Below are 55,430 nucleotides of genomic sequence, written 5' to 3'. Positions count from 1 at the left end.
ATATCAGGTTTAGAACCAGTACCTGCAGCATCGCTCCTGCGGCTCTGACAATTCCATTCAACACGAAATTAATCCCGATAAAAGGATAGAAAAACGCGATCCACCGCAAATATTGTTCCCCAAACGCGACCGCATCAGGCTCGCTGATAAATAACCTCACGAGATATTTACTACATGCCCAAATGATCACTGCAATTACAAGCATGCAAGAAATAACAGCCATCACACCTAGACGTGCAATCGTGCCCACTCGTTTATAGTTTCCAATTCCGATATTTTGCCCTGCCATACTGTTGACCGCCGTACCTGCAGCCATCGCGGGAAGCGTAATGATGCTATCGAGCCTTTGTACCGCACCGAAACCTGACACCACGTGCTCCCCGTATGAGTTGACAACACTCATAATCGCCATCATGCCGCCTGTAATCACCATCATCTGCAGACCGGCTGGAATACCGAGTTTCAAAATCAGCGCGGATTCTTCCCATTTGGGCACTCGCGGAATAGAGAACGGCACAAGCTTGTGTTTGATGACATAAAACAACCCATACAGAAACGCAATGCCCTGTGACAAAATCGTCGAATAAGCTGCTCCTGCTATTCCCATGCGGAACACAGAAATAAAGAGCGGAGCCAAAGCTGTATTCAGCACAACGGCAAATGCAATAAACCGGAGAGGTGTCTTGCTGTCACCTAGCGCCCGAAGGACAGTACTGATAAAGTTATAACCAAACAAAAATAAAATGCCGATAAATTGAATCTGCAAATAAGTCTCAGCAAGCGGTATCATCGACTCCGGCGTTTTGAGAAGACGAAGCAAAAGCTCTGATAGAAAAAAACCGGCCGCGCCGAAGCCGATGCTTAGGCCTGTTAATAACACAACAAAAGCATTAATATATGACGACATTCCTTTTTCATCATCTTTTCCCTTTTGCTGTGACAAAATCGTTAATGTCGCATTGTTAAGGCCCAAAATAAAAGACAGCACAGTTAAAACAATCGTGCTTGATACTGCAGCTGCACCAAGGGCCTTTGCCCCCAGTAAATTGCCGATCCACAAACTGTCTATAAGTTGAAAGGAAACCTGCAACGCGTTTCCGAGCATAATCGGAGTTGAAAACAGCAGAAGCTGTTTCAGCACGTTCCCCTGTGTAAAATCGTATGCTTTCATTTTTTCTCCTTGTACTCTCAAATTTTTTTACAACCGCACGAAAAAAGAGACCTTGTTTCATGTCTCTTTTTTCATGATTTATCGGTTTTTTTCCGGTCTCTCATACCGAACGTAAACACCATCACACTTAGGAACAAGGCACAATAGGAAACATTCAAATACATTTGATCCATATCTTCAGCAGCAAGATGATGATAAGCAAGCCAGCCGAAATACAGGGAAAATGTAAAGGATAATAAACTGAAATACTGGTAAATCCGTTTCATTTTCAGTCACCTCTATTGTTTAGGATGGTAATAGGAAAATTCAATTTCATCTTTTTCTAAATTTATTTTGTCCGCTTTGACATACATTCCATTCGTTAAAGGCATTTCTGACAGACGCACTTCAATGCTTTTATCGCCGGGATGAACGTGGACAAATGATGGCAATTCGTAAAAGCTGTCCATATAATTTAACACAAAGCTAATTGGTATACTCAATTTCCCTAACGAAAATTTCGTGACATTCAGCTCCACATCGCCATTTTTTTTCACAGTCGGTTCAAAAGCGATAAACGCGTCAATGGACGTGGAAAAAGCTTTGATTTCCCCTGCGACATGAACATCATCATCAATCTCTACTTTATAATCAAGCTGGTTTGATGCTTTGTCGTTTAAATATGAGTTGACAAACGCAGCCAATGATTCTTTTGTGCTTGTCACTTGAAATCCATACTCGCTCTCAGCTGGATCCTTCACCTGAGCTTGTTCTCCCGGCAGCATAATAAGTGTCACAAACCCAGCGGCGAGGACAAGATTAATTGCAAGCAATATAAAAAACAGTCGTTTCCACTTGTTCATGATGTCACCCTACTCTTTCGGTAATCCTTCTTTTTTTATGGCTTGATAGACGCGCTTGGCAATAAGAGAATAACCCGTACCGTTGGGATGAAAATCATCTTCCTCAGAAATTCGGCTGCTGTCACTTTTTTGATTGAACAAGTCTGCTATGTGAATGATTTTTGCATGTTTATCTTTTTTCAGCTCTTTTTCAGCAATATGGTTCCAATCAGTGACGACTCCGTTTATTTCATTTAATTCAGATAACGTAAATGTAAACGGATTATACATGCTGACATAAATCAGCTCAGCGTGATCATTCAGCTCCCGGATTTCCGAAATGATTTTTTCAAAACGCTCTTCGTACGGCTTTTCCGCTTCCTGAAACGGTTCAACGGTTAATTGCAGAAAGTTTTGGCGAAGGATTTTCATCAAATCATTACCGCCAATTGTAAAAAAGACATAATCTGCGTCCTTTATGCCTTTTTGAACCTTTTTATCTTTTAGTTTCTTTAATAAATCATCCGAACGGTTTCCTTTTACGGCATAGTTTTTTACGTCTACCGTTTTCACTTGTTTGTCTGACCGGATAGAATCCGCCACCTTGCCGACGTATCCCTTTCCGTCAGGATCTCCGACACCTTCTGTCAGCGAATCTCCGACAGCCGCAATGACAATGTGCTCTTTCGTTTTCGGTTCATGGGCTTTTTGTTTTCCCTCAGATGCTGTACGAATATTGGTACAAGCAGTAAGAAGCAAAATCAAACTGGCCATGAGTGAAAAAATGCGCAGCTTCAATCTTGTTGCTCCTTCCCATTCTACTAGTGGAAAGTGTATCATGTTTTAGAAGATTTGCAAATGCCTAGTCTCCGAGCTTACTTGAGTGTCCTGGCTGCCTTTACATCGGCGATGATATCCTCGTACGGTGTATTTTCCACTCCATTGTAATCTTTCAGCACCTTGCCGTCAGGGCCTACCAAATAAAAAGAAGATTGATGAATAACTTGGTCCTCTCCCTCCGGTTTCTTCACAATGGCTTTGAAGCTCTTAACCGCGAACTCCTCAATGTCACTCTGGCTGTATCCCGTGAGGAAATCCCAGTTGTCAAAAGATAATGGATAATTTGCGGCGAATTTTTTCAGCTGTTTTGGCTTATCGTTTTCCGGGTCAACACTAAAGGATATGATGCGGACATCTATATTTTCGGCTTTCAGTTTTTTTTGCAGTTCCGTCATATGAGCGGTCATTGGAGGACATATGGTTTCACAATTGGTAAAAATAAAATCCGCCAGCCAGACTTCTCCTTTTAAACTCTCTAAAGAAACATTCTTGCCGTCTTGGTTTTGAAATGTAAAAGGCTCCACTTCGTAATTGAGCGGATCTTTAATCTGTTGTCCTCCGCAGGCACACAAAAGCAGAAGAAACAGCCCTGCCGTTAACCCCTTGATACCCTTCATGACATCCACCCTTTCCAGCGAGCATACAAACGTTGTCTAACCCATTCTTACCTGATGCGTCCATGCTTGTATTCGATACCTGGCAAAAAAAATCCTGCATGCCTCCCAATCCTACAAATACAAAGGGAGGACACACAGGTATTAACGGCCAATCACGCGTTGTGCTTTAACACCTCTTGATGAAAAACAGCCTGGTAATCTGCCCATTTCATCCGGCGCTTCATATAATGTCGGAAAGAATACACTTTTGCCCTGCTGTTTGATGAAAACACTTCTTTTAAGTAGAACTGCAAATGGTGATGTAACATAAAGAAATAGTGTTCATCTTCCTTTAAAACAGGTATTTCTGTCACTTTCACCTGAATCCCGTCACTGCGTTTGAACTCTAGGCTTTTGAGTAACAAGCTATCAATCCTCTTTTTTTGTTTTTCTTCTATTATATACAATGCCAGCAAGGCTGTCTGTCATTTTGCGCGATTGTGTGAAAAAATTAGATCAGTAAATGGAACAAGTCCTCATCCTTATTCACTTCTACATAATGAAACGCTTTTTTGTTCATCCGTTCGATCAGCGGCCCATAGTCAGCCTTGTTCTGCAGCTCGATGCCCACAAGAGCAGGCCCGTTGCTTTTATTATTTTTCTTCGTGTATTCAAACCTTGTAATATCATCAGTAGGTCCGAGGACTTCGTCAAGAAATTCGCGGAGCGCCCCAGCTCTTTGGGGAAAATTGACGATAAAATAATGCTGAAGTCCCTCAAAAATCATGGACCGCTCCTTCATTTCCTGCATTCTTCCAATATCGTTATTTCCCCCGCTGACCACACACACTACGTTTTTGCCTTTAATTTCATCCTTGTACAAATCGAGCGCCGCGACAGATAGAGCACCAGCTGGTTCAGCAACAATCGCACATTGGTTATATAATTCAAGAATGGATGTACATACTTTCCCTTCAGGCACTAGAAGAATGTCATCCACGACCGCTTCCAGCGTCTGGAATGTTTCTTCCCCGATTTTTTTAACAGCTGCTCCGTCAACAAATTTATCAATTTTATCAAGTGTGACGACATGCCCGGCTTTGTTTGATTCAAAATAGGATGCCGCACCAGCCGGCTCAACAGCAATTACCTTTGTATCAGGAGACACATTTTTCATATATGTCCCTACCCCTGAGAGAAGCCCTCCGCCTCCGACACTTGCAAAAAGAAAATGCGGCTCTGTATCAATATCGTTTAAAATCTCGACTGCCAGCGTTCCCTGTCCGGCCATCACATCCGAATCATCAAACGGATGGATAAACGTCCGGGATTCTGCCTCACAGCATTCAACTGCGCTATTATACGCATCATCAAACGTATCACCTGTCAAAATAATATCAATAAATCCTTTTCCGAACAGTTCAACTTGAGACACTTTTTGTCTCGGTGTTGTAGACGGCATAAAAATTTTTCCGTGAATGCCAAGATGTTTACACGAGAACGCTACACCCTGAGCATGGTTTCCGGCACTTGCACATACAACTCCATTCTCAGTCTGCTCGCCGGAAAGCTGTTTCATTTTATGATAAGCCCCTCTGAGCTTAAAAGATCTGACAACTTGCAAGTCTTCACGTTTCAAATAAATATTGCATTCATATCTCTCAGAAAGTCTGTCATTTCTTTGCAAAGGTGTGTGAATCACAACATCCTTCACGTTTTGATGAGCCTTCAAAATGTCTTTCACTTGGATGAGAGAGTTTTCTTTAAGCAACGGTTTCATGTACAGATTCCTTTCTTGTTTTAAATCCCTATTTAATATGCCATTATAACACGAATATTCAAAAAATAAGACAATTATTTTTATTTAATAATTAAAAAAATACAGACTATGTCCATCACTTCTTGTGGTAACTTCTGTTCAACCATTATCCTGCAGCACCAAGAAAAAAGATGATCATAAAATAAAGGGTGTTTTCAACCAAAAGGCATGCTATAATGAAACCAATTAGAACCAAAAGGAGCCAATTGATGAATAGAGCACCAAAACTCAATACATTTCAACAACTAATCGGAGAACATCAAACTTTCCTGGAAGCGAAGCGAATCGCCAAGCAGTTCTCGTTATCGGAGCTCCCTGTCTTAATAACAGGAAAAATCGGAACAGGCAAAAATCACTTCGCACATGCCATACACTTGGAATCTTCGAGAAGCAATGAACCGTTTATAAGCGTCAATTGCAGCACCCATTCGGAAGAAACCCTTAATCATGAGCTTTTTGGCCCTAACGGAGACACAGGTGTTTTTCAAAAAGCGGTACGAGGAACCCTTTTTCTTGATGATGTATGGCGCATGCCTTCTTCTGTACAAGCTCAGCTGTTAAAAGCGCTTGATTCAGACACGGAGAAGCCGCGAATGATCTGTGCTTCTGCAGACGGGTGTGCGGAACATACATTCAGGCAAGACTTATATTACAGACTGAACATTTTAACGCTCACCCTTCCCGAATTATCGGAACGAAAAAGCGATATACCGCTTTTGACACAGCATTTTCTCTCACATTCCGGCCGGCTATTGTTAATCGATCCCTCCGTTTTTCCGGTGCTTGAGAAGCATACATTTGCAGGCAATGTCAGGGAATTAAAAAATGCTACAGATTATATGGCGGCAGTAACAAGCGGAGGAACGATTTATCCATATGACCTACCGCCGTATATTAGGGGCGCGATAGACGGAAAAGCGTCGAAGAAAAAAGCGAAGCTGCTGACTTTAATGGAAAAAGCCGAGTTTTTGTTTATTTTGGAAACCATAAAAGTGTTAAACGAAAAAGGAGAACCAGCCAGCAGACGGATCATTTCTGAACACAGCAAAAATACCCAAACCTCCTTGACTCCGCAGCAGGTCAGAAGCCGTCTCGATTATTTGGAGAAAAAAGATTATGTCACAAAAAGCCGAGGACGCGCCGGCACTAAAATTACGTTAGAGGGCTTGAGCTTTTTAGATACGCTGAAAAATCAAATGATCTAGCGATCGAAAGGAGAATGCACTTGTTTACTATCAAAGAAGAGATCGCCAATGCAATTACACATGGCATTGGTGTGCTCTTATCTATACCTGCACTAGTGTTTCTGATCATATTTGCGGCTCATTACGGCTCCGCATGGGATATTGTCAGTTTTACGATATTCGGTGTCTCTATGCTGCTGCTTTATCTAAGCTCTACACTGCTCCACAGCATCACACATAAAAAGACGAAGGATATTTTAGAGATTATTGATCATAGCGCCATTTACGTTCTGATCGCCGGAACCTATACGCCTTTTTTGCTTGGGCCGCTGAAAGGCACACTCGGCTTTACCCTGCTGGTTATCGTATGGTCTCTTGCCCTGGGGGGAATCGTATTTAAGATTTTCTTCGTGAAACGCTTTATCCTTTTGTCAACTTTCGTGTATTTGATCATGGGGTGGCTGATGATTATCGCCGTTAAACCTTTATATGCTTCGCTGAGCGGAGCAGGATTCAGTCTTCTTTTTCTCGGCGGCATTTTATACTCTGTCGGAACCATTTTTTATATTTGGAAAAAGATCCCCTTCCATCACGCCATTTGGCACAGTTTTGTATTAGGCGGAAGCGCTGCGATGTTCTTCTGTGTGTTGTTTTATTGTGTGAATGTGCCGTTCATTTCGTAACAGAAAAGCGCAGTCTAAAAGACTGCGCTTTTTTATGCACGTAATTGTTTTTCATTTGCAGGTATATAGGCTTTTGAAAATGACAATTCAATATCTGCCGGTTTTAAACGTTTAATTAACGATCCCTTTTGCAGATCATCCGTTCCTTTCGTTTCCACCATCACCAACGGAAGATGATAACGGGCCGCAAGTTCTGCAGGATCTATAGAACCATCTAATGACAGAATCAGGCTTTGCCCTTTTTCCAGCTGTTTTGTCGCTTCTTCATATACCTTCTCTGAACTGCCGTCTGCAATTATATCCATCCGACTTAGCCATTGCCCGATCAAAGGCAAGCGAAATACTTTAGGATTTGCGATAAAGCCCGCCGGTTCCTCAATATATCCAGCAATTAAAGCCAATTCAGGTAAGCGCAAATGAGGATGCACATATAAAACGGGACCGCTCGGAATGGGCTCAGGCTGATGGATCATCACAACTGAACCGGTGATGCCGATACAGCCCTCAAAAAACGCCTTTGGCTGCTCGTAGACAAGAGTCATCTGCTTTTTGTATGAAAGACGAGGATCAAGCATCGTATGATTAAATAATTGTTTTATATTTTTTAACAGCATATACACAATATAAATCACTAACCAGCTGTAGCGAATCAATTAAAATCCTCCCGCTTCAGAAGAATTCTTTTTTTCATATATTAAAAATTCGTAATCGTACGGGTTTTTCTCGTCCTTTACCCCCTGCTCAGAAGAAACCAGTTTCCAATTGCTTTCATCAAATTCGGGGAAGTGACGGTCACCCTCAAACTTGTGATGAATTTTCGTCATATACAATCTGTCTGCATAAGGGAACAGCGCTGTATAAAGCTGAGCCCCTCCGATGACAAAGCACTCCTCAGAGCCTGAACAAATGTCCAGCACATCCTTTAACGAACTGACAACCGTACATCCCGGAAATTCTGAAGCCGGCGCTGATGTGACGACAATATTTTTCCGGTTTGGAAGCGGACGTCCGATCGATTCATATGTTTTCCGGCCCATTATAATTGAATGGCCTGATGTTACTTTTTTAAAGTATGCAAGATCATTGGGCAAATGCCACGGCAAATCATTGTCTTTGCCGATAAGCCTGTTGGCATCCATTGCAAAAATGAACGAAATCATACGCTGACAGCCCCTTTAATATGAGGATGCGGATCATAATCCTCAATGATAAAGTCCTCAAATGTAAAGTTAAAAATAGAATCAACCTCTCTGGCGAAACGAAGCTTCGGAAGCGGGCGAACGTCCCTTGCCAGCTGCAAATTGACCTGTTCAATATGATTTTGATAAATATGTACATCACCAAATGTATGAATAAATTCGCCCGGTTCAAGTCCAGCCACATGTGCAATCATCATGGTTAGCAGGGCATAAGAAGCAATGTTAAACGGCACACCAAGGAAAACATCGGCAGAGCGCTGATACAGCTGACAGGACAGCTTGCCGTCAGATATGTAGAATTGGAACAGGCAATGACACGGCGGCAATGCCATTTTATCAATTTCAGCAACATTCCAGGCGCTGACGATTAAGCGTCGGGAGTTCGGATTTGTCTTAATATCTTCAATAAGACGGGAAATTTGATCAACGGTTTCCCCATCGGCTCCCCGCCAAGAACGCCATTGCGAGCCATATACAGGTCCAAGTTCACCGTTTTCATCAGCCCACTCATTCCAAATCCGCACTCCGTTTTCCTGCAGATAGCGTACATTGGTGTCCCCTTTTAAGAACCACAGCAGTTCATGCGCAATTGATTTAAAGTGGAGTTTTTTAGTGGTGAGCATCGGAAAGCCTTCCTGTAAATCAAATCTCATTTGATACCCGAAAGTGCTGATTGTTCCGGTCCCTGTCCGGTCTCCCTTTTTCTCACCATGCTCTAAAACATGTCTGCATAAATCCTTATACTGTTTCATTTTTTTCATCCTTTAAAAGTAGTCTTCTAGTAGTGTAACACAATAAAAAATCATTTCTGAACCCAGAAATGATTTTTTTTAGTTAGCTGATGACAGGCTTTTCAACCTGTTCCTTTTCTTCATCCTGCAGATCCTGATGCGTATGCGCAATTCTGCTCGCAGCTGCTGCCGCTAGTGCTGCCACAATATCATCCAAAAAGGTATGGATACCGTCTGCACTTTCATCAAGCTCCTTAATAATTCCAATCTTCTCTTTATCAAGATAACCGAAGTTGGTCAAGCCGATCGACCCGTACACATTAACGATTGAAAGAGGGATAATTTCATCTATGCCATAAAGCGGTTCATCTGTTTCAACAAGGTGCTGCAGCGGTTCAGGAAGCAGTTTCTGCTCAGCAAGCTGATCAAGTGCAAGGCCTGTTAGGACAGCATGAATAATTTCACGTTTGTTCAGCACTTTTTCTACATTTTCCATACAAACACTGAGCGGCAGATTTGGGTTGTATTTTTCCTGAAGTTTTTGAACAATCCGCGCAATATCTTCTATCATAACGCCCCGTTTGTTCAGCATATCTTTTGTTATATCAACCATTTCATTCATTGTGTACTTTTTCATGTCTAGTGGCATCTCCTTTACGCACTCATCCAGTTGGGAGGCGTGTTGCGGTCCCAGTAAATGCTCCCAAGCTCATGATGTGATTGAAATCCATCTTCTGCTGTATGATAGTGAAAATTAAACCAGTAGCCGTCATGAGGCGGGTGGTCTCTTCGTACGTGGAATCTGAGTAGATCCTCTCCAGTCGTCCGATTGTAAACGTTGAAAATTTTTTCCGTTTTGCCAGCTGAAGGCTTGCTTGAGATCACCACGTCTTGATATGCCTCATCATCTTGCAATGCAGCTAAATAATCACTAATCACATTTTCGATTTTCGGCAGGATCTCTTTCCGATAGTCATCCTCAATGACAGGAGCGATTTTGCTGCCGAATTTTAAAAAGGACTGATCCTCAGCGCTGTCAAGCAGCTGTTCCTTGTACGATTGAAAAAGCAGTTCAGGGTCTCGCCTGTCTTCCGACTCAAAATCATCGTACAGGTCATGCTCATCATAAAAAGCGGTGTAATCATTCTGCTCTAGACTGCTCGGCTGTCCGGAGGGCTTGTCCGCCATCAGAGCAGCCGGAGGAGATACGAGCCCGAACGTTACAATGGTAAATAAAACCACAAGGGTCTTTCTCATCCACAATTTCATGACTGCTTATTCCTCTCTATTTTATTGTCAAGTTTCTTTTATTTTAACACACCCGAAACATGCAAGTCATGTACAATACGAAACTGATTTGCAAATTAGGAGATTCGTTGCTTTGCTGATTGTGTAAAAACGCTTACAATATTCTGTGAAAGGAGGCTTTCTGCATGATTGACGCTCTGTTTGCCACAGTTTCACTTTTAACATTGCTATACTTTGTCGTCATGGAAGTCACCGATTAACACAAAGCCCGTGATTCATCTCACGGGCTGGATTTATTTAAAGCTGAATGACGCCATAGTGAAACAGCGCTGTTTTTCTTTTTATAACATTAAATCCAAGCTGTTCAAATCGCGGGCTTTTCCAATGATCTTTTAGCACAACACTTTTTCTGGCTGCGCGCACTGCTTCTTTGATACACACTTCATGCAAAACTGAATCCTCTGCCAAATCCCGTAAAGGCGCGATGCCGTCAGACGTCTCTACAGGCTCATGAAACATTGGATCGAAATAAATCACATCAACAGAGTTGTCAGGAAGCTGCTTCATATATTCAAGGCTATCCCCATTCTTCACTTGGATTCTTCTCATTGCGGCTTGAAGCTCTTCTATGCCTGTTTCCCATGAATGCAGTCCCGCCCTCACCAAAACGGACACAAGGAGGTTTTTTTCAATCCCAATCACAGAACCCGTTTTACCTACTGCCATACTTGCAATAATGGCATCCGAACCCAGCCCGAGTGTGCAATCTAAAAACGTATCCCCTTCCGATAAACCAGCTGCCCGAAGCATCGGCTCTTGTTCACCCCGTAAGAATCGTTTAGCCCTGAACATCGCTGTATTCGGATGAAAAAAGAATTTGCCACCTTGTTTCGTATAAAGTTCAAACCGCTCTTTGCCGACAACAAGCAAATCATGTTCAGCTGACTTCAGGAGGTTTTCAACAGTTTGTTTATTTCGGACGCAGTATGGCATGCCCAGCTCTTTAGAAAGCTGCTTTGCGATTGTTATGGTGTATTCAGTCGGTCTATAGCTTGTTGTTATCATCTTCTGTCTCCAAAAAAGAAAATGCCCGGAAAACGGGCATTTAGCAGTGTGCATCGAAGGCATCGGTCAAATTTTTCATAATCTCTTCCATGTCGTGTCCTTCAATTTCATGACGTGGTATAAAATGTACGACTTCCTTGCCTTTCAAAAGAGCCATTGACGGTGAAGAAGGCTCCTGGCCAGTAAAATACTCACGCATTTTTGCTGTAGCTTCTTTATCTTGTCCCGCAAATACTGTAACCGTATTGTCAGGTGTTTTGTCATGCTGGAGAACTGCCTGTGTTGCCGCAGGACGCGCAAGGCCTGCCGCACAGCCGCACACAGAGTTAACCACTACAAGAGTTGTGCCCTCTGCCTTTTCCATATAGTTTTCTACTTCTTCAGCTGTTGTTAATTCTTCAAAACCCGCTCCTGTCAGCTCGCGGCGCATCGGTACGACAAGCTGGCGCATGTATTCTTCATAAGCCATTGACATAAAAAAAGCCCCCTCTATTATCCTTCATCTGAAGTAAAGGATACTATAGAGAGGGCCGGATTTCAAATGTTCACGCCTTAAAATAGGAGAAAGTGTTTCCCGCCGTCTAGATTTTCATGATACCGCCGGTGTTGGCGCTTGTCACCAGTTTAGAATAACGGGCCAAGTAGCCGGTTTTCACCTTTGGTTCAAAGCCTTTCCAGTTCGCTTTTCGTTTTTCCCATTCTTCCTCTGACACTTGGACATCCAAGATGCGTTTTTCAATATCAACGATGATATGGTCTCCGTTTTCAACAAAGGCAAGCGGTCCGCCCTCTGCCGCCTCCGGTGATACGTGGCCGATTGAGAGGCCTCTGGAGGCTCCGGAAAAACGTCCGTCCGTAATCAAAGCCACTTTCGGCCCGAGTCCCATTCCAACGATTTGAGATGTAGGCGCAAGCATTTCCGGCATGCCAGGTCCGCCTTTTGGCCCTTCGTATCGGATGATGACGACATCGCCTTCTTTTACTTTCCGGTTGATAATGCCGTCAAGCGCCTCATCCTGAGAATCAAATACGACAGCCGGCCCTTCATGTCTCGTAATTCCGTTCTGCACGCCGCCCGTTTTAATGATAGCGCCGTCTGGAGCAAGATTGCCGAATAAAACAGCAAGGCCGCCCTTTTCAGTAAATGGTTTATCCAGCGGATGGATGACGTCATAATCCTTTACTTCATGTCCGGCAATGGTTTCTCCTAGTGTTTTTCCTGTAACAGTCAGTGCGTCTAAATGAAGCGCCCCTTCTTTCTTGGAAAGCTCATTCAGCGCCGCTGACACGCCGCCCGCTTCATGAAGATCTTCAATAAACACATCTGAAGCAGGCGCCAGCTTGGCCAAATGCGGAACGCGCTCAGCGACTTCGTTAATGCGTTCTAAAGAGTATTCAACACCGGCTTCGTTTGCCAGAGCGAGTGTATGCAGAACGGTATTTGTTGAACCGCCGAGCGCCATATCGAGCGCAAACGCGTTATCAATTGCTTTTACTGTAACGATGTCACGCGGTTTGATATCTTTGCGAATGGTTTCCATTAATTGCGCTGCCGATTTTCTGACAAACTCTTTTCGTTCCGGTGATGTCGCGAGAATGGTTCCGTTGCCCGGCAAAGCAAGGCCAAGTGCTTCGGAAAGACAGTTCATTGAGTTCGCCGTAAACATTCCAGAGCAAGACCCGCACGTTGGGCATCCGAACTGCTCTAGTTCTTGTAGTTCGTTTTCATTGATTTTTCCGGCTTGGTAAGCGCCTACCCCTTCGAATACTGAGGAAAGGGAGATTTTTCTCCCGTCGCTTGTTCTTCCCGCCGCCATCGGTCCGCCACTGACAAAAATCGTTGGAATGTTGATGCGCATTGCCGCCATAAGCATTCCCGGTGTGATTTTGTCACAGTTTGGAATACAGACCATTCCGTCAAACCAGTGTGCGGATACGACTGTTTCCACAGAGTCCGCGATGATTTCACGGCTCGGCAGCGAATATCTCATGCCGATATGCCCCATCGCGATGCCATCATCTACTCCGATTGTATTAAATTCAAACGGTACGCCCCCAGCTTCTCTGATTGCTTCTTTTACGATTTTCCCAAACTCCTGCAAGTGAACATGACCGGGAACGATATCAATGTATGAATTACAAACGGCAATAAACGGTTTGCCGAAATCCTCTTCTTTTACACCTGCTGCACGGAGCAAACTGCGGTGCGGTGCTCTATCGATTCCTTGTGTGATCATGTTACTGCGTAATTCTGCCATGGTGATCCTCCTAAATAATTTGAATTGTTGGATTGGATTTTATTTTAACAATTTTCAGTTTATTTTTGGGCTGTTTTTACAAAATGATCAAATTCAGGCCGCCCTCCCTGGATTATTTTTTCCTTATGTTTTTTTATATTTATATAACATTCTGTCGATCTGAACCCTCCAACTATTAATATTGTTACTTACTATATATAGTTTTTGCTCATTTTTCAACAATATTCGAAATAATTTTTATAAAAAGTGAATTCACACAAAAAAGGTGCATGATCTGCACCTTTTTCATTTATTTATTCGCCTTTTTTTCTGCTCTCCGTCATTTGTTTCCAAACGGAGCCTTTTGCTTCTTCTCCATGCTCTATGCGCTCAAGCGCCATTTTCACTTGAAGGCTGACCTCAAATTCAGGATCATCTTCGGCAGCGCGCAAAGCTTCGATTGCACTTTCATCGCCGACTTCGTACAGGAACATAGCCGCACGCCAGCGGACAAGCTTGCTGGAGTCGCTTAACGATTTAATCATAGCAGGAATCGCTTGAGGGTCACCGATATCAGACAGGCAGTCTCCGGCCGTTCTTCTCACTGAGACAGCTTTGTCCTCAAGTGCCTTATACAATAAAGGAAGAACATCAGGTGTTTCAATCATTCCTAAATATACAACAGCCTGTCTTCTGATGGACACCTTAGGATCATCCAATGCTTTCTGTAAAACCGGAATATCCTCTTCTTTCGGATCCATCTGCTCTAAATGTGCATAACGCTTTTTCCAGTCCTCATCATCCAGCATGTCAAGCGTTACTTTATACGCTTTGCGCTGTACAGCTTGTTTTGCTTCGCCCTTTCCTTGAGCAGCTGCTTCTGTCAGCCGTTTCAGCCGTTCATCACTGTAAGCGGCCTGAAGCTCTTCTGTCACATCATGACCAATTTCATTGAAGTCGCCGAATCTTACTCCTTGTTCTTTCCAGGCCCGCTCAAACACAACATTTGAGGCTTCAGATCTGAGTTTTAAGATCGCCTGCTGAAAGCGTTCAGGTAACCCGAAGCGCTCTTCCCGCTCCCCATCCGTCAATTTGACCTGCATAGGAATGCCGCTGAACATCTGCACAAAAACTTTCACCTCACCAAAAGACTCCTGGTCAGAGCGGTTTTCTTCAGCACTTTCAGCACTTTCCATCCCAAATGCAGAGCGGACTTGCGGTAAAATGTCTTTCCAGTCGTATCTTGCGTTCCGTTCAACAGCAAGAAAATCAGCGACGTGGTATACACCTTTAACCCCTTCTATTTTAAGGATTTCCGCTATAACAGGCGGTGCACCTTCTGCTTGATCCGGTTTATAGTTATTACTTTTGCCCGCCGGAAGCTCTTCCGTTAAAATAACCTTCATTGTATTCGGGCTTGGCGTAGGTTCAATTGATTTTATCTTCATGATCGTCCTCCTATAGCATATCTGTGACTTATTTTATCATAGTCGCACTAAGCCTTCTATTACGATGTTTCGGCGTCAATCCCTGGAATGTCTTTTTCCAATTGGCGGACAAAATGAAGCATAAAATCATGTCTTTCTTCTGCCAGTTCTCGTGCGGTGTCTGTATTCATCATATCTTTCAGGCGCAGCAGCTTATGAAAAAAATGAGCGTAGGCACTTTGCTCATCCCCATAAAGGCCGTGTCCTTTTGCCCCCGCAAACATGAAAGCTCTCGCAATGCCCACAGCACCGATCGCATCAAGTCTGTCAGCGTCCTGTACGGCTTTTCCTTCAATTGAAAACGGCTCCTCCGCCAGCTTTTCCCTGTCTCGAAAGGACATCCTTGTGATAATATCAATCACTCTGTCAGCAGCCTCTCTTCCAACGCCGAAAAAAACGAGCTGATCATATACTTCGCGCACTGAAAGCCTGACCGTGTCAGGCAGCTTGACATCAATTAAATCATGAACCAAAGCCGCCGTTTCAACAATGACCAAATCCGCATTTTCCTGTTTTCCAATATACAAAGCCAGATCGGCAACTCTTGATACATGATGCCAATCATGTCCTGAACTTTCGCCGGTTAGGACAGTTTTAACCCATGCCCTGATCTGCTTCAATTCCTTCACAAAAACACCCTCTTTATTGCTCTAATAGCTTCACAATAGCGTCTTCCAGCTCTTTCGGATTTGTATTTGGGGAATATCGGCCAACGGTTTTTCCATTTCTATCCACTATAAATTTTGTGAAATTCCATTTGATCGCCTTAGTTCCCAGCATCCCTTTCGCATGCTCTGTCAAATACACAAACAGCGGGTGGGCGTTTTTCCCGTTTACCTCTACTTTTGAAAACATAGGGAACGTGACACCAAAATTGGTTTCGCAAAATTCCTGTATGTCTGCCTCATCACCAGGCTCTTGGTTCATAAATTGATTGCAGGGGAACCCTAAGATCTCCAGCCCCTCCTGCTGATATGTATCATATAACTCCTGAAGCTGCTTCAATTGCGGCGTAAAGCCGCATTTACTTGCTGTATTCACGATCATCAATACCTTTCCGGCGAAAGGCTGAAGTGTCATGTCTTTTCCTGTTATTGTACGTACCTTCATATGATATATAGACATGTAAGTCCCTCCTATGTCTCTGCTGCTGATTATTTTACCTTTATTATATCTCAATTCAAAATGTAAACATCAATGATCAGAACCCATAAGAGCAGAGTGTCAAAGGAACCTTACGATATGAGCGGCTGGCCATGCTAAGTTTGGATCAATTTTGTTATCTTAGTCATTCTATATCACTGCGCAATCCCCTTCCCAAGAGATAGGAAAAGCATTTTTAGTGAAACCAAGAGGCCAATCTATGCGTTTTATTTAAAGAGTTTTCTGTTGTTTCCCCATCAACCCTTATAGATAGATTGAAAATTGGCGTGAAAATTTCTATAATGAAGAAAATTAAACGGGGAAATAATGGAGGTGGCACGTTGCCTATTAATATACCAACACACCTGCCGGCAAAACAGGTGCTTGAGAGTGAACATATATTTGTAATGGATGAAAGCAGAGCATTTCATCAGGATATCCGGCCGCAAAAAATTATCATATTGAATTTGATGCCGAAGAAAATCCAAACAGAGACTCAGCTTCTCAGATTGCTTGGAAATTCGCCTTTACAGGTTCATTTTACATTTTTAATCCCAAGCACACATACGCCGAAAAATACTGCACGAGAACACCTTGACGAATTTTATACGACTTTTTCCAATATCCGTCACAAGAAGTTTGACGGCATGATTATCACCGGTGCGCCGATCGAGCATTTGGCGTTTGAGGATGTTTCTTATTGGGAAGAGCTCAAAGAGATTATGGAGTGGAGCAAAACAAATGTCACTTCAACCTTGCATATTTGCTGGGGCGCTCAAGCAGGTTTGTATTACCATTACGGTGTGGAAAAAATTCAATTGCCGAAAAAAATCTTCGGTGTGTTTGAACATAAAGTTCTTTCCAAACATGAAAGATTGGTAAGAGGTTTTGACGAGCTATACTACGTGCCGCATTCCCGGCATACAGATATAAATATGGAGCAGCTGCAAGCAGTGCCCGAGTTAAATATTCTTACAGCATCAAAGGAAGCCGGGGTTTGCTTAATTGTGTCAAAAGACGAAAAACAAGTCTTTTTAACAGGGCACCCTGAATATGATACAAATACGCTTCTTCAAGAGTATGAAAGAGATCTGGAACGAAACCTTTCTACTGTTGAGGCGCCTAAACATTATTTCGCAAATGACAGCAAAGAGCCAGTGAATCGCTGGAAAGCGCATGCCACATTATTGTTTATGAACTGGCTGAATTATTACGTTTACCAAGAAACTCCTTATGAATGGGACTAATTTTTCTTTTTTTAGTGATACGCTGAGCAAAAAATATGATAAAATACATCTGATTCAGTCTGTGTATAACAAAAATTTAAAATACTGGAATCCAAATCTTTTAAAATTAGCTTAATTTTTTCACTGCATTAATAATTCGATTATGTATTTGTGTTATGTTTATGTATAGACAATAACTCCTTACGATGCATGAAGCTTGCTTGTTGTTGATTACATTGAGGTGAATTTACTTGAATACCAATAAAAGAGTATTAATTTTGACTGCAAATTACGGAAATGGACATGTACAGGTAGCCAAAACGCTTTATGAACAATGTGTACGTCTCGGCTTTCAGCATGTAACAGTTTCTAATTTGTACCAAGAGTCAAATCCGATTGTTTCAGAGGTAACTCAGTACCTTTATTTAAAAAGCTTCTCAATCGGGAAACAGTTTTATCGTTTGTTTTATTACGGAGTTGACAAAATCTATAATAAACGTAAATTCAATATTTACTTTAAAATGGGTAATAAACGATTGGGCGAACTTGTTGAGGAACATCAGCCCGATATTATTATTAATACATTTCCGATGATCGTCGTGCCAGAATACAGGCGCCGAACAGGAAGAGTCATCCCTACTTTCAACGTTATGACTGATTTTTGCCTTCATAAAATTTGGGTTCACGAAAACGTGGATAAATATTATGTGGCGACAGATTATGTGAAGGAAAAACTGCTGGAGATCGGCACTCATCCAAGCAACGTAAAAATCACCGGAATTCCAATCAGACCGCAATTTGAAGAATCTTTGCCGGTGGAACCAATATATAAAAAGTACAATCTTTCACCAAACAAAAAAGTGCTTCTGATCATGGCAGGCGCACATGGTGTATTAAAGAATGTAAAAGAGCTGTGCGAAAATCTTGTCAAAGATGATCATGTGCAAGTGGTTGTCGTGTGCGGGAAAAATTTGTCCTTAAAAGAATCTTTAAGTGCGCTTGAAGCAGAAAACGGTGACAAATTAAAAGTTCTTGGCTATGTGGAGCGCATTGATGAGCTGTTCCGGATCACAGATTGCATGATCACAAAACCTGGCGGCATTACGTTGACAGAAGCTACTGCCATCGGTGTGCCTGTCATTCTGTACAAACCCGTGCCTGGACAGGAAAAAGAAAATGCAAATTTCTTTGAAGATCGCGGAGCTGCCATCGTCGTGAACCGTCATGAAGAAATTCTCGAGTCAGTCACTTCCCTTCTTGCAGATGAAGACACTTTACAGCGTATGAAGAAAAACATTAAAGCTCTTCATTTAGCAAACTCCTCTGAAGTGATTTTAGAGGATATCCTGAAGGAAGCAGAAATGATGACAGCCAAACAAAAAGCCAAAGCGCTATCTTAATGATGTTCACAGAGAGCACACGAAAAACCGTGTGCTCTCTTTATTTATATTCACCCATTTATAAAAGCGGTTACATTTTTTTGTAAAACTTGCCCTTTTTTTAAAAAATAAGCAGTTTCGCAACTTGACGGGCGCTCCCAGATGGTGTATAGTTGAACCATCATTTAACAATGAATCAAAGTTAAATGGTGACAAAATTTTTTTTAGCACATGGGTGCTACAGTACTAGGAGGAATTAAGCAATATGCAAAACGGTAAAGTAAAATGGTTCAACAACGAAAAAGGATTCGGCTTCATTGAAGTTGAAGGCGGAGACGATGTATTTGTTCACTTCACAGCTATCGAAGGAGAAGGATACAAATCATTAGAAGAAGGACAAGAAGTTTCTTTTGAAATTGTCGAAGGTAATCGTGGACCTCAAGCTTCTAATGTCGTAAAACTCTAAACTCAATACATGATGATGAGATGACAAATAGAGGAGAGGCATTCGCCTCTCCTATTTGATTTTCATCTGGATTTCAATGGCCAAAATATTTTGTTTGCACCTCTGTTCAATCTCTTCAACACGCTTTTCCATTGACGGCTTCCCTTTTTTCGCAATATCCGCAAGCTCTTCTAAATCACTGTATATTTCTATAAATGTTTTGTGAAGGATCGACTTCAAGTCTTTATCATCCATAGCTGCGTTCCCCTTCTCTGCCAAGATACCTCAAATAGGAAAACAGACCTATTTATTCTGGTTCAATAGTTATATCGGCTTATCTTACATTTTATTTTCTATTTTGGCACATAAATTTCAAAAAAACTCTGCACAATAATTGCGGAGGTGTTTTTTTATGACATCAGAATTCCATCAAGAGGATCAGACTGGATTTACTGATAAGCGGCAACTGGAACTGGCGGTAGAAACAGCGCAGAAAACGACAGGTGCTGCGACGAGAGGCCAAAGCATGACATTGGTCGATTCCGCATACCAAGCCATTGAGGATGCAAGAGAACTGTCACATTCTGAAGAGCTGGCAGCTCTCGATGATCCTGAATTTATACAGCAGCAACAGCAGCTGCTTGACGATTGCCAGCATCAGCTGGATGAATTCAAAGAATAAAAACCGCAGCTTCTGCGGTTTTTATTCTTTAGTGATTAGTTAAGACATCGCCATATGCTTTCAGTTTTTCACCAACCGTACATTTATTAATACAAAATGAATGCGCATAGATTTTGCCAAATTCTTTGCGAAACTGCTTCTTAATAAAACAGTCCTTGCAATATTCATCGTGAAGTTCTGTCAGTTCTTTAAAAATTGTTTTCTTATCCAATATCGTCATCTCCGTTACGGTCTAATTTCGTGTGGCTTTCTACGAATTGATGGGATAAAATTTTTTTGGCGAGGCCATCAGCTTCCTGATTGTCTTTCCGCTGTATGGTTTCGTAAGTAGGAGTGAGCTTCAGCGATTCAAGCAGTGCTTCTATTTTATCCAGCCATTCATTATGAGACGGATCATAGCAAGGCCAGCTCCCGTCAAGCTGATTCAGCACAACGAGCGAATCCCCTTTGATCGTAATTGAATTTCTGCTTGCCCCAAGCTCTCTTACTTCTCTTATTGCTTCATAAAGAGCCGCGTATTCAGCTTCATTATTTGTTTTCAGCCGGAAGCTTTTATTTTTTCTCAAGCGATGCCGGATTCCTCCCAATGAATAATAAATGACGATTCCGAGTCCAGCCAGTTCGCTCTCCTTATCGAAACTGCCGTCAAAATATACAGTAATGTCATCAGGCTCTTGAGCAAGCTCCTCAGTCAGCTTTTCTAATTCCTTCAGCGTCCAAGTTCCGCCTTTTTCGTCTTCAAACTCTAGTTCTTTCATGTATGGAAAACGGCCAAGTTCTCTGGCAAGCATACGTGCCTGCTGAGCAGTCAGCCAGTCTTCACCCAAAAATGAGACGGTTCCTGTTCCTTTTGCTTCTATCTTCATATGAGGTCTGAGCTTCATTACGATCACCTTACCATTCATTAGTTGCCGGGCTTGTGCTATAATCAAACCAAACTTACCCCGGAAAGGAAGCTTTTTCATTTTGTTTAACAATTCATTTTGGATCATTTTTGCGATCATTCATTTTATCATTGTTCTTTTATTTTATAAAGGATTTGGCAAAATGGGACTGTTTGTTTGGATCGGTTTTGCGACAGTCTGCGCCAACCTTCAAGTCGTCAAAACAGTCGAACTGTTTGGTTTAACAGCGACGCTTGGGAATGTGATGTATGGCACAATCTTTTTTGCGACAGATGTGCTGAATGAAAAATACGGTCCCGCTGAAGCCAGAAAAGCGGTTTGGCTTGGATTCTCAACGCTCCTGACCCTGACATTTGTCATGCAGGGCGTGCTGCTTTTCGAACCGGCTTCCAGCGACATATCTCAAACAGCGCTGGAAACGATTTTCGGATTTCTTCCGCGAGTTGCGTTAGGAAGTCTGCTTGCCTTTATCTTCAGCCAAACGCTGGATGTTTATGTATATTCGGCAATTAGAAGGATATTTCCTTCTGATCGGCTTTTATGGCTCCGAAACGGCGGCAGTACAGCAGTCAGCCAGCTGTTTGATACATTGATATTTACTGGTGTCGCTTTTTTCGGCATTTATCCGGCAGGGGTTTGGCTTCATATTTTTATTTCTACATATTTGATTAAATTTGCGGTATCTTTGATTTCAATGCCTTATGCTTATGCAGCCAAAAAAATGATACCGAATGATGAAAGGAGTTCATAATGCCTACAGAAATATATGTAGACGGCGCAAGCGCCGGCAATCCCGGGCCATCCGGTATCGGCATTTTTATCAAACATGAAGGAAAAGCGGAATCTTTCTCTATTCCTATTGGAATGCATACAAACCAGGAAGCGGAATTTCTTGCATTGATTGAAGGGATGAAGCTATGTGCAACGCGCGGGTATCAATCTGTTTCCTTCCGAACCGATTCAGATATTGTGGAACGCGCTGCTGAGCTTGAAATGGTAAAAAATAAAACGTTTCAACCATATGTTGAAGAAATTACCCAATTAAAAGCGGCCTTCCCTCTTTTTTTCATCAAATGGATTCCGGGCAAGCAAAACCAAAAAGCCGATCAGCTGGCAAAAGAAGCGATTCGGCTGAATGATAAGAATTAAATCTCAATCATTGGTTCATCCTAATGACGAGGTGAACAAACATGAAAAAGAAAGATAAAGGCCGGCTGACCGGCGGTGTAACTCCGCAGGGCGACCTGGAAGGCAATACACATGATGACCCTAAAACAGAGCTTGAGGAAAGAGCTAAAAAAAGCAATACAAAACGCTAGAGAAGATCTTACACGATCTCTCTAGCGTTCAGTTTTTCAAGCATACGCTCAATTCCTTTGATTTGGTGGCGGCGAAGCATGTGAGCCGCCTGTTCCATTTGCAGGGTAAATAAAGCGTCTTTCAGTGTGCAGACCAGCGGCACAGAACAATGAATTTCGGCAAGCTTTCTCGACATCTGCAAATCGTTCAGCCCTTGCTGAATTTTCCCCTGCTGCCCCTTCGGAAGAAGAGCAAGATTTTCTAAAAGACGGTCAATCGTTTCGTATTCCCGAATCAGTTTGTAGGCCGTTTTTTCTCCAATTCCTTTGACGCCGGGATAATTATCACTGGAATCACCCATAAGCGCTTTAATATCAATCAAAGCCTTCGGCAGGACACCTGTTTCTTGATAAAAAATCTCTTTTGTATAGACTTTATAATTTCCGATTCCTTTTTGGAGGAGAGCCACGCTTACTTTGTCCGTTAACAGCTGTAGTAAATCTCTGTCCCCTGTTACGATCGTAATATCAGCTTCATTTGCAAACAAAGCAGCAAGAGTTCCGATACAATCATCTGCTTCATACCCTGCAAAGCCGATATTCATGATCCCAAGCTCAGCTGCCGCTTCCTTTGCCAAATCAAACTGCGGGATCAGCTCCACAGGCGGTGCACTGCGGTTCGCCTTATAATCTTGGAACAGATCATTTCGGTACGTTTTACTCCCCATATCCCAGCAGCAGATGACGTGTGTCGGCTCAAAAGTTTCAACAGCTGAAATCAAATGCTTTAAAAAGCCGTTGACGCCGTTTGTTGGCACCCCGCTTTCATTTATCATGAAATTGCGATGCACAGCCGTGGCAAAAAACGCCCGGAATAAAAGAGCCATGCCATCAACTAGCAATAGTTTATTATTATTCATCAGATAACTCCCTTTTCTTTCATTCCTTCTATTTTACCATAAACGGCCCAAAAATAAAAAACAGCATCTCATTAGAGATACTGTTTTGTGAATTATTAGTCGTTGTGTCTTTTATTGCTGGCGATCAGCTTTTCGGCTTCGCGTCCTGCGTAAGAGTCAAAATGGGTTTGAAATCCGTTTTTCTTTTTGGCATTGTTATTCGCCTGTGCATTTCTGTTTCCCAGCTTTGTTCTGCCCAACATGAATCCCCCCTTACGTCGGATACACATAGTATATGCATCCGGCAGGAGATACACTCGCGACAGGATCATCCAGCTTACATACGGCTTACGTATTCTTTCACCATTTCTTTGGATACAAGGCGTCTTGTTGGTACGATGCCTTTTTTGGCAAGCTGATTCATTTGCTCGGTAATGACATTAATCGCCTCTGTAGTAAATGGCTCATCGTTTTTGCATTTTGAAACGGCTTCTTCAATAGCCATTTCACGCATGTTTTCAAGACGCATAAATGCTTTGATATGCTCGTGCTGTTTTGATGAATGTGCTGAAATTGCTTTATGTACCTCTGACATGAATCGTTCATCTCGCTTTTTTCTATTTAGTCTATCATGACTTGAAATACAAGCCAACTGCATTTTACATTTTTATTGTATTGTCTGAATTCTTCCAAGAGATACACGCTTGATACGCCATTTCAAACTCTTTCGCATGTTCCCCTTCCGCATATCCACTTACATAAGTCTCTTTTTGATCTGTTATTTGCGCCATTGCTTTTTCAGCCATATCTTCCTGTAAGCGTCTGAGGTGACCTGTATAATGAGAGATCAGGCTTTCTTCTTCATTTTTTATCCATGCCTCTGTGATTTTTGCAAGTTTCATCCGTACAGCTTCGATAAAGGCCGATTTTCCTTTCTGCTCAAAAAAATGCTTTGGTGATTTGACCTCTTTTAGTTCCTGCTCAAAAGCACGTTCTTCTATTTCCGGTTCAACGTCCTTCAGCTGTATGCCTTTCGAATGCGGATCACCCGCATAAATGGAAAAATAACCGTCTTCGTTTAATGTTTTTTGAAAACTCTCCAGCCATTCTTCGGTGATATGCCGCTCAATAAAACCGCTCATACGGACATCAAGCGTCTTGATTTCCTGAACATATTCAAACTGATAATCATGTAAGGCCGTTTTCATCGCCTCACCGAGGTTCTTTTTCCACTCCCCATTCTGAAGCCCAGGATGAAATGCTGATTTTAATAAATCATTGGCAAAAAAGGATAATCTCTGTCTAATGTGATAAAGCTGTTCTTTTGTGTCTTTTTTTACTTTCTCAATGATGGTTTCTGAGTTGCGCCTTTTCTCGATTTCGGCTGCTGCCCGCTCAAATGACAGCATAAGGCGCTGTTTCTGCGCTTCCTTTTCTTCCTTTGACTGATTCTGGGATTGGTGAAGCTGGAACACAGTTTCGCATAGTTTGTCTGCTTCTAAACTGAGCTGTGCAGCTGACGCTTTTTTTACATCAACTTCTATAAAGCGGTCCAAGTGTGTTCTCACTTTCGGGAATTGGTTATAAAATGATTGCGGTTTCCCCAGCAGTTCCTCCTTACTTGATACAGTAAAGAGCTGCGGATCATGAATCCCTTCTTTTACAAGCTCTCCGCTGACATAATCGGTCACTGTTTCCAGCTCTGTTTTATCTTTCGCAAGGTCTGCTGCATTAATGACGAAAAACATTTTATCCATGCTGAACGATTCTTTCACCAGGCCGAGCTTTCGCAAAAATGAACGGTCTCCTTTTGAGAAGGAGTGCTGATAATAGGTCATATAAAAAAACGCATCGGCATCTTTAATATATTGGAACGCCAGCTCTGTATGCCGCTTATTCATGCTGCTCGCCCCGGGCGTATCAACGATCGTAATCCCTTTTTCAGTCAGCGCGCATGAATAATAGACCGTTACCTCTTTCACGGCGCAGGCCGTTGCCTCCTCCGCCACATACGGCTTTAATTCAGACAGCGGAATTGTTAATGTCTTTTGTTCCTGTATATACTGCCCAACCTTTTTGTAAGCTTGCAGATAGTTGCTGATTAATTTGATATGCTCTTCCTGCAGATGGTTTTTTTTGACTGCCTTTCCCCACTTCTCTGTGAAAGAACGGCCTGTTGGTTCTTCTTGTATTCCGGTGAGCTGCAAAATGTCAGCCGTTATGTCATCCTCCGTCTTAAACACTACATCCGCAGTTCTGTTTATATTGCCATTGGTTGGTTTTGTGATTTTGTTAATTGTCGCTGTAGTTGGCGTTGGTGAGGATGGCAGCACCCTTTCTCCGACAAGTGCATTGGCAAATGATGATTTCCCAGAGCTGAAGCCTCCAAAAAGCGCAAGTGTAAATTTCCGTTCCTCAAGTCTTTTAATCCTTTCCCGAAAGGCTGAGGTTTGTTTTGACAGCATGCTGTACTCGCCTAAACGGTCAGATAATGTGTAAAAATGTTTGATTTGATCTTGAAGCGGCAGTTCTCGCTCCAATTTGATTTCTGGTTTATGCATTGGCTGCTGCGTCTTTTGACTTTTACTTCGTTTTTGTTCTGGAACCGCCACTGTTTTTTTCCTCATTTTGAACCAGTTTGTGTCTATGTTGTGCTTTGGGCTTGCGGCCTCCTCTTCCCAAATGGCCCACATGCGATCAGCTTTCTCACGGGCCTTATTTTCTTTTCGGGCCTGTTCTTGGAGAAGGGCAAGTTGTTCTGATTCCTGGGCAAGCCGGTCATTGATCGGTTGCACATCTTTAGACACACGCTCTTTTACCATCGCGATAAGCGCCTTTATGATGTCTGCTGCTTCTCTTTTCGCCTCTTTGCGGATGAGCTCCGCCAGGTCTTTTGTGTATTGCAATACATATTCTGAGGAAAAAGCTGCCCCATGCTTGATGGCTCGTTCAATGATGTCTATTTCAAGCGGAGTGCGATAAGCCTGAATCAGCTGTTCACTTTCAGCCGTATGAACATCAAATGCCTTGGCGAGTTTATGGAACGTGTCTATTATGTGCCAATCCGCTTCAGCTTCTGTTCGTTTTATCACATCTGAGAAAAAAGCATCACGCCTTTTATCTCTTTCCTGTGCCGTTTTCGCTTTAGAAAAGAAAAAGCCTGTTTTAAAAGAAGGCTCTCGCGATTCTAGAAATGCGGCTGCCAGTTCACGCATTTCAAAAGGCGTCAGGTTGGCATTTTTTAAAATGCGATTGATTTCTTCCTGCATCCTGCTTTCTGCCTCAGTCGCTCGTATTGCCGCCTCATCCAACTGATCACGCAGCGATTGGACAAGCTCAGTTTGTGTATCAAGCTGTTCAGCAAAGCTTGGACCGTCGGTTTCGTCCTTCAAAAGCATTTCCGTATGCTCCTTCAGCAGATTGAGAACTTTTTGTTCAGTTAAAGCCTGCAAATTGTTTTTTGATTGCTGTTCTATTCTTTTTAATTCTTCTCTTAAGGTTCCAATCTGATTGAACGGGTGGTTTGGTGCTGTTACTGACGTAAAATAAAGCGATTCCTTTGAAATACCTTCATTGCAAAGCATCTCCTCAACTTGCGCTTTATAGTCATCAAACCGAGTCTCCGTCTCATCATGCCGGTCAATTTGATTGACGATAAAATACACATTTGGAATGCTCTCTTTTATCGACCTAAGGAACTTTACATTTTCTTCAGAGTGTACGTGATTATAGTGAACGACGTAAAACAGCGCATCCGCCTGATGGAGAATAGAAGCCGCTGACAGAAAATGTGCATCATCTGTTGAATCAATCCCAGGGGTATCAATATATGCAACCCCGGGATCGATTTCAGTATACTGATCAAAAATTTCAACGCTTTCTATTTGCTCGCCGTCTTTGCAGTATTGCTGTACCTTGTCTTTCTGATAAGCCCCCTCCAGCTCAGCGCATGCTCCGTCTGTTGTATGAAGCCGAACTCGTTTATCCCCGTTTCTGATCACAACAAGGTTAGCACTTGTCGGAATCGGGCTTGTCGGCAAAATATTCTCCATTAACAGGCAGTTCAGCAGTGATGATTTCCCTGCTGAATAATGCCCGGTAAACGAGATATAAATCTCTTGATCAGCTGCTTTGTTCATGACCGCGGCCAGTTTAGCAGCCCTTTGTTCATCTTGATTTTCGATGAATTGTTTATAAAGTTCCCCAGTTTTGTGCAAAAGCTCTTCTCTGTTATGTTCTGTCATAGATATGAACCCCTTTGTGCCGTTTCAATTGTGAATCTTTTTCGAAAGATCTGAATCCATTCCTCTCTCATTTTACACAAGAATGAGCAAAATTTCTTTAAGAGAATAGAAAAAAGCCGCCGATATGGCAGCTTCTATAAAAGAAAATCTGCAACTTTGACAAGTTCCAGATTCATTAAACAGATTTATTAGAGATTCCTTTTAATACAAAACCGATTAATACACTATATGTACATACCGCCCCAAGCAAAAACAGCATTGTCATTTGCTTCACCATCCTGATTGAGAATCTTTTTCAAATTCAGTTTATCATGGATGAGAATGATTTTCAATCTCTATTTAATGCTGTATTCCTCCAATGCTTTGTCTTCAGCACGAATTCTAATGGTTAACAATGCCGCATTTAAAACCGAAAACAGACTCATGGTGACGTACGCTTGATACAGCAGCGGAATCAATAAGATTTCTAATATCACAACGGTATAGTTTGGGTGCTTCATCCATCTATAAGGGCCTTTTTTTACAAGTTCCGCACCTGGAACGACAAGGATTTTCGTATTCCAATATGCTCCTAAGGAACAAAGCGCCCAATACCTCACTGCCTGTACGATTAAAATAGCCGCAGCGATACCGATCCACCAGCTTGAGGGCTGTTTGTTCAACAGCAGCACTTCCGCAATCAAAGACAGGAAAAAAAGAATGTGCATGATAATGATGTACGGATAGTGATTCTCACCGAATTCTATCGCCCCTTGTTTCTTCACCTTTTGCTCATTTTGTCTGGCTACTGCCATTTCAGCTGCTCTTTGAGCAATAAGAATGGAGATTAACAACCAAAACATCAGTCAAGCCCCCTTTTCCCAGCTGAATAACAGCAGCTCTGATGAAAATCCCGGCCCTAATGCGCCAATCAGTCCCTGTGCTGCTTCCTTTTTATGTCCGTTTTGCAGATGGTCTTTGATCACATACAATATTGTGGCTGAAGACATATTTCCGTGCTTTTTCAATATGCTTTGTGCAGATGCAAGCTTTTCTGGTGACAGCTCGAGGCTTTTGATGTATGCTTCAATCACCTTTTTTCCGCCAGGATGCGCCAAAAAAACACTGATATCACTGAATGACAGCTGATATTTGTCTAAAAAAACCTGTACATTTGTTTTAAGCCATTTTTCCACCAAGGTTGGGATATCTCTTGAGAAAATCACTTTAAATCCTTGATCAGTAAAGTCCCAGCCCATGACATCTTCTGATTGTTTCATCAAAACAGATTGGGAATCCCTTACCTTTGGCACTAGCTTTAGTTTTGACATTCCGCGGTCTGCCTTCTCCCCGCATAACAAGCAAGCGGCAATCCCATCGCCAAAAAGCGAGGTGCCGATAAGATTGCTTTTCGTTTTATCCTCCGGCTGGAAGGTCAGGCTGCATAGCTCAGCAGCGATGACAAGCACGAAAGACTCAGGATGCGCTTTGCAGTATTCGGCAGCACGCGCAAGTCCGCTGGCCCCTCCTGCACAGCCTAGGCCCCAAATCGGAATCCGCTTCGTATATGGAGAAAACGGAAGTTCATTCATGAGCAGCGCCTCAATGCTCGGTGTTGAAAGACCCGTGCTGGAGACGAAAAAAACAGCATCTACTTTCTCATAAGGGATGGCTTCTTGAAAAAACTCAGGATGAGAGAGGCACTGACGGACAGCCTCTATACTGTGCTTAAGTGTTTCTTCTATGTATATTCGATTCTTCTCTTCGAAGCTGTGATCTTCTTTATACCATTCAATCGGTTTGACAAATTGCCTCGATTGAATTTGCCCGTTTTTAAAGGAGGTTAACAGCCTGTTGATATCCTTAAAGGAGTGCTGGAACATATAGCGGGCGAACTCAGCCGCTTTCTCTTGGTTTACATTGTGCGCAGGAAGGCTTGTTCCGATGGATAAAATAAACGCCATGCGATCACCTCTTTGCATACATTGTGCCGCAACGAACTTTTTTATATACAAAAAACTCCGCCGCGGCGGAGTTAGACTGCTGTTTTTTGCTCAGAGATGCCAGCTGTTTGTTCGGTTTTTTTGGCTTTAGAAAATACGTTATATACAATATTCAAGACTACTGCAGTGAAGCTGCCGGCGACAATGCCGTTTGTTGTCAGGAGCGTTAAGGCGCTCGGAAGCTGTTTAAAAATATCCGGCACAACTGTCACACCGAGACCCAGACCCACTGAGCAGGCAACGATCAGCAGGTTTTCTTGCTTTGCAAAATCAATGCGGCTGAGCATTTTGATGCCGTAAGCGATCACCATTCCAAACATCGCTACCATTGCCCCGCCTAAAACAGCAGATGGAATAATGGTCGTGAAAGCTGCGATCTTCGGAAACAGCCCGAATGCCATTAAGATCACACCGGTGACAACAATTACGGCATTTTTCTTGATTCCTGTCAGCTGGACCAGCCCGACATTTTGAGAGAATGCTGTGTAAGGAAAAGCGTTAAAAATACCGCCGAGCAGCACAGCCAGCCCTTCAGCGCGATAGCCCTTTGATAACTCTTTCTCTGTCAGACGGCGATTCGTCAGGTCACCCAAGGCAAAGTAAACACCAGTTGATTCGACAAGGCTGACAATTGCAACAATGGACATTGTAATGATGGGCGCTGCGTGAAAAGACGGCGCTCCGAAGTAAAACGGCTGAATCATTTGGACAACTGCCGCGTCCGACACATTATCAAATTGAACTTTTCCCATAAAATAAGCGATAAAGGTGCCAAACAAAATCCCAATCAAAATCGAGATGGACTTGATAAAGCCTTTTGTAAAACGGTATAGAAGTACAATGATGCTCAAAACGATAAAAGCAAGAGCAAGATTAGAGAGATCGCCGAAATCTGCACTTCCTTCTCCGCCGGCCATGTTATTCATGGCTACCGGCATAAGTGTAATCCCAATAATCGTAACAACTGAGCCTGTCACGACTGGCGGAAAAAATGATACGAGCTTTCCAAAGAAAAATGAAATAAGAATGACAAGAATACCTGAAGCGATAATACTTCCATAAACCGTTGAAACCCCGTATTCATATCCAATCGCAATCATCGGTGATACAGCTGTAAATGTACAGCCAAGCACAACCGGAAGGCCTATTCCGAAAAAGCGGTTGCTCCACACTTGCAGAAGTGTTGCCACACCGCACATGAAAATGTCAATCGATACCAAGTAGGTCAGCTGTTCGACAGTCAGCCCCATTGCTTTTCCGACAATCAGAGGAACAACAATGGCACCGGCATACATGGCGAGCACATGCTGAATCCCTAAAGACAGCGTTTTGCCGAATCCATTTCTCATGAGTGAACCTCCTGTACGAAGGACACTTTTCCCTCTTCTAAAGACTGGATTCTTGCCAAAGATTCCACCCGATAGCCCAGCTTCACAAGTTCATCTCTTCCCGGCTGAAAAGACTTTTCAATGACAATGCCAAGTCCCGCAATAGAAGCTCCCGCCTGCTTCACAATCGACAAAAGCCCGAGCGCCGCTTGTCCATTTGCCAAAAAATCATCGATAATCAGCACATGATCCTGATCGGACAGGTGGGTTCCTGACACTGCAATTTGGCTTTCCGTTTGCTTCGTAAAGGAATAAACGGACGCTGTCAGCAAGTTGTCGGTGAGTGTTAGTGACTTATGTTTTCTCGCGAAGACAACCGGCACACCTAGCTGTAAACCGGTCATCACAGCGGGAGCGATTCCGGATGATTCGATTGTTACAATTTTGGTAATACCGTCTTTTGCAAATCTTGCAGCAAATTCCCCACCAATTTTCTGCATAAGCAGCGGATCAATTTGATGATTCAAAAAGGCATCCACCTTCAGTACCTGGTCAGATAACACGACGCCTTCTTCCTCTATTTTTCGTTTCAGTGCTTCCATCCTGTCTTACCTCCGTTATGATAATAAAAAAAGCATTGCCCGCTCAAAAAAGAGCAAGCAATGCTGATATAACAAAAAACCGTACACGTGCGGTCTCATTGCTCACTCATAGTCGGACATTTACGGTGCCCGGTAGAAACTTGCGTGCCATATCCACGCGATTATATGAGTGTTCCTATGATATTGTAATAAATTATATCAAGATTCCAGCCTGTTGCATAGACAAAAAACAAAATTTCCGAACTTTATTTTTATTTTAATGGTAATCATTCGTCTTTTATGCATTTACTTTCTAAAAGAGCCTGGCAGTCTCAGCGCCAGGCTTTTGGTTACGATAGATAGAGATTTGAATATTTGTTTGTCAAATAGTCAATCAAATAGCGTACATTCAGCTCTTCTCCTGTTGCATCTTTAATAATCTCTAACGGCTTTTTCCGTTTTCCGTGAATGTGCACCTTTTCCGTCAGCCATTGCTTTATCGGATGAAATTCTCCTCTTTCCAAGAGAGTGTCAAACTCAGGCAGATCCCCGAGCATTTTTTGTTTCAGCTGAGCTGCATACATGTAGCCGAGTGCATAGGATGGGAAGTAGCCAAAATCTCCTCCTGCCCAATGGACATCCTGTAAAATCCCTTCTGCGTCCGTCTGCGGTGTAATCCCTAAATAATCTTGGTATTTTTGATTCCATAGCGACGGCAGTTCTTCTACAGACACTTCATTGCTGAAAATCGCTTTTTCAATTTCATAGCGGATAATGATATGAAGAGGATACGTCAATTCATCCGCTTCTACCCTGATAAAGGAAGGCTTTGATTCATTGATTGCCCGGACAAAATCATCCAGGGAGATATCTTTGAACTGATCAGGGGATGCTTCTTGAATTTTCTTATAGTACGGTGTCCAAAAATGCTTGTTGCGGCCGATAAAATTCTCGTAAAATAATGATTGAGATTCATGGATGCCCATTGATGCACCGTCCGACAAGTTTGTGCCGCTCAGTGCCTCGTCAATATTTTGCTCATATATCGCATGACCGCACTCATGAATGGTGCCAAAGATCGCCGTGCGGAAATCTTTTTCATCATACCTCGTCGTGACTCGAACGTCTCCGCGATTCATCGTGGTTGCAAACGGATGAACCGTTTCATCAAGCCGTCCGCCATCAAAATCGTAGCCAAGCTCCTGTAAAAAATACAAGCTGAGCTCCTTTTGCTTGTCTTTAGGGAACGTTTTTGTAATAAAGCTTGTATCCGGTTTATTTTCGGAAGCTGTCACTTGTTTAACGAGGGGAATAATCGCTTCTTTCAACTCAGCAAACAGCTGATCAAGCACCTTTACTGTGACACCCGGCTCAAACAAATCAAGCAATGCATCATATGGATGCTCTTGATAACCCCAATATGTGATAAAACGTTTATTGAATTCAATCAGCTGCTCTAAATAGGGGGAAAACAAGCTGAAATCAGATTTTCCTTTCGCTTCTTCCCACGCGGTTTCAGCCTTTGAACACAGGATCACATATTCCTTGTATTCAGCCTCAGGGATTTTTTTATTCTCTTCGTACTCTTTTTTCGCCAGCTCCACTGCCTTTTTTGTATCTTCAGATAAGTCATCAAATCGTTCATACAGGGCATCGATCAGTTCCTTCATCCGATCTGATGTTTGGATATTGAATATATCTGTTGAAAGCTGCCCGATGCTTTCGGCACGGTCCTCTGATCCGTTTTTGGGCGCGCCTGTTCTAGAGTCCCAGTGCATTAACGCAACTGCTTCGCTGTAATGTGAGATTCTTTTTAAAAGATCAAAAAATTCCTTTTCATATGTATGTATCTCCATATCCATTCCCTCCCTATTCTAGCCGTTCCATTACAGGCTAATGGAAGGGGGTATGAAAGTCAAATTGTTTGTATAAGAGGCTGCCGGTATTTTTGGCGGCAGCCTTTCTGGTTCAGTTAATCGTCATTTGATTTTTTGGCGGCGGTGTTCTCCGCTTTTTCTGTTTGATTTTTTTATCCACCCACACCGTTGCCAGCGGGGTTAACAGTGAGGTGACAATAACACTTGTCGCTATGATTGCCGTTGCTGATTCAGCAACTGGCGCAAATGAGGCATTCGCTTCCGCTAATGCGTAGGGCACGGCTACAGCCGCCCCCGCCGTAGAAGAAGCGGCCACGCCAGCGACACCGTCTCCCCGCGCAATAAAACGGTCAAGCAAAAACAACGAGCTGCCCGATAAAATGACGACAGAAACTCCGATAAAAATCCCAAGCAGCCCTGATTGAATCAGCATTCCAAAATTCAAGGTGTTGCCGAGCGAAAAGGCAAAAAACGGGATGATCGCCGGCACAACCTTACTGAATAAGTCTCTGAGATCATGATCAAGGTTTCCAAGTATACAGCCGAGTAAAAACGGGATGACTGTCGCTGCCAGCGTTTCCCACGGAAATGCGGCAAGTCCAGTAACACCAAATGTCACCATGGTCATAAAAGGCCCTGATTCTGTACTGATAAACGCAAAAGCGCCAGCATCTTCTTTTCTTCCCATATGGTTCATGAGCGCCAAATACAGGCCGCCATTCGTTTCATTCATCACTGCGACAATTGCTAAAACAGAAAGACCTGCAAAAAAGCCGGATTGTATGCCTTCATCAGGTATAAATTGCGCTGCGATCACGCCCAGCAGCGCTGCAAATCCGACCTTCCCCAATAATAATGTGATTCCCTTCCTTGCGATATAGCCTGAAGACCGAAAATCAATCGTCGCTCCTACGCAGAAAATAAAAACACCCAGTATCGGCAGCGTTCCGGTAATCAAAGCACCTGTAAACCCTCCAAAGAACTCCGCTGTTCCAGGCGCAAACGTATTGAGCGCCGCTCCCAGAAACAGCGGAATAATCATCATTCCGCCAGGTACCCGTTCAATTGTCGCTTTGATTTTCATATGTGGATTCTCCCATCCTCCGGTTATGAAAAAACATTCCCACTTACACTTGGAATACAGCCTGCAAATCTTCTTTTGAACAACTGCCCAACTGGCTTCCGACACCGACGGCGCCAGCTCCGGCTTTGAGCCAATCCGGCACGTCAGACGGATGGATACCGCCTGTCGGAATAAAGGTCACCTGAGGAAAAGGGCCAGCTAAATTTTTCATAAACGGAATCCCAAACACACCGCTTGGGAACAGCTTTAAAGTAGTGAAACCGCATGTCAGCGCTTCCATAATTTCGCTCGGAGTCAATACGCCGGGGATATAAAGTGTCTTCAAAAAAGAAAGATGTTCTGCAAGGTCAGCTGAAAATCCCGGACTGACAATAAACTGCGCTCCAGCCTCAGCAGCTTCTCCCGCTTGCTGCGCAGTGATGACGGTACCTGCGCCGATTAAGATATCTTTTCTATCACGGAAGGACTCGATAATATCCGATGCTCCAGGTGTCGTATACGTCACTTCAACGGCACGAATCCCTTTATCTAGTAAGCTTTCAATCTGCTGACAGGCCTCCTGTTTATCCTTTGTGCGAATGACTGCAATCAGCCTTGCTGCTTTCAAACGGTTTTCAACAGCTTTGGACTCCATATTAATAATCCCCTTTCTTTTGGCGAACCGTTCTTTGATCAGATAAAAACGCAGCTAATTTCTCCCTGGTCGGCATACCGTCCATATCCCCCGGTGCCTGCACTTGCAAAGCGCCAATCGCATTTCCCCTTTGCACCGCATCCTTGTACGACAAACCATCAAGGATGCCGCTGATCACACCGACTGCAAATCCGTCTCCGGCACCGACCGTATCAACCACCCGATCGACCCGATAGCCTTCTGCAAATCCTTCACCTTCCCGCGTTTTGAAGTAAGCGCCTTCTTTTCCGAGTTTAATGGCGACAAAGCTGACACCCTTTTTCAGATAAAAGTCGGCAATGCCTTCAGGTGTTTTTTCTCCGGTCAATAACTCGCCCTCAGCGTTCCCCGGGAAAAACCAATCTGCAAGCCCAGCCAGATCATTAATCGTATGGGCCATCGTTGCTTGATCAGGCCAAAGCGAGGGCCTTAAATTGGGATCGAACGATACCGTTTTCCCGGCATGTTTCATATCCTTCATTACGTGGTAAGTAAAGTCTTTCATCTCAGCAGATAAGGCCGGCGGAATACCTGTCATATGCAAATGGCCTGCGCTTTGAAAATAATCTCTCGGATATTCAGCAGAAGTCAGCGTGCTTGCAGCTGAGTTTTTCCTGTAATAGGTAACTTGCGGATCGCCTTCTTTCACTTTTGACTTCAGCAGAAGACCGGTGGGATTTCCGTCCTGTGAACGGATCACGCGGGACACATCAACGCCCTCTTTTTTAAGCGACTCTAAAATAAATGTTCCGAGCTGATCATTGCCGACCTTGCTCATCCATCCCATCTGAAAACCGAGCCTGGCAAGGCCGCAGGCGACATTGCTTTCTGCCCCGGCCAAACCTTTAGAAAATGTGGATGCTTCATGAAGGCCTCCGTACTCATTAGCGTAAAACATGGCCATCGATTCCCCGAATGTCACCGCATCAAGCTTCATCTCTTCCCAACCTCCTCTTCGTTGAGGGCACCCAGGATTAAAGTGACTTTCTCATGATGACTTCTGCCTCTAATTCAATGGTTTGAGGCGCTCCCTTGTCACCTTCAATCCTTTTTAGTGCGCGTTCCATCGCCGTCCTGCCCATATCATGTGACGGCTGGGCGATTGTTGTAATGCCCGGACCGATCAGTTTATACCATTCTGTATCGTCGAACCCTGCAATCCCAATATCTTGGGGTATGCGCAGGCCGATCTCTTCCATACAGCTGATGATTTTCAACATAATTAAGCCGTTTAAAGCCAGAATCGCTTTTTTTTCCTCCGGCATCTCCTTGTAAAAAGAACGAAGCGCCGCCTTAAGCTGTTCCTTGTTTCTCACGTCAATTTCATACATTCTGACAAGCCCGTTCACATTATGAACTGAAGCGATTTCCTGATACACAGCAGCTCTTTCTGCACGAGGGCTGATAGATGAAATTGGTTCGGTAAACAACGCGACATCAGTGTACCCTTTGCCGTAAATCTTCTGAAGAATCTCTTTTGTGATTCTTCTGTTGTCAGTCGTAACAGTATCCAGTTTTAGATCCGGAAGTTTCCGATCAATTAATATCGTTGGAATGTGCTGTTCTGCAAAGGCTTGGAGAACATCCTTGTTTTCTCCCGTTGCATTTAAAATCAGTCCTTCCACCGAATGGGCTTCAAGCTTTAAAAGCATTTCCCGCTCTTTTTCTGGACTGTTATCAGTGTTGCACACCATAATGCTGTAGCCATGTTGATCACAAACTTCTTCGACTCCCCTAAACGCGGCGACCGAAAATGGATTTGTAATGTCAGCTACTACAAATCCGATTAATTTGCTTTTTTTTATTTTCAAACCTTGTGCCATTTTGCTTGGCCGGTAATTCAATTCAGCGATTGCCTTTTTTATGTTTTTCACTTTTTCAGGAGAAATCGCATCTATTTTTCCGTTAATATAGCGGGAAACCGTTGATTTCGAAACTCCTGCACATTCTGCTACATCTTTGATGGTCGTATGGCCTGTTGTTTTCTTTTTCATTCAAGTGCTCCTGTATCTCATATATTTGAAACCGATTTCAAAACCGTTACAACACAAGAATACCATATTTTTAACATTTGGGAAGAGTTTTTTCAAAAATGTGTCTATTCACAATTTTAACGTTGACTCTTTTCACTATTTATCCTAAAATTTTCTTTGAAACCGTTACCAAAATATTTTCATTCAAGTGATGCCGAAATCCTAACCAAGGGGGAAATACAATGGAAAATCGTTATTCTGTACACCCTGAACAAGTAAAACGCTTTACGACAGAGGAGCTCCGCAGCCATTTCTTAATGGATACTTTATTTACGGAAAATAAACTAACGATGTACTACTCACATGAAGACCGGGTTGTCATCGGCGGAGCGGCTCCGGGCCAAAGTGAATTGAAGCTTGATGCCGGGGATTTCCTTAAAACAGACTTCTTTCTGGAACGGCGTGAAATCGGGATTATTAATGTCGGCCAGCCTGGTGCTGTCAGAGTTGGCGATGAGGAATATGTGCTTCAAACAAAGGATTTTCTCTATATCGGAATGGGCAATCAGGATGTAGCATTTACAAGCCTGGATGGAGAGAAAGCGAAGTTTTACTTTGTCTCCGCTTGTGCCCACCAAAACCATCCTACGCAAAAAGCTGCTATTTCTGAGCTGACACCAGACCGTCTTGGCGATGATGCAGCGTCTAATGTCAGAAGCCTGTACAAGGTCATTCATCAAGATGGCATTAAAAGCTGCCAGCTTATGATGGGCATTACGATGTTAGATCAAAACAACAACTGGAACACCATGCCGGCACACGTCCATGACCGCCGGATGGAGGCGTATCTTTACCTTGATCTCGAGAAGGATTCGAAGGTGTTTCACTTCATGGGCCAGCCGGATGAAACACGCCACCTTGTTGTCGGAAATGAGCAGGCTGTTCTTTCTCCTGCCTGGTCTATTCACTCTGGCGCAGGAACATCAAACTACAGCTTTGTGTGGGCGATGGCTGGAGAAAATTACACGTTTACAGACATGGATGCCGTTCCGATGGATGGGCTGAAATAAAATGAGTTATCTACATGATGCCTTTTCATTAGAAGGAAAAACAGCACTGGTGACAGGACCGGGAACGGGAATCGGCCAAGGCATTGCCAAAGCGCTGGCCGGTGCTGGCGCTGATATTATCGGGACCTCACATAAAAGCAGCCTGTCTGAAACACAGCAGCTAGTGGAACAGGAAGGCCGGACGTTTACGTCTTTTACATTGGACATGAGCAAACCGGAAACGATAAGAGATTCTGCAGCTGAGCTGTTTGAAAGCCGGCAGATCGACATTCTTGTCAATAATGCCGGTATTATTCACCGGGAAAAAGCAGAACATTTCGCAGAAGAAAACTGGCATCACGTATTGAATGTCAATCTAAACAGCTTGTTTGTTCTGACACAGCTGGCAGGCAGACACATGCTGAAAAGAGGTTATGGAAAAATTATTAATATCGCTTCTCTTCTATCTTTTCAAGGCGGTATCCTTGTTCCCGCTTATACGGCGAGCAAACATGCGGTTGCCGGTTTGACAAAATCGTTTGCCAATGAGTGGGCAGCTTCCGGCATTCAGGTCAACGCAATCGCTCCGGGTTATATTTCTACAGCGAATACACAGCCTATTCGCGATGATGAAAAGCGAAATGAGGATATTTTAAAGAGAATCCCTGCAGGCCGATGGGGCAAAGCGGATGATATCGGCGGGACTGCTGTCTTTTTGGCATCACGCGCTTCAGATTATGTAAATGGGCACATTTTAGCAGTAGACGGCGGCTGGCTATCTCGCTGACAAATAAAAAAGCTGACGAACACGATCGTCAGCTTTTTCCTATTACATTATATGCGGTTCAACAGGCAACACCTTTTTGACCTCATCAATGATGCGTTCATTCTCTCCGCCAGCATAAATGTGGATTGATCCACTGTCTTGATTCGAACGAATCAGACGCCCGATGCCCTGCCGGACGCGTAACAACATATACGGCAGATCAACTTCTTCGAACGGATCTTTTTTCGCCCCATTGCGTTTGGCTGTAAATACAGGATCATGCGGCGGGAACGGTAATGACCAAATGGTAACATTCTTCAACGCGTCACCAGGAATATCGAGTCCTTCCCATAGATGTACCGAACAAAGCACTGTTTCCTCTTCCTCTTGGAATTTCTCCACTAAGCTGCTGATTTCTTCATCACCTTCAAAGAAAATCGGATACGGCAGCTCCCAAGCCGCGGATAGCTGCTTGAACTCGTTTAATTCCTCAAAAGAAGGGAAAAGCACCAGCGTTCTGCCCTTATAACGTTTGATTGTTTCAATTGTTTCAGCTGTTTTTTGTTCAGCGGTCATCTCTGTTTTTGCATATAGATCAACTGTCATTTGTTCGTCATAATCATAAGGAGAATCAACAGTTAACGACAAATAATCATGAATCCCAAGACTGTCAGCTATATAATCAAATGAACCGCCTTCTGACAGCGTAGCAGACGAGAAGATATAAGGAATTTTCTTTGAAAATACTTTTTCGCCTAACACTTCTGCTACCGTTCTTGGCATTACAACAAAGGTAGAATCTGCTTCCTTTTTCTCCAGCCAGCTGATGGCATCCTTTTGATATAAAGATAATGAATACGCCATTTGTTCAACATATTCTTCTACAACTGACAGCTCGTATTGATCAATCGTGTACATCTCAGACTCGAACACGAGAGCCTCACCAATTTTATCAAGCAAACGGCAAAGCTCGTCCGCCGCCTTTTTAACACGCTGGTCATTTTTTATTTCTAAACGGTGTGAACCGGCTACTTCTTTTGATTCTTCAGAAAGAATATAGAAAAACTCGTCGTTCACAGCAAGCGCATCTTCAATCAGTTCAGCAAACTCTTCTCTGATGTCATTTTGAAGCAAACGTTCTAAAAACAATTCAAGAGTAGATTGCTTCACTCTGTAGGTTAGCGCTTTTTGCGCGGCAAACTCTAACAGATGCCCTTCATCGAAGACAACTGCACTATGATCAGGCAAGAGAGGCAGCTGGCCCTCTCGTTTGCGTGATTCTTCCGTCCACACATGCTCCATGTAAAAATCATGGGAACAAATGATTAAGTCTGTTGACTTGCGGTAGTAATCTCTGGAAAGCGTCAGACCGCATCTGTGTCTCATATCACAAGTCAGACAATCCTGAAACGAATCATAGCTTACTTCTGACCATTCTTCGTTCGATAGATTTGCATACTGCTTACGGTCGCCATACGGATAAAAGCGCTGCATCGCCTGTGATTCATGGACAAATGATGGTAATGACTCATAAAGATCCAGCCATTTATCATCATCGGAGCGCTGCATTGTTTTTTCAAGCTTCTTCAAGCATAGATATTGCTCATGTGACTTTGACAACCTTGTATCAATTTTCAGATCCAAATGCTCAGCAAGCTTCGAGATATCGCCCTCTTTTTTCACAAGCTGTTCGATTAATGTTTCATCAGCACAAGCAATAATAGCGGGTTTGCCGACATATCTTGCGTAGCTGATCGCAAAAAGAAGATAAACCAGCGTTTTCCCCGTTCCCACTCCAGCTTCGGCGAACATGACTTTTTTCTCTTTAAACGCCCGCTCCAGCTGAAAAGCCATAAACACCTGCTCATCCCGAAGGTCAAACCCTTTTTCGGGAAGGATATCGTAAAACACGTCACCAATCCAATTGTTCAATTCTTCATAAAAATTCTTTGTTTTCGTTAAAGAAAAAGGCAAACGTGATGTTGTCACCTAGTTCCAACCCCCAACTATTCGACATTCAGACCACCAATAATATCATTTTCCGCCGATGAATACAATAAAAAAACTTGGCAAGGCCAAGTTTTTTTGCGCTTACTTTCGATTGATCACATGCGACGATAAAAAAGGATGGTCTGTTGAATAAATATGTTCGACCGCTTTTTCTAAATCATTTTGCGCATGCGAAAGCACAGACGGAGACGAATCAGCCCCGAGCTCTTTTAGCTCGCTTGCTGTTGCGTCAAGCGCCCTTTGAATAAGATTAAAATGTTCGCTGTTTAGCATGAGATCACCTCTGATGGAAATAATCATCATTGTATGCGAACTTTTCATTTTATATACATGCTTTCCGCATGTTCTCACCGAAATATGCACAAACTACAATCGATATTCCGTACCCCGGATTATCCGTCTTATCAACAATATTCTATCAGGGAGTGATGTTGACATGAGTTATAGAAATCGGTTAGATCAGCATTCTGAACTGTTTCATCACAATTGGACGCGGCCTAAACGTTCTAAGTCTCAAGTAAACGGTCACACTGAAATGTCCCAAACCAACATTATATTGAGAAGTAACGCGAAAGCTCACCGTTGGTAACGATAGAATATGGCTGAAAGATGAAAGAAGACGCATGCAGAGCGTCTTCTTTTTATGCGTTTTCTGTTTTCTTGCGCTGCGGTCTTACTTTTGACCAGTATTGATAATAATCCGTTTTAATAAACCCGTTAAAGAGCTTTCTTTTCTTCGTCGCTTTTCTGCCGTATGCTTCCTCAAAATTCTCATTTGATGTCAGCATATACACAGACCAGGTATCAAGCGGTTCGAAAGCCTGTCCCATTTCTTTGTACATCTGCTCAACGGCTTTTTTCTCGCCGAGACGCTCCCCATATGGCGGGTTGCCGACAATGACGCCAAACTCCAGATTTGTCGTGAAGTCTTTAACCTGCATCTGCTTAAATTCGATTAAATCACCCAATCCCGCTTCCTCTGCATTTTCTTTTGCGATTTGAACCATGCGGTGGTCTATGTCGCTTGCGAAAATGGCAAGCGGCTGGTCATAGTTTGCTTTTTCCTCGACTTCAAGCCGCGCTTTGTCCCACAGGTCTTTACCAATCCATTCCCAATCCTCTGAAACAAAATCGCGGTTGAATCCCGGGGCGATGTTTTGGCCGATTAACGCCGCTTCAATCGCAATTGTTCCGGAACCGCAGAAAGGATCGACAAATGGACGATCCGGGGTCCAATTGGTTAATTGCACTAAAGCGGCAGCAAGTGTTTCTTTAATCGGGGCGCCGCCCTGATCGACACGGTATCCTCGTTTGTGGAGGCCCGTCCCTGACGAATCCAGCGTAAGAACAGCCTGATCTTTTAATAAAGAAACTTCCACCTTATACTCGGCACCGGTCTCTTCAATCCAGTCGTTGGCTTTGCCGGACTGCAGCTTGAGCTTTTCAACAATTGCTTTTTTGACGATCCGCTGACAGTCAGGAACGCTTGCAAGTGTTGATTTCACTGACTTCCCGATGACAGGGAATTTTCCGTTTTCAGGTATAAACGAGCGCCAGTTAATCGCTTTCGTTTTTTCAAACAGTTCATCAAATGTTTTCGCTTTAAAAGAAGCAACCTGGACCTTTATGCGGTCTGCTGTTCTAAGCCAAAGGTTCGCGCGGCAAATGGCAAGCGCATCGCCTTCAAAAATAACCTTTCCGTTATCAACCTTGCATTCGTATCCTAAATCTCGTACTTCCTTTGCGACAACAGCTTCAATGCCCATCGGCGCCGTTGCAATTAGTGGGTACTTCGTCATCGTATCACCCTGTCTTTTAAAACTTTTCTCTTTTCAAGATAAAAGCTCTCCTTATACGGGAGAGCTTGTTTTCATCATTTTAAATGTTAAGTGGTCTAACGTTCTGTAAGCCATGTTTTGTTCCGTCGTACTGCAAACGGCTCATCACCTCGTACTCAGGCGGCAATCATCTATCTACAGAAAGCATTCTGTCCTTCTCTCCGTTGAATTCCGTCAAGAAGGTTCCCCTACCAAAATTTGGGTTTCTCGCTCGAGGGGTTTACCGCGTTCCACTCTCACCATTTCTAGTGAGACTTCGTCACTGTGGCACTTTCAAGGATACTCAGCCATATCCAAAAGGACGTAGGCTTTTTTCCTGCCGTCAGCCTATCAAGGCTGCCCTAGCTTATGACTTCGCTAGGCACGAACACTACGGGCATCTCAGCACCGTGCGAGCATGGACTTTCCTCTACAGATTCAAGATCTGCAGCGATTACCCGAACGTTAAGAACATGAATTATTATATAACAACTGATTGCAATTGACAAGCGCCAATTTTTTCAAGCGCGATCAATCATAAAGCTTGCTGCCAAAAACGTGTTTTTCTAAGTTAGACAGCCGTTTTAAAATATCAAAGTTCGTTGTGTTAGATTGCACAGGCTGTTTTTTGCTGGCTTCTTCAAGCTGTTTTTTCAGCTGCAGATTTTCCTGCTGCAGTTCTTCGATTTCTTGATGGAAGGTTTCATAATCCTTAATAATCATATCTAAAAATTTGTCAACGTCTTCTTGCTTGTAGCCTCTAACGCCTGTTTTAAATTCTTTTTCCAAAATTTCTTTCGCAGAAAGCTTTACTTTATCAGCAAGCATCTTTTTCACCTCGTATCGTGAATCATCACCTTATATTTTTTCAGAAATCTGTACGGTTGTCAAATTTCCCTCTCTTTGTTAGTAGCTGTCTTCCTCTACCGTCACTCTGAGATCATCCATTGTAATAAAGTAGATGGGATAGCCATCCTGTTCGCGTCTTTTTTCCGCTGTCTCAAGCATATACTTAGGGGAACCTTCCATTTCCGGGTCATATAAAAGCATTAGCCCGTCGGACTTTTCAATGAAGAATTGATTTTTTTGTTTAAACTGAAGCGGGCTTTCATATGGGCGGTGAGTCAGGCTTGCTTCATAGTCTGCCTGAGCGAGAACTGCTCCATACAGTTCCTTGTTCGGTTCTTTCCAGTTCTTTTCCTGCTCATAAAATGGCGTGATGACAGCTACCTTTAAGTCAGGGTATTCTTCCTGCAAATCATATGCAGCTTCGGCCGCCCATAGCTCCGTACCAAGCTGGCCCGAAATTAAAATCCATTCTAACCCTTCATCCACAAAAGCAATCAGCCGGCTCTTAATGGCTTTTTTTATGTAATACAGCGCCTTGTCATCCTGTTTAAATATCCCAAGTTCAAATGGTTTATAACCCGTGATTGCCAATACTCTCATCATATCACCTGCTTTAAAAAATGGGGCTCCCACTGGGCCCCATTTGATGTGCTGCGTTTTTTACATCATCAAGCTGCACGTTTTCCTACTAGTAATCGCAGCAAGGTTTTCCTGCTTGAAAATGCTGATGCGTAGCCGGATCAACATTTGAGAAAGTGTGTGGAAAGTAATGAACGTGCTGAAAATGCTGGTGGTTTACGTTTGTTGTATGCTGTGGATGAATGTGCGGCACGATCGTTTTTGAAAACGTATGGTGTTCACAGCAATGTGTAGGATGGACAATTGGCGCCACCATATGCGGTCTGCAGTGATGCATGATAAAATCCCCTTTCCATAAACTTTATTACAATACTAAGCTATGAAAAATAAGGGGTACATGTTCTAATACAAAGACCTATTTTAAAAGTGTGCAAGTAAGCTGTCTTTAAAGTTAGAAAACACAAAAGCAATCAAAAAAACCACAACAAAGAACAAATAAAAAACACCCTTATACATACCAACTCTCCCTTTAAAAATAACTACCGTCATTTTACAGGATTCGCCGCTATTCTACAACAAAATCAATGTGAATTCAGCAAAAAAAATTCATGGCGAAACAAGTCGTCTTTTGCGCTTTCCGGGGAAATATTTAAGAGGAATATTTCCTCCTCAGCCGAGCAATTCTCACTTGCAGTTTTTCTGTTTCACTTTCTGATAAGAATGCCGCATCGCCAAGTAATTGCTCTGCTATATGCAATGCTTTCCCAAACTCTTTTTTCTTGTGCTCAAAATATTTCGCAAGCTCTATCACAGCACCATATCTGCACTTATGATTTTGTGAACGGGACAGCTTTTCCCAAAGCGGCACTGCTTCTGCCAATCGGTTTTGTTTCTTGTACAGGAGCGATAAATCCAGCAGCGCTCTGTCCTGGTCCTCAAACGACTTTCCTTTAAGCGTTTCAAGCTGTTTGACCGCCTCATCCGTTTCTTTGTGAGCCATAAACCATTTCGCCATCGCATAAGCTTCACTGTGCTCTATTGGCGCATGGGATTCTGAAAGTATTTTTTTAGACATATGGATGTACAATGAAATGAGCGATAGCACGTCCATTTCATTATGATGCAGGACACCTTTTAGAAGATCCGGCTCTTGTGCCTTGATAAAATGGAAATAAAGCATTGGTGCCAAGTAACCCGGTGTATCTTCTTGTCTGCGGATGCCAAGTTCCTCTTTTTCAACCGTGCCAAGTGATACACGATCCATTTTGTGTTTCCACAGGCGTCTTGCTCCATGCAGAAGGTCGAAGTGGCCGAACTCCGGGAGCTTTGGAAGTCTGTCCCGGATCAATGTATGCCTTGTTTTCACCTGCGGCCAATCAAAGGCTTTTCCGTTGTAGGTCACAAGTGATGTAATGTCAACCTCGCTTAAAAAGCTTTGATACAAGGCAACTTCATTTCCAGGTTTGGGCAAAAGATGCTGTTTGACCACTACTTTGTCTTTATATACTCTCGCATGGCCGAGCAAAAAAATGGTGTTGCCGGCTCCGCCCCCAAGACCGGTTGTTTCCGTGTCAAAGAAAAAGAGACTGCTTTTGTTATACCCTTTTGCTGACAATGTATGTGACAGGTTGCTTTGATTCCACAAAGCGATCACTTCATCAAGCTCGGAAAAGCTGTATAACCCGTGGCGGTGAGAAAGCGGATATTCTACCTCCCTGATGAGGCAGTATTCATCTTCGAAGAAAAAAGGCTTCATGCCAAAAGCCTCCCATTCCTCTAAAAAAGGGATTTCAGCATGGTTTTGAGCGAAGTGGTTTTCTTGGTTGCCTGATTCTGTTTTCTGTTCCCCTTCATCAAGCACCATATGCTTTTTCATTCGCTGGAGTTTCCCTTTTAATGACATATCTAACCTCCCCCCCTTACGACATTTGATCCAACAGGTGCAAAATTCTTTCCTTTGCTTTTATTCCTTCTATTTCGGTACCAATACAAGACGGACAGCCATCATGGCAAGGACATTGTTTAATGAGTTGCTTTGCCGCTTCATTAATGTCTGAAAAACGGTTGAAAACTTCCTCCGCCAAACCGATACCGCCCGGATAATGATCGTATAAAAAGATCGTCGGCAATCCGGTATGGGCTGCTTTGATTTGAGAAACGACATGAACATCGTTTCGGTCACACATGATATACACAGGGACAATATGCTGCAGCACATTCGAGATACCGAGAAGCAGCTGTTCCAGCGTTTTTTCCCCGATGTCCTCGTCTACTGTTTTCATTTCAAGCCAAGCTGCACTTGTGTGCAGTTCTTCTTCCGGCAAATGAATAGGACCAGAACCAATATTTTCAAACGTCGTCATTTTTATCTTTTTAAAAATAGTCGGCAAAGCATTGACAGTGACGTCACCATAGTGCAATGACGTCCGGCTATTTTCTGTCGTTTTATCAATTTCTAACACTTTTAGCTGAACTGCCAGATTAGCATCCGTGTAATATTCAACATCAACTTTTCTGACATAAGCCTTTTTGTGGTCCCAATCGAGCTTCTCCACTTGATATTGAACCCCTTCATGCAAATAAATCGCTTCATCATGCAAAAGCGTCATCGCACTAAAACGATCCATTTCACCGATAATCCTTACATTTGCAATATCTGACTGATCAACAATAACGACATTTTCTTGTGACGCAGATCGCAAACTGATATTTGAAGCAGGGAACGATTCACTTGCCCAATGATACCGTTCGCCATTGCGGTGAAGAACAGCCTCTTCCTGAAGATACTCAAGAATGTCACTTACATCCATCGGCCCAAACTCTTCATCAGCGCTAAAAGGAAGCTCATAAGCCGCACACTTTAAGTGGTCTACTAAAATAATCAAATTCTCCGGATTGATTCTCGCAGATTCCGGCGAACGGTTGAAGAAGTATTCAGGATGCCGCACAATATATTGGTCGATCGGCGTTGAATTGGCGACCATGATAATCAAAGACTCACCGTGTCTTCTGCCGGCTCGTCCCGCCTGCTGCCATGCACTTGCCACACTTCCAGGATACCCTGTCATCACACACACTTGCAGCTGGCCGATATCAACACCAAGCTCTAAGGCATTCGTACTGACAACTCCTAAAATCTCTCCTTCTCTTAACCCTCTTTCGATTTCTCTTCGCTCTTTTGGAAGATAGCCTCCTCGATAGCCTCTGATTGACTTTGTTGCAATCTCTTTTTTCACAAGCTCCTGAATATGGCTTAAAATAATTTCCACCCGGACTCTGCTCCTGGCAAAAACAATGGTCTGCACTTTGTTTTTCAGAAACTCTTTCGCCAGTTCATTTACTTCTGCAGTTGCGCTTTTTCTGATATTCAGCGGTTTGTTCACAATTGGCGGATTATAAAAGACAAAGTGCTTCCGTCCGCTCGGGGCGCCGTTGTCATCGACCAGCCGCATCGGATTTCCCGTCAGCTGCTCACCCAATTCCTTCGGGTTGGCAATCGTTGCCGAAGTACAAATAAATACAGGATCGCTTCCGTAAAACCGGCAGATTCGCTTCAGCCGCCGGATTACATTCGCCACATGGCTCCCGAAAACACCGCGATACGTATGAAGTTCATCGATCACGATATACTTAAGGTTCTCAAACAAACTGACCCATTTCGTATGATGCGGAAGAATGGCAGAATGCAGCATATCGGGATTTGTAATGACAATGTGACCTGCTTTTCTCACTTTTTGTCTGATTGCCGGAGATGTATCCCCGTCATATGTAAAACTTTTAATATCTATGCCCATTTCATCAATGATTTCATTTAACTCGCTCTTTTGATCCTGTGCCAGCGCTTTAGTGGGAAATAAATACAGCGCCCGGTTTGTTTCGTCTTGGGCGATGGACTGCAGGACTGGGAGATTATAACATAATGTTTTTCCTGATGCTGTGGGCGTTACGGTAACGATGTTTTCTCCTTTTTGCACATATTGATAAGCAGAATATTGGTGAGTATATAATTCATCAATGCCCCTTTTCGAAAGGGCTGTCTTTATTCTCTCGTCTATACTTTCAGGCATCGGCCTTGTTCTTGCTCCACGAGGCTCAATTTCATGCCAATTCACAACGTTTTCATTTCCTTTTAACTCAGAAATGAGCTCAGTCAGTGATTTCTTTTTCATTCTTTACACCTCTTTGTCAAGTACAGTTTACCGAATATTTGTTTGCATGGCTAGGTGCAAATTTTATACAATCGAACAAAAAAAGCAAGGCATACGCCCTGCTCATTTCGCTTTTATTGTGAGGAGCTTTGTTTCTCCTTTGTGGGCAGCCTTTTCGCCTGCCGGCACAATTGATCCTACAGCCTCACCATTCATGATCACGATCGGAATGACTGTGCTGCTCGCTTTTTCTTTTATTAATTCCAAATCACACGTAATCAGCGGGTCACCGACCTTCACTTTGTCCCCTTCTTTAATATGGGCAGTAAACCCTTCTCCGTTCATATTAACCGTTTCCAGCCCAACATGAATTAAGAGTTCAATTCCCGAACGGGTTCGAATGCCAACGGCGTGTTTGGTGTGGAATATCTGAATCACTTCGCCTTCAGCAGGTGAAACGATTTCGCCATTTGTAGGCTCAACCGCTATTCCTTCCCCCATCATCTTCTGTGAAAAAACTGGGTCCGGCACATCTGTCAGGTCCATTACCGTACCGTCTGCCGGAGAATAAATAACCTCTTCTGTCACTTTTTCCTGAGTTTTGCCCATTCCGAATAATTTTTTCAGCAATGTGTTTTCTCCCTTCTCAATCGCTTCAACCGCTATCCCTACATTCACCACTATTTAACCATACTTTCAATTTTGCTTCAATTTATAACAACATCCGGCATAGCCGCATAGTCTGGTTAAAAAAGGCGGTGGCAGAGTTGGAATTCGATGATGACAAAAAGAACGATCTGCAAAAGAAAGAAGAAATCATAACGGAGGCAATAGACGATCTTTTTCAATCCTCAGCGTTCGGCAACCTGATAAACGGATTTCAGAACCTGATCAACTCGAGTTTAAAGGATGTACAGACGACCATACATGTCAGAGAAAGAGATACCGGGCTGTATGTCGATATCACAATTCCATCGACGTTTCAAGACGGCGACATCGTCGTTGACATTAAATCCAGGTATCTTCATGTCACACTTCAAGAAAAACAGCAACAGCAGCATGAAGCTACTTTTACAAGCATGACGAGAACAGTGCAGCTGCCTTATGAAGTTCGCCAGGAAGATATGGAAACGTCTTGGAACGAACAAACCATGACACTTTTCTTTCCAAAAAATAAGCATGAATGAGCGTTTCATTCATGCTTCTATCCTTTAAAAAAGCTTGTAAATCCTTTTATTAAGGATCCGACCTGATTCATTGCACTCATCACTTGGCCTGTCGTATCCATCATTTTATTAAAATCAAACTGCCCGTTGGCTTTTTTGAACTGCGACATAATACTTTGAAATTGTGAGGGCTGCTGCTGGTTAGGCCTTGGGATTGGATAAGGATTGGAAAATGCAGGCGGCTGCATAGGCATAGACTGGACCGGAGAATACGGCTGATAATAATCCTGCTGCCCATATGGCTGCTGCGGCAAATATTGCCCTGGTACAGGCTGCTGATAATATCCCTGCATTTGCTGAGGATAATAATAGCCCATTTGCCGCGGATAGCTTTGAAAACTTTTGTTCATTGCGATTCCCCCTAAAACTCAACATTCTCTTCTATATATGTATGAATAAAGTCTATTGTTTGTGTCACAGGACCCGGTTCTCATTTGTCAAATTGTGTCGAAAGTTTAAATTTTTTAAAAACAGAAAAAAGTCGAATCATTATGGTACCATATTTTCAATACAGATGAGAGGGGATGCACCATAATGAACGTATCATACTTAAGCAAACGTTTTGCAGAAATGAAGAAATATGAAACAGACTGTATGAATAAACTGATGGACTTTGCCAAGTTCCTCTATATTCAAGGACATCTAAGCACAACTGAATTTCGTAACAGTATGAAGGTTCTCGAAGCAAATGGAGCAGAAAGCCCGGCATATGAGCTAAATTAACGTCCGGCCCCCTATAACAAACGAAAAGAAGACAGCCTACAGGCTGTCTTCTCTAGCAATTTCATCTTTAACTGCGTGCAATGTGTACAGGACTGATTCAGTGATGTCCTTGAATCTTTTTTTATGAATATGATGAACATATGATTGAAGGATCAATTCCTGGAAATTATCCTTTGCGGTCTCAATTTGCCCTTTATGCACATATTTCGGGCGGCGTGCTTTTATTAATTCAAGCGCCCCTTTCGCCCAGCGATCAGCCAGATCATCATTCTCTTCAACTGCAGGCTTTATTGTCTCAAAAAAATCATAAGAAAGATCACTTTCTTTTCCTTCCTGATATCGATCAGCGCCATTTTCAGCAGCTTCAATCATTTGCTCGGTCATTTCCAGCAATGTTTGTGATAGCAACACCCTTCACCTCAATGCTATCGTACCAAATTCCGCCCGAAAATTCAGCCGATGCGGTATACCTTTTCAAAGGCATACCTATGTTCAGGCGATTGATACAGCTCATTTATACAAATATGAAGGTCCATAATTTCTTCTTCTAGCACACTCAGGCGCTCATTTTCCGTTTCCCGCATCTCAGCCTCAACTGCGTTTAAAGAATGATTCAGGCTTTGCTCAGCTCGGGTTAATTCATCTTCTATATCAGAAAGCATACGGAGAATATCTGTTTTGCTTACGTAACCGGACATTCGTGTACCTCCTTTACTCGTCTCTCCTGGTTAAAATTCTTTGCTCTTTAAGCTCTTTCCTTCCACATGACAAAACTAGAAGCAAATCGCCAAACAAACAGGTATTCCACGAAAAGCTGAAGTTTTCGACAAAAACACCCGCAAAAATTGTATGATCCTTCCCCTTAATGCAAACGATACTTGTGAGGAGGTGCCGTATGAAAACAAGACCGAAGAAAGCCGGCCAGCAAAAAAAGACTGAATCAAAAGCAATCGATTCTTTAGATAAAAAACTAGGCGGCCCAAACCGCCCTTCTACGTAAGAAGCAAGGATATTCCTTGCTTCTTTATTTCTTCAGCCAATGTTCCACTGCAAAAAGCGCATGAAGCTGGCGTTTTTTATGTAAATACCAGTCTGTCAATTCAATCTGCTTGGGCAATTCTTCTCGCCTAAAGCATGTTTTCTTAATCTTTCCATGAAACCAATCTGTTTTCTTTCCGTCTAATGAGTGGATCAACTCAGGATAGCATGTCCTTAACATAGGAGATGTTCTTTTTGTGATCCCGATCATTTTTTCCATATCAAAACGGGAGCCGGTATGCGGCACTGTGTGCAAAAACTGATAGAAAGAGGGGAACAATTCCGGACTGAACAGCAATTGAGACAGCTGCTTTCCCAGCCTTACCCTTTCCTCTGTCTTTGAAAATCGTTTCACTGAAATGCCGTAAAGAACCCTGTCTGGAGAAGGAAAAATAACGGTATTGAAATGAAACCAGTCACTTAAATAAAAAGGAATCGTGTCAAAAACGTTCTTTTTAAACGAAGGATTTTGTATAATAGGTGTTTGGATAGTGTTTTGTTCATTTATAATGAGGGCATACATCAGCCGCTCCGTGTTTCGCTCATGCCAAAAACGGGTCCATTCTTCCGTCATAAATTGTGAGACGCCAAAAACATGGAGATGCTGAAACAGCGGTTTCCCGATTTTTTTTGACCAGTGATACAGTAGAAGCTGCGGATAGGCATCCGAAAAAATAAGCCAATTCGCTCTTTCATAGGCTAAAAAGAACCACTTTTGCTGTCTCTCACGGAGTCCAAGCTGAAACAGACTGCCTTTTAAGTCAGTCATTGACCAGCCGGCATTGCGAGAAACGAAAGATGCCAAGAGCGACCATTTGATTTCCGGATGACGGTCATAAAATGCTTTATATGCGTTCGTTCTTGAAATGTTATCTGCGTTTTTTGTTTTTGTCTGCCGCTCAATCAGGCTCAAAAGTTCGATGGTCTGTTGTTCTTGCACATGCATTCACTTCCGTCATGAATAGTTTTAATAAGGAGGATGAGAAAGTGATTCGGTATCCTAACGGAAAAACGTTTCAGCCGAAACATGCCGTTTCATCCCAAAACAGTCAGAAAAGGGCCCCGTCTTACAGTAATCGCGGAATGACCCTCGAAGATGACTTAAACGAAACGAATAAGTATTATCTGACAAACCAAATTGCCGTCATACACAAAAAGCCGACACCTGTTCAAATTGTAAATGTCCATTATCCGAAAAGAAGCGCCGCAGTGATTAAAGAAGCTTACTTTAAACAATCATCGACAACAGATTACAACGGGATTTACAAAGGGCGATATATTGATTTTGAGGCGAAAGAAACGAAAAACAAAACCTCTTTCCCCCTGCAGAATTTCCATGACCATCAAATTGAGCATATGAAGCAGGTAAAGGCTCAAGACGGTATTTGTTTTGTTATTATATCCGCTTTCGACCAAGTTTATTTTTTGGAAGCCGATAAGCTGTTTTATTTCTGGGACAGAAAAGAAAAAAACGGCAGAAAATCAATTCGAAAAGATGAGTTAGAGGAAGCGGCGTATCCGATTTCTCTTGGATACGCACCTAGAATTGATTATATTAGTATTATTGAACAGCTTTATTTTTCGCCGTCATCTAGTGCGAAAGGTTGATTAATGAAAGGTTGAGATGTTATGTCAGATCAATTTACCAGCCGTGAAGCTCGACGAAAAGCAAACAGCAAATCGAGTCCTTCACCGAAAAAAGGCAAGAAACGAAAAAAAGGCGGGTTGTTTAAAAAGACCCTTTTCACTTTACTCATTCTGTTTGTATTAGGCGTAGTCGGCGGTGCCGTAACATTTGCCGTCATGGTTTCGGATGCGCCTTCACTAGACGAAAGCAAATTGAAGACGCCATATTCATCAACGATTTACGATAAAAACGGAAAAGAAATCGCTGAAGTCGGCGCCGAAAAACGGACCTACGTCTCTATAGATGAAATTCCCGATGTTGTAAAAGAAGCCTTTATCGCAACAGAAGATGCTCGCTTTTATGAGCACCACGGGATTGATCCTGTCCGTATCGGAGGCGCCTTAGTTGCCAACTTTAAAGACGGCTTCGGAGCTGAAGGCGGAAGTACGATCACTCAGCAGGTCGTCAAAAACTCCCTTCTTTCACATCAGAAGACGCTGAAACGGAAGGTGCAGGAAGTATGGCTTTCGATTCAGCTGGAGCGCAATTACTCTAAAGATGAAATTTTAGAAATGTATTTAAACCGGATTTATTTTTCTCCTAGAGCATACGGAATCGGAAAAGCGGCGGAAGAATTTTTCGGCGTTACAGATTTAAGCAAATTGACTGTCGAACAGGCTGCGACCCTTGCAGGTATGCCGCAAAGTCCGACAGCATACAATCCCGTTAAAAACCCAGATAAAGCGGAAAAACGCCGGAACATCGTACTCAGCCTGATGAAAAAGCAAGGATTTATTTCTGATTCTCAATATAACAAAGCCAAAAATGTGGCGATGAAAGATGAAGGCGTTGTATCACAGAAGGAATATGAAAAAGCAAGTACAAACAAATACAGCGCGTTTGTTGAAGAAGTCATGAAAGAAATTGATGAAAAATCTGATGTCGATCCATCTGCTGACGGATTAAAGATCTACACGACATTAGATACAAAAGCGCAAGACAAACTTGATGAATTAATGGACGGAGACACTGTAGGATTTACTGAAGGCATGCAGGGCGGCGTTACCCTTCTCGATACGAAAACCGGAGAAGTACGTGCGATTGGCGCCGGAAGAGATTCTGCTGTTGGGGGTTACAATTACGCGACCCAAGCTCAGCGACAGCCTGGTTCTACCATTAAACCTATTCTCGACTACGGTCCAGTTATTGAAAATAAAAAGTGGTCCACTTACGAGCAAATTGATGACTCAGCTTACACATATTCTGACGGAACAGCCATTCGTGACTTTGACCGTTCCTATAAAGGGATTATGTCTATGCGTGAAGCTCTTGCCCAATCTCGTAACATCCCGGCTTTAAAAGCATTCCAAGCAGTTGGAAAAGACGCTGCAGTGGACTTCGCTAACGGATTGGGGCTTGGATTAAATAAAGAAAAAGTGTATGAATCATATTCTATTGGAGGATTCGGAGAAGGTAATCCGGGTGTTTCTTCTCTGACCATGGCTGGAGCATACAGTGCATTCGGAAATAACGGAACGTATAATGAACCGCACTTTGTGAAGTCAATTGAATTCAACGATGGAACAAAGCTTGATTTAACGCCTAAATCAAAATCAGCAATGAGCGATTATACAGCCTTTATGATTACAGATATGCTGAAAACAGCTGTTAAAACGGGTACTGGACAGCTTGCTCAAGTACCAGGAGTAGAGGTTGCAGGTAAAACTGGTACAACTAACTTCGATGAAACGACTATACAAAAATACAATATCGCATCAGGCGGTGTACCAGATTCATGGTTTGTAGGATATACACCTCAGTTTACTGCTGCTGTATGGACAGGTGTAGACTCTGAGAACAAGATAGGAAAAAAATCTTTAAATCAAACAGAACAGCAGGTCGCAAAACGTCTATTCGCACAACTCATCGCAGAAGTCGATGACGGAAGCGGATCATTTGAAAAGCCTGACAGCGTAGTGGAAGCCACTGTTGAAAAAGGCTCTAACCCGGCAAAACTGGCAGGGCCGAATACGCCAAGCGATAAAAAACTCACAGAGTACTTTGTAAAGGGTACAGCTCCTTCTACTGTTTCTAAAACATATGAGAAAGAAGAAAAAGAAGAAACAGCAAAACTGTCTGGTTTAAGCGTAAAATATGATAAAGACAATCAATCTTTGACATTAAGCTGGAAATACGACGGAGATGCTACCTTTGCTGTTAAGCAATCTGTTGACGGCGGCAGCTACTCAGACATTCAAAACAGCTCTGCAAAAGAGGCAGTCATTTCAGGCGTGCAGCCAGGATCTGTATACAAATTCGAAGTGACAGCCGTCAGTGATGATGGCAAAAGTACAGCTTCCACATCCTATCAAGTGCCGAAGGCTGAAGATGAGGAAGATAAAGAAGATCAGCAACAAACGGATGATGAAAATCAAGATGATGAGAAGACTCAGGATGATACACAAACTGATGATTCTCAAACTGATGACAGTCAGACAGATCAAGATCAGACAGATGATGCAACAAACGATCAAGACAAAAAACAAGACAACACGAACACCAATCCGTCCGACAATAATAACCAAGACCAATCTAACGGCAACAACAGCAATAACAATGGCAACAATCAGGATACATCGGATGGTAATACGAACCCAGATACGAATGATTCATCAGGTTCTGATCCAAATAAAAACAAAACAGACAACACTGACAAAACACAAACGAACTCAACATCAACAACAGAAAAAACAAATTAAACAAAAAGCCATCACCTTATGGGACTGACCCCCGTTTTT

The 55,430-nt window shown here is 42.9% G+C and carries 66 protein-coding genes, 1 other RNA gene, 1 pseudogene and 1 riboswitch (1 of these 69 running past the window's edge); of the genes and pseudogenes, 18 read left to right on the top strand and 50 right to left on the bottom strand.

Translation table 11 applies throughout. The annotated features are described in order from the left end of the window. The 7 genes from MOB98_RS12460 to ilvA form a co-directional block, all read right to left on the bottom strand. On the bottom strand, positions 1–1,171 hold the 5' portion of the coding sequence (locus tag MOB98_RS12460; RefSeq protein WP_268360549.1) for an MATE family efflux transporter. 167 nt of this gene lie to the left of the window's left edge; only the first 1,171 of its 1,338 coding nucleotides appear in the window; its start codon is at positions 1,169–1,171; the stop codon falls past the left edge of the window. A gap of 71 nt (positions 1,172–1,242) precedes the next feature. After that, positions 1,243–1,437, bottom strand: a complete 195-nt coding sequence (ypmT, locus tag MOB98_RS12455) for a protein YpmT (RefSeq protein ID WP_003230808.1) — start codon at positions 1,435–1,437, stop codon at positions 1,243–1,245. A gap of 12 nt (positions 1,438–1,449) precedes the next feature. Further along, complete coding sequence (locus MOB98_RS12450; protein ID WP_268360547.1) at positions 1,450–2,013, bottom strand: YpmS family protein; 564 nt, start codon at positions 2,011–2,013, stop codon at positions 1,450–1,452. Between the two features lie 9 nt (positions 2,014–2,022). Continuing rightward, positions 2,023–2,790, bottom strand: coding sequence for an SGNH/GDSL hydrolase family protein (locus MOB98_RS12445; protein ID WP_268360545.1), 768 nt, complete (start codon positions 2,788–2,790; stop codon positions 2,023–2,025). A gap of 77 nt (positions 2,791–2,867) precedes the next feature. Continuing rightward, positions 2,868–3,449, bottom strand: a complete 582-nt coding sequence (scuA, locus tag MOB98_RS12440) for a cytochrome c oxidase assembly accessory protein ScuA (RefSeq protein ID WP_268360543.1) — start codon at positions 3,447–3,449, stop codon at positions 2,868–2,870. 152 nt (positions 3,450–3,601) lie between these two features. After that, complete coding sequence (locus tag MOB98_RS12435) at positions 3,602–3,853, bottom strand: YpmP family protein (protein ID WP_003218212.1); 252 nt, start codon at positions 3,851–3,853, stop codon at positions 3,602–3,604. 86 nt (positions 3,854–3,939) lie between these two features. After that, entirely contained in the window at positions 3,940–5,208 is a 1,269-nt protein-coding gene (gene ilvA, locus MOB98_RS12430; protein ID WP_268360542.1) for a threonine ammonia-lyase IlvA, read from the bottom strand. A gap of 248 nt (positions 5,209–5,456) precedes the next feature. Here ilvA and MOB98_RS12425 point away from each other — a divergent pair, with 248 nt between their 5' ends. Together MOB98_RS12425 and trhA are read left to right on the top strand one after the other, a co-directional pair. Beyond that, a complete protein-coding gene (locus tag MOB98_RS12425; RefSeq protein WP_268360541.1) occupies positions 5,457–6,452 on the top strand; it encodes a sigma 54-interacting transcriptional regulator in 996 nt (331 codons plus the stop codon). A gap of 20 nt (positions 6,453–6,472) precedes the next feature. Beyond that, entirely contained in the window at positions 6,473–7,114 is a 642-nt protein-coding gene (gene trhA, locus MOB98_RS12420; protein WP_268360539.1) for a PAQR family membrane homeostasis protein TrhA, read from the top strand. A gap of 32 nt (positions 7,115–7,146) precedes the next feature. Here trhA and MOB98_RS12415 read toward each other — a convergent pair whose 3' ends face one another. From MOB98_RS12415 to MOB98_RS12365, 11 genes are all read right to left on the bottom strand, one after another. Then, complete coding sequence (locus MOB98_RS12415; protein WP_268360536.1) at positions 7,147–7,767, bottom strand: lysophospholipid acyltransferase family protein; 621 nt, start codon at positions 7,765–7,767, stop codon at positions 7,147–7,149. Then, entirely contained in the window at positions 7,768–8,274 is a 507-nt protein-coding gene (gene dfrA / locus MOB98_RS12410) for a dihydrofolate reductase DfrA (RefSeq protein ID WP_268360535.1), read from the bottom strand. It lies immediately after the preceding gene. Then, entirely contained in the window at positions 8,271–9,065 is a 795-nt protein-coding gene (locus MOB98_RS12405; protein WP_268360533.1) for a thymidylate synthase, read from the bottom strand. Before MOB98_RS12405 ends, dfrA begins: the two co-directional genes overlap by 4 nt. A gap of 82 nt (positions 9,066–9,147) precedes the next feature. Further along, on the bottom strand, positions 9,148–9,681 hold the full coding sequence (locus MOB98_RS12400; RefSeq protein ID WP_268360532.1) for a phosphatidylglycerophosphatase A: 534 nt from the start codon (positions 9,679–9,681) through the stop codon (positions 9,148–9,150). Between the two features lie 17 nt (positions 9,682–9,698). Then, positions 9,699–10,313, bottom strand: coding sequence for a YpjP family protein (locus MOB98_RS12395; RefSeq protein ID WP_268360531.1), 615 nt, complete (start codon positions 10,311–10,313; stop codon positions 9,699–9,701). Between the two features lie 276 nt (positions 10,314–10,589). Next, positions 10,590–11,357, bottom strand: a complete 768-nt coding sequence (locus MOB98_RS12390; RefSeq protein WP_268360530.1) for a class I SAM-dependent methyltransferase — start codon at positions 11,355–11,357, stop codon at positions 10,590–10,592. A 40-nt stretch (positions 11,358–11,397) separates the two neighbouring features. Beyond that, positions 11,398–11,832 (bottom strand): bacilliredoxin BrxA, encoded by a 435-nt coding sequence (gene brxA, locus MOB98_RS12385; protein WP_268360529.1) that lies wholly within the window; start codon positions 11,830–11,832, stop codon positions 11,398–11,400. Positions 11,833–11,938: 106 nt separating this feature from the next. Next, the gene (gene ilvD / locus MOB98_RS12380; RefSeq protein WP_268360528.1) at positions 11,939–13,615 is read right to left on the bottom strand and encodes a dihydroxy-acid dehydratase; all 1,677 of its coding nucleotides are present in this window, start codon (positions 13,613–13,615) and stop codon (positions 11,939–11,941) included. 293 nt (positions 13,616–13,908) lie between these two features. Beyond that, positions 13,909–15,042 (bottom strand): conserved virulence factor C family protein, encoded by a 1,134-nt coding sequence (locus MOB98_RS12375; RefSeq protein WP_268367216.1) that lies wholly within the window; start codon positions 15,040–15,042, stop codon positions 13,909–13,911. Between the two features lie 59 nt (positions 15,043–15,101). After that, the gene (locus MOB98_RS12370; RefSeq protein WP_268362335.1) at positions 15,102–15,710 is read right to left on the bottom strand and encodes an HD domain-containing protein; all 609 of its coding nucleotides are present in this window, start codon (positions 15,708–15,710) and stop codon (positions 15,102–15,104) included. A gap of 13 nt (positions 15,711–15,723) precedes the next feature. Continuing rightward, positions 15,724–16,206: a glutathione peroxidase gene (locus tag MOB98_RS12365; protein ID WP_268362337.1), complete on the bottom strand. Its 483-nt coding sequence runs from the start codon at positions 16,204–16,206 to the stop codon at positions 15,724–15,726. 359 nt (positions 16,207–16,565) lie between these two features. On the opposite strand from MOB98_RS12365, the gene metA reads away from it, so the two are divergent. From metA to cspD, 4 genes and pseudogenes are all read left to right on the top strand, one after another. Beyond that, entirely contained in the window at positions 16,566–17,471 is a 906-nt protein-coding gene (metA, locus tag MOB98_RS12360) for a homoserine O-acetyltransferase MetA (protein WP_268362339.1), read from the top strand. A gap of 230 nt (positions 17,472–17,701) precedes the next feature. Further along, positions 17,702–18,850, top strand: a complete 1,149-nt coding sequence (locus MOB98_RS12355) for a diglucosyl diacylglycerol synthase (RefSeq protein WP_268362342.1) — start codon at positions 17,702–17,704, stop codon at positions 18,848–18,850. 82 nt (positions 18,851–18,932) lie between these two features. Then, positions 18,933–19,079 (top strand): annotated as a pseudogene (locus MOB98_RS12350) (hypothetical protein); the annotation flags it as partial. A 15-nt stretch (positions 19,080–19,094) separates the two neighbouring features. Next, positions 19,095–19,295, top strand: coding sequence for a cold-shock protein CspD (cspD, locus tag MOB98_RS12345; RefSeq protein WP_003153604.1), 201 nt, complete (start codon positions 19,095–19,097; stop codon positions 19,293–19,295). A 51-nt stretch (positions 19,296–19,346) separates the two neighbouring features. Here the strand turns inward: cspD and degR are convergent, their stop codons facing one another. Continuing rightward, a complete protein-coding gene (gene degR, locus MOB98_RS12340) occupies positions 19,347–19,529 on the bottom strand; it encodes a transcriptional regulator DegR (RefSeq protein WP_268362343.1) in 183 nt (60 codons plus the stop codon). Positions 19,530–19,686: 157 nt separating this feature from the next. Here degR and MOB98_RS12335 point away from each other — a divergent pair, with 157 nt between their 5' ends. Further along, positions 19,687–19,956 (top strand): DUF2564 family protein, encoded by a 270-nt coding sequence (locus MOB98_RS12335; RefSeq protein WP_268362345.1) that lies wholly within the window; start codon positions 19,687–19,689, stop codon positions 19,954–19,956. A gap of 28 nt (positions 19,957–19,984) precedes the next feature. Here MOB98_RS12335 and MOB98_RS12330 read toward each other — a convergent pair whose 3' ends face one another. Further along, positions 19,985–20,167: a zinc-finger domain-containing protein gene (locus tag MOB98_RS12330; protein WP_268362347.1), complete on the bottom strand. Its 183-nt coding sequence runs from the start codon at positions 20,165–20,167 to the stop codon at positions 19,985–19,987. Then, positions 20,160–20,840: a ribonuclease H family protein gene (locus tag MOB98_RS12325; protein ID WP_268362350.1), complete on the bottom strand. Its 681-nt coding sequence runs from the start codon at positions 20,838–20,840 to the stop codon at positions 20,160–20,162. The genes MOB98_RS12330 and MOB98_RS12325 overlap by 8 nt, the downstream gene beginning before the upstream one ends. 82 nt (positions 20,841–20,922) lie before the next feature. Here MOB98_RS12325 and MOB98_RS12320 point away from each other — a divergent pair, with 82 nt between their 5' ends. The 3 genes from MOB98_RS12320 to sspL are packed head-to-tail and all read left to right on the top strand — an operon-like array spanning position 20,923 to position 22,180. After that, positions 20,923–21,612 carry a queuosine precursor transporter gene (locus tag MOB98_RS12320; RefSeq protein WP_268367215.1) on the top strand — a complete coding sequence of 230 codons (690 nt, stop codon included), beginning with the start codon at positions 20,923–20,925 and terminating at the stop codon, positions 21,610–21,612. Beyond that, a complete protein-coding gene (locus tag MOB98_RS12315; protein ID WP_268362351.1) occupies positions 21,612–22,010 on the top strand; it encodes a reverse transcriptase-like protein in 399 nt (132 codons plus the stop codon). Before MOB98_RS12320 ends, MOB98_RS12315 begins: the two co-directional genes overlap by 1 nt. A gap of 41 nt (positions 22,011–22,051) precedes the next feature. Beyond that, on the top strand, positions 22,052–22,180 hold the full coding sequence (gene sspL / locus MOB98_RS12310) for a small, acid-soluble spore protein L (protein WP_004397949.1): 129 nt from the start codon (positions 22,052–22,054) through the stop codon (positions 22,178–22,180). 8 nt (positions 22,181–22,188) lie between these two features. Here the strand turns inward: sspL and exnP are convergent, their stop codons facing one another. From exnP to kdgR, 14 genes are all read right to left on the bottom strand, one after another. Continuing rightward, a complete protein-coding gene (gene exnP / locus MOB98_RS12305; protein ID WP_268367214.1) occupies positions 22,189–23,079 on the bottom strand; it encodes a 5'-3' exonuclease ExnP in 891 nt (296 codons plus the stop codon). Between the two features lie 95 nt (positions 23,080–23,174). Next, positions 23,175–23,321 (bottom strand): hypothetical protein, encoded by a 147-nt coding sequence (locus MOB98_RS12300; protein ID WP_003230761.1) that lies wholly within the window; start codon positions 23,319–23,321, stop codon positions 23,175–23,177. Between the two features lie 74 nt (positions 23,322–23,395). After that, positions 23,396–23,653, bottom strand: a complete 258-nt coding sequence (locus MOB98_RS12295) for a YpbS family protein (protein WP_268362356.1) — start codon at positions 23,651–23,653, stop codon at positions 23,396–23,398. A 64-nt stretch (positions 23,654–23,717) separates the two neighbouring features. Beyond that, the gene (locus MOB98_RS12290; RefSeq protein WP_268362359.1) at positions 23,718–27,302 is read right to left on the bottom strand and encodes a dynamin family protein; all 3,585 of its coding nucleotides are present in this window, start codon (positions 27,300–27,302) and stop codon (positions 23,718–23,720) included. Between the two features lie 175 nt (positions 27,303–27,477). Further along, positions 27,478–27,567, bottom strand: coding sequence for a Fur-regulated basic protein FbpC (gene fbpC / locus MOB98_RS12285; protein WP_100069434.1), 90 nt, complete (start codon positions 27,565–27,567; stop codon positions 27,478–27,480). 70 nt (positions 27,568–27,637) lie between these two features. Then, positions 27,638–28,144 carry an isoprenylcysteine carboxyl methyltransferase family protein gene (locus MOB98_RS12280; protein WP_268362362.1) on the bottom strand — a complete coding sequence of 169 codons (507 nt, stop codon included), beginning with the start codon at positions 28,142–28,144 and terminating at the stop codon, positions 27,638–27,640. 3 nt (positions 28,145–28,147) lie between these two features. Then, entirely contained in the window at positions 28,148–29,245 is a 1,098-nt protein-coding gene (locus MOB98_RS12275) for a type III polyketide synthase (protein ID WP_268362364.1), read from the bottom strand. Positions 29,246–29,316: 71 nt separating this feature from the next. After that, a complete protein-coding gene (pbuX, locus tag MOB98_RS12270; protein ID WP_268362367.1) occupies positions 29,317–30,633 on the bottom strand; it encodes a xanthine permease PbuX in 1,317 nt (438 codons plus the stop codon). After that, a complete protein-coding gene (xpt, locus tag MOB98_RS12265; RefSeq protein ID WP_268362369.1) occupies positions 30,630–31,214 on the bottom strand; it encodes a xanthine phosphoribosyltransferase in 585 nt (194 codons plus the stop codon). Before xpt ends, pbuX begins: the two co-directional genes overlap by 4 nt. A gap of 89 nt (positions 31,215–31,303) precedes the next feature. Further along, positions 31,304–31,403, bottom strand: a riboswitch (purine riboswitch). Positions 31,404–31,543: 140 nt separating this feature from the next. Next, on the bottom strand, positions 31,544–33,049 hold the full coding sequence (ypwA, locus tag MOB98_RS12260; protein ID WP_268362372.1) for a carboxypeptidase: 1,506 nt from the start codon (positions 33,047–33,049) through the stop codon (positions 31,544–31,546). Between the two features lie 112 nt (positions 33,050–33,161). Then, positions 33,162–34,154 carry a 2-keto-3-deoxygluconate transporter gene (kdgT, locus tag MOB98_RS12255; protein WP_014477146.1) on the bottom strand — a complete coding sequence of 331 codons (993 nt, stop codon included), beginning with the start codon at positions 34,152–34,154 and terminating at the stop codon, positions 33,162–33,164. Positions 34,155–34,197: 43 nt separating this feature from the next. Continuing rightward, the gene (gene eda / locus MOB98_RS12250; protein ID WP_268362374.1) at positions 34,198–34,788 is read right to left on the bottom strand and encodes a bifunctional 4-hydroxy-2-oxoglutarate aldolase/2-dehydro-3-deoxy-phosphogluconate aldolase; all 591 of its coding nucleotides are present in this window, start codon (positions 34,786–34,788) and stop codon (positions 34,198–34,200) included. A gap of 1 nt (position 34,789) precedes the next feature. After that, on the bottom strand, positions 34,790–35,764 hold the full coding sequence (gene kdgK / locus MOB98_RS12245; RefSeq protein WP_268362376.1) for a 2-dehydro-3-deoxygluconokinase: 975 nt from the start codon (positions 35,762–35,764) through the stop codon (positions 34,790–34,792). Positions 35,765–35,801: 37 nt separating this feature from the next. Then, entirely contained in the window at positions 35,802–36,821 is a 1,020-nt protein-coding gene (kdgR, locus tag MOB98_RS12240) for a pectin utilization transcriptional regulator KdgR (RefSeq protein WP_268362377.1), read from the bottom strand. 221 nt (positions 36,822–37,042) lie between these two features. Here kdgR and kduI point away from each other — a divergent pair, with 221 nt between their 5' ends. Then, entirely contained in the window at positions 37,043–37,870 is an 828-nt protein-coding gene (kduI, locus tag MOB98_RS12235; protein ID WP_268362378.1) for a 5-dehydro-4-deoxy-D-glucuronate isomerase, read from the top strand. Position 37,871: 1 nt separating this feature from the next. Continuing rightward, complete coding sequence (gene kduD / locus MOB98_RS12230) at positions 37,872–38,636, top strand: 2-dehydro-3-deoxy-D-gluconate 5-dehydrogenase KduD (protein WP_268362381.1); 765 nt, start codon at positions 37,872–37,874, stop codon at positions 38,634–38,636. Between the two features lie 42 nt (positions 38,637–38,678). Here kduD and MOB98_RS12225 read toward each other — a convergent pair whose 3' ends face one another. Both MOB98_RS12225 and MOB98_RS12220 read right to left on the bottom strand, forming a co-directional pair. Further along, positions 38,679–40,604 (bottom strand): ATP-dependent DNA helicase, encoded by a 1,926-nt coding sequence (locus tag MOB98_RS12225; protein WP_268362383.1) that lies wholly within the window; start codon positions 40,602–40,604, stop codon positions 38,679–38,681. A gap of 102 nt (positions 40,605–40,706) precedes the next feature. Beyond that, positions 40,707–40,898, bottom strand: coding sequence for a hypothetical protein (locus MOB98_RS12220; protein WP_268362402.1), 192 nt, complete (start codon positions 40,896–40,898; stop codon positions 40,707–40,709). Positions 40,899–41,061: 163 nt separating this feature from the next. Here MOB98_RS12220 and MOB98_RS12215 point away from each other — a divergent pair, with 163 nt between their 5' ends. Continuing rightward, the gene (locus MOB98_RS12215) at positions 41,062–41,214 is read left to right on the top strand and encodes a YpzG family protein (RefSeq protein ID WP_010327933.1); all 153 of its coding nucleotides are present in this window, start codon (positions 41,062–41,064) and stop codon (positions 41,212–41,214) included. A gap of 52 nt (positions 41,215–41,266) precedes the next feature. On the opposite strand, the gene MOB98_RS12210 is transcribed toward MOB98_RS12215, so the two are convergent. From MOB98_RS12210 to MOB98_RS12170, 9 genes are all read right to left on the bottom strand, one after another. Further along, positions 41,267–42,424 (bottom strand): THUMP domain-containing class I SAM-dependent RNA methyltransferase, encoded by a 1,158-nt coding sequence (locus MOB98_RS12210; RefSeq protein ID WP_268362385.1) that lies wholly within the window; start codon positions 42,422–42,424, stop codon positions 41,267–41,269. 101 nt (positions 42,425–42,525) lie between these two features. After that, an RNA gene (gene rnpB / locus MOB98_RS12205) (RNase P RNA component class B) lies at positions 42,526–42,908 on the bottom strand. 65 nt (positions 42,909–42,973) lie between these two features. After that, complete coding sequence (gene gpsB, locus MOB98_RS12200; RefSeq protein WP_003225629.1) at positions 42,974–43,270, bottom strand: cell division regulator GpsB; 297 nt, start codon at positions 43,268–43,270, stop codon at positions 42,974–42,976. Positions 43,271–43,348: 78 nt separating this feature from the next. Continuing rightward, positions 43,349–43,891 (bottom strand): DUF1273 domain-containing protein, encoded by a 543-nt coding sequence (locus tag MOB98_RS12195; RefSeq protein WP_268362386.1) that lies wholly within the window; start codon positions 43,889–43,891, stop codon positions 43,349–43,351. Positions 43,892–43,979: 88 nt separating this feature from the next. Beyond that, positions 43,980–44,207 carry a spore coat protein CotD gene (gene cotD, locus MOB98_RS12190; protein ID WP_080010830.1) on the bottom strand — a complete coding sequence of 76 codons (228 nt, stop codon included), beginning with the start codon at positions 44,205–44,207 and terminating at the stop codon, positions 43,980–43,982. 83 nt (positions 44,208–44,290) lie between these two features. Then, on the bottom strand, positions 44,291–44,419 hold the full coding sequence (locus MOB98_RS12185) for a hypothetical protein (RefSeq protein WP_268362388.1): 129 nt from the start codon (positions 44,417–44,419) through the stop codon (positions 44,291–44,293). Positions 44,420–44,519: 100 nt separating this feature from the next. Next, entirely contained in the window at positions 44,520–45,773 is a 1,254-nt protein-coding gene (locus MOB98_RS12180) for a ribonuclease H-like domain-containing protein (protein ID WP_268362389.1), read from the bottom strand. A gap of 16 nt (positions 45,774–45,789) precedes the next feature. Then, positions 45,790–48,039, bottom strand: coding sequence for an ATP-dependent helicase MrfA (gene mrfA / locus MOB98_RS12175; RefSeq protein ID WP_268362390.1), 2,250 nt, complete (start codon positions 48,037–48,039; stop codon positions 45,790–45,792). Between the two features lie 102 nt (positions 48,040–48,141). Next, the gene (locus tag MOB98_RS12170) at positions 48,142–48,648 is read right to left on the bottom strand and encodes a PTS sugar transporter subunit IIA (protein WP_268362404.1); all 507 of its coding nucleotides are present in this window, start codon (positions 48,646–48,648) and stop codon (positions 48,142–48,144) included. Positions 48,649–48,785: 137 nt separating this feature from the next. Between MOB98_RS12170 and MOB98_RS12165 the strand changes: the two genes are divergently transcribed. Then, the gene (locus MOB98_RS12165; protein ID WP_268362393.1) at positions 48,786–49,205 is read left to right on the top strand and encodes an Hsp20/alpha crystallin family protein; all 420 of its coding nucleotides are present in this window, start codon (positions 48,786–48,788) and stop codon (positions 49,203–49,205) included. Positions 49,206–49,222: 17 nt separating this feature from the next. Here the strand turns inward: MOB98_RS12165 and MOB98_RS12160 are convergent, their stop codons facing one another. Beyond that, the gene (locus MOB98_RS12160) at positions 49,223–49,594 is read right to left on the bottom strand and encodes a YppG family protein (protein ID WP_268362395.1); all 372 of its coding nucleotides are present in this window, start codon (positions 49,592–49,594) and stop codon (positions 49,223–49,225) included. A 184-nt stretch (positions 49,595–49,778) separates the two neighbouring features. On the opposite strand from MOB98_RS12160, the gene MOB98_RS12155 reads away from it, so the two are divergent. After that, complete coding sequence (locus MOB98_RS12155; RefSeq protein ID WP_003225611.1) at positions 49,779–49,967, top strand: YppF family protein; 189 nt, start codon at positions 49,779–49,781, stop codon at positions 49,965–49,967. A gap of 36 nt (positions 49,968–50,003) precedes the next feature. Here MOB98_RS12155 and MOB98_RS12150 read toward each other — a convergent pair whose 3' ends face one another. Beyond that, on the bottom strand, positions 50,004–50,375 hold the full coding sequence (locus MOB98_RS12150; protein ID WP_268362397.1) for a YppE family protein: 372 nt from the start codon (positions 50,373–50,375) through the stop codon (positions 50,004–50,006). A gap of 44 nt (positions 50,376–50,419) precedes the next feature. After that, positions 50,420–50,665: a DUF5446 family protein gene (locus MOB98_RS12145; RefSeq protein WP_268362399.1), complete on the bottom strand. Its 246-nt coding sequence runs from the start codon at positions 50,663–50,665 to the stop codon at positions 50,420–50,422. 197 nt (positions 50,666–50,862) lie between these two features. On the opposite strand from MOB98_RS12145, the gene sspM reads away from it, so the two are divergent. Next, on the top strand, positions 50,863–50,967 hold the full coding sequence (gene sspM / locus MOB98_RS12140; protein ID WP_003225606.1) for an acid-soluble spore protein SspM: 105 nt from the start codon (positions 50,863–50,865) through the stop codon (positions 50,965–50,967). Positions 50,968–50,991: 24 nt separating this feature from the next. On the opposite strand, the gene MOB98_RS12135 is transcribed toward sspM, so the two are convergent. Then, a complete protein-coding gene (locus MOB98_RS12135; RefSeq protein ID WP_268367387.1) occupies positions 50,992–51,951 on the bottom strand; it encodes a DUF2515 domain-containing protein in 960 nt (319 codons plus the stop codon). 41 nt (positions 51,952–51,992) lie between these two features. Here MOB98_RS12135 and recU point away from each other — a divergent pair, with 41 nt between their 5' ends. Both recU and MOB98_RS12125 read left to right on the top strand, forming a co-directional pair. Continuing rightward, on the top strand, positions 51,993–52,613 hold the full coding sequence (recU, locus tag MOB98_RS12130) for a Holliday junction resolvase RecU (protein ID WP_268362409.1): 621 nt from the start codon (positions 51,993–51,995) through the stop codon (positions 52,611–52,613). A 21-nt stretch (positions 52,614–52,634) separates the two neighbouring features. After that, positions 52,635–55,391 carry a PBP1A family penicillin-binding protein gene (locus MOB98_RS12125; RefSeq protein WP_268367385.1) on the top strand — a complete coding sequence of 919 codons (2,757 nt, stop codon included), beginning with the start codon at positions 52,635–52,637 and terminating at the stop codon, positions 55,389–55,391. The last annotated feature ends 39 nt before the right edge of the window (positions 55,392–55,430 follow it).

Source organism: Bacillus sp. N13C7 (assembly GCF_026790065.1).
In the GTDB taxonomy this organism is placed as follows: Bacteria; Bacillota; Bacilli; order Bacillales; family Bacillaceae; genus Bacillus.
Note: the sequence above shows the minus strand (reverse complement) of the source record. Positions and strands in the feature narration are given on the sequence as shown.

What these genes read in the sequence shown, in the direction of transcription:
- ypmT (WP_003230808.1), bottom strand. Translation starts at nt 1,437, where the DNA reads ATGAAACGGATTTACCAGTATTTCAGTTTATTATCCTTTACATTTTCC.
- MOB98_RS12450 (WP_268360547.1), bottom strand. Translation starts at nt 2,013, where the DNA reads ATGAACAAGTGGAAACGACTGTTTTTTATATTGCTTGCAATTAATCTT.
- scuA (WP_268360543.1), bottom strand. Translation starts at nt 3,449, where the DNA reads ATGAAGGGTATCAAGGGGTTAACGGCAGGGCTGTTTCTTCTGCTTTTG.
- ilvA (WP_268360542.1), bottom strand. Translation starts at nt 5,208, where the DNA reads ATGAAACCGTTGCTTAAAGAAAACTCTCTCATCCAAGTGAAAGACATT.
- MOB98_RS12425 (WP_268360541.1), top strand. Translation starts at nt 5,457, where the DNA reads ATGAATAGAGCACCAAAACTCAATACATTTCAACAACTAATCGGAGAA.
- dfrA (WP_268360535.1), bottom strand. Translation starts at nt 8,274, where the DNA reads ATGATTTCGTTCATTTTTGCAATGGATGCCAACAGGCTTATCGGCAAA.
- MOB98_RS12405 (WP_268360533.1), bottom strand. Translation starts at nt 9,065, where the DNA reads ATGAAACAGTATAAGGATTTATGCAGACATGTTTTAGAGCATGGTGAG.
- MOB98_RS12400 (WP_268360532.1), bottom strand. Translation starts at nt 9,681, where the DNA reads ATGAAAAAGTACACAATGAATGAAATGGTTGATATAACAAAAGATATG.
- MOB98_RS12395 (WP_268360531.1), bottom strand. Translation starts at nt 10,313, where the DNA reads ATGAAATTGTGGATGAGAAAGACCCTTGTGGTTTTATTTACCATTGTA.
- MOB98_RS12390 (WP_268360530.1), bottom strand. Translation starts at nt 11,357, where the DNA reads ATGATAACAACAAGCTATAGACCGACTGAATACACCATAACAATCGCA.
- brxA (WP_268360529.1), bottom strand. Translation starts at nt 11,832, where the DNA reads ATGTCAATGGCTTATGAAGAATACATGCGCCAGCTTGTCGTACCGATG.
- ilvD (WP_268360528.1), bottom strand. Translation starts at nt 13,615, where the DNA reads ATGGCAGAATTACGCAGTAACATGATCACACAAGGAATCGATAGAGCA.
- MOB98_RS12375 (WP_268367216.1), bottom strand. Translation starts at nt 15,042, where the DNA reads ATGAAGATAAAATCAATTGAACCTACGCCAAGCCCGAATACAATGAAG.
- MOB98_RS12365 (WP_268362337.1), bottom strand. Translation starts at nt 16,206, where the DNA reads ATGTCTATATATCATATGAAGGTACGTACAATAACAGGAAAAGACATG.
- cspD (WP_003153604.1), top strand. Translation starts at nt 19,095, where the DNA reads ATGCAAAACGGTAAAGTAAAATGGTTCAACAACGAAAAAGGATTCGGC.
- degR (WP_268362343.1), bottom strand. Translation starts at nt 19,529, where the DNA reads ATGGATGATAAAGACTTGAAGTCGATCCTTCACAAAACATTTATAGAA.
- MOB98_RS12335 (WP_268362345.1), top strand. Translation starts at nt 19,687, where the DNA reads ATGACATCAGAATTCCATCAAGAGGATCAGACTGGATTTACTGATAAG.
- MOB98_RS12325 (WP_268362350.1), bottom strand. Translation starts at nt 20,840, where the DNA reads ATGAAGCTCAGACCTCATATGAAGATAGAAGCAAAAGGAACAGGAACC.
- MOB98_RS12315 (WP_268362351.1), top strand. Translation starts at nt 21,612, where the DNA reads ATGCCTACAGAAATATATGTAGACGGCGCAAGCGCCGGCAATCCCGGG.
- sspL (WP_004397949.1), top strand. Translation starts at nt 22,052, where the DNA reads ATGAAAAAGAAAGATAAAGGCCGGCTGACCGGCGGTGTAACTCCGCAG.
- exnP (WP_268367214.1), bottom strand. Translation starts at nt 23,079, where the DNA reads ATGAATAATAATAAACTATTGCTAGTTGATGGCATGGCTCTTTTATTC.
- MOB98_RS12300 (WP_003230761.1), bottom strand. Translation starts at nt 23,321, where the DNA reads ATGTTGGGCAGAACAAAGCTGGGAAACAGAAATGCACAGGCGAATAAC.
- MOB98_RS12295 (WP_268362356.1), bottom strand. Translation starts at nt 23,653, where the DNA reads ATGTCAGAGGTACATAAAGCAATTTCAGCACATTCATCAAAACAGCAC.
- MOB98_RS12290 (WP_268362359.1), bottom strand. Translation starts at nt 27,302, where the DNA reads ATGACAGAACATAACAGAGAAGAGCTTTTGCACAAAACTGGGGAACTT.
- fbpC (WP_100069434.1), bottom strand. Translation starts at nt 27,567, where the DNA reads ATGACAATGCTGTTTTTGCTTGGGGCGGTATGTACATATAGTGTATTA.
- MOB98_RS12280 (WP_268362362.1), bottom strand. Translation starts at nt 28,144, where the DNA reads ATGTTTTGGTTGTTAATCTCCATTCTTATTGCTCAAAGAGCAGCTGAA.
- MOB98_RS12275 (WP_268362364.1), bottom strand. Translation starts at nt 29,245, where the DNA reads ATGGCGTTTATTTTATCCATCGGAACAAGCCTTCCTGCGCACAATGTA.
- pbuX (WP_268362367.1), bottom strand. Translation starts at nt 30,633, where the DNA reads ATGAGAAATGGATTCGGCAAAACGCTGTCTTTAGGGATTCAGCATGTG.
- xpt (WP_268362369.1), bottom strand. Translation starts at nt 31,214, where the DNA reads ATGGAAGCACTGAAACGAAAAATAGAGGAAGAAGGCGTCGTGTTATCT.
- ypwA (WP_268362372.1), bottom strand. Translation starts at nt 33,049, where the DNA reads ATGGAGATACATACATATGAAAAGGAATTTTTTGATCTTTTAAAAAGA.
- kdgT (WP_014477146.1), bottom strand. Translation starts at nt 34,154, where the DNA reads ATGAAAATCAAAGCGACAATTGAACGGGTACCTGGCGGAATGATGATT.
- eda (WP_268362374.1), bottom strand. Translation starts at nt 34,788, where the DNA reads ATGGAGTCCAAAGCTGTTGAAAACCGTTTGAAAGCAGCAAGGCTGATT.
- kdgK (WP_268362376.1), bottom strand. Translation starts at nt 35,764, where the DNA reads ATGAAGCTTGATGCGGTGACATTCGGGGAATCGATGGCCATGTTTTAC.
- kdgR (WP_268362377.1), bottom strand. Translation starts at nt 36,821, where the DNA reads ATGAAAAAGAAAACAACAGGCCATACGACCATCAAAGATGTAGCAGAA.
- kduI (WP_268362378.1), top strand. Translation starts at nt 37,043, where the DNA reads ATGGAAAATCGTTATTCTGTACACCCTGAACAAGTAAAACGCTTTACG.
- kduD (WP_268362381.1), top strand. Translation starts at nt 37,872, where the DNA reads ATGAGTTATCTACATGATGCCTTTTCATTAGAAGGAAAAACAGCACTG.
- MOB98_RS12220 (WP_268362402.1), bottom strand. Translation starts at nt 40,898, where the DNA reads ATGCTAAACAGCGAACATTTTAATCTTATTCAAAGGGCGCTTGACGCA.
- MOB98_RS12215 (WP_010327933.1), top strand. Translation starts at nt 41,062, where the DNA reads ATGAGTTATAGAAATCGGTTAGATCAGCATTCTGAACTGTTTCATCAC.
- MOB98_RS12210 (WP_268362385.1), bottom strand. Translation starts at nt 42,424, where the DNA reads ATGACGAAGTACCCACTAATTGCAACGGCGCCGATGGGCATTGAAGCT.
- gpsB (WP_003225629.1), bottom strand. Translation starts at nt 43,270, where the DNA reads ATGCTTGCTGATAAAGTAAAGCTTTCTGCGAAAGAAATTTTGGAAAAA.
- MOB98_RS12195 (WP_268362386.1), bottom strand. Translation starts at nt 43,891, where the DNA reads ATGAGAGTATTGGCAATCACGGGTTATAAACCATTTGAACTTGGGATA.
- cotD (WP_080010830.1), bottom strand. Translation starts at nt 44,207, where the DNA reads ATGCATCACTGCAGACCGCATATGGTGGCGCCAATTGTCCATCCTACA.
- MOB98_RS12185 (WP_268362388.1), bottom strand. Translation starts at nt 44,419, where the DNA reads ATGACGGTAGTTATTTTTAAAGGGAGAGTTGGTATGTATAAGGGTGTT.
- MOB98_RS12180 (WP_268362389.1), bottom strand. Translation starts at nt 45,773, where the DNA reads ATGTCATTAAAAGGGAAACTCCAGCGAATGAAAAAGCATATGGTGCTT.
- mrfA (WP_268362390.1), bottom strand. Translation starts at nt 48,039, where the DNA reads ATGAAAAAGAAATCACTGACTGAGCTCATTTCTGAGTTAAAAGGAAAT.
- MOB98_RS12160 (WP_268362395.1), bottom strand. Translation starts at nt 49,594, where the DNA reads ATGAACAAAAGTTTTCAAAGCTATCCGCGGCAAATGGGCTATTATTAT.
- MOB98_RS12155 (WP_003225611.1), top strand. Translation starts at nt 49,779, where the DNA reads ATGAACGTATCATACTTAAGCAAACGTTTTGCAGAAATGAAGAAATAT.
- MOB98_RS12145 (WP_268362399.1), bottom strand. Translation starts at nt 50,665, where the DNA reads ATGTCCGGTTACGTAAGCAAAACAGATATTCTCCGTATGCTTTCTGAT.
- sspM (WP_003225606.1), top strand. Translation starts at nt 50,863, where the DNA reads ATGAAAACAAGACCGAAGAAAGCCGGCCAGCAAAAAAAGACTGAATCA.
- MOB98_RS12135 (WP_268367387.1), bottom strand. Translation starts at nt 51,951, where the DNA reads ATGCATGTGCAAGAACAACAGACCATCGAACTTTTGAGCCTGATTGAG.
- MOB98_RS12125 (WP_268367385.1), top strand. Translation starts at nt 52,635, where the DNA reads ATGTCAGATCAATTTACCAGCCGTGAAGCTCGACGAAAAGCAAACAGC.